The sequence below is a fragment of the Oculatella sp. FACHB-28 genome, from assembly GCF_014696015.1.
Classification (GTDB): domain Bacteria; phylum Cyanobacteriota; class Cyanobacteriia; order Elainellales; family Elainellaceae; genus JAAUTN01.
The window spans coordinates 1-57,671 of record NZ_JACJPJ010000089.1; the positions used below are offsets into that span (position 1 = coordinate 1).

54 protein-coding genes, 1 tRNA gene and 3 pseudogenes are annotated in these 57,671 nt (G+C 48.5%); 24 read left to right on the top strand and 34 right to left on the bottom strand.

Translation table 11 applies throughout. The features are described 5' to 3' along the window. Positions 1–163 precede the first annotated feature (163 nt). Positions 164–769: pseudogene (locus H6F88_RS22475) on the top strand (response regulator); the annotation flags it as partial. 560 nt (positions 770–1,329) lie between these two features. On the opposite strand, the gene H6F88_RS22480 reads toward H6F88_RS22475, so the two are convergent. Then, entirely contained in the window at positions 1,330–1,539 is a 210-nt protein-coding gene (locus H6F88_RS22480; RefSeq protein WP_190644969.1) for a hypothetical protein, read from the bottom strand. Between the two features lie 231 nt (positions 1,540–1,770). Between H6F88_RS22480 and H6F88_RS22485 the strand changes: the two genes are divergently transcribed. Both H6F88_RS22485 and H6F88_RS22490 read left to right on the top strand, forming a co-directional pair. Then, complete coding sequence (locus H6F88_RS22485; RefSeq protein ID WP_190644970.1) at positions 1,771–2,046, top strand: hypothetical protein; 276 nt, start codon at positions 1,771–1,773, stop codon at positions 2,044–2,046. Between the two features lie 213 nt (positions 2,047–2,259). Beyond that, positions 2,260–2,922 (top strand): hypothetical protein, encoded by a 663-nt coding sequence (locus tag H6F88_RS22490; protein ID WP_190644971.1) that lies wholly within the window; start codon positions 2,260–2,262, stop codon positions 2,920–2,922. A gap of 77 nt (positions 2,923–2,999) precedes the next feature. Here H6F88_RS22490 and H6F88_RS22495 read toward each other — a convergent pair whose 3' ends face one another. From H6F88_RS22495 to H6F88_RS22545, 11 genes are all read right to left on the bottom strand, one after another. Beyond that, positions 3,000–3,623 carry an antibiotic biosynthesis monooxygenase gene (locus H6F88_RS22495; RefSeq protein ID WP_190644972.1) on the bottom strand — a complete coding sequence of 208 codons (624 nt, stop codon included), beginning with the start codon at positions 3,621–3,623 and terminating at the stop codon, positions 3,000–3,002. A 47-nt stretch (positions 3,624–3,670) separates the two neighbouring features. Then, on the bottom strand, positions 3,671–4,324 hold the full coding sequence (locus tag H6F88_RS22500; protein ID WP_190644973.1) for an antibiotic biosynthesis monooxygenase: 654 nt from the start codon (positions 4,322–4,324) through the stop codon (positions 3,671–3,673). Positions 4,325–4,448: 124 nt separating this feature from the next. Beyond that, complete coding sequence (locus H6F88_RS34615) at positions 4,449–5,327, bottom strand: AraC family transcriptional regulator (RefSeq protein WP_199333754.1); 879 nt, start codon at positions 5,325–5,327, stop codon at positions 4,449–4,451. A gap of 269 nt (positions 5,328–5,596) precedes the next feature. After that, positions 5,597–6,589 carry an SDR family oxidoreductase gene (locus H6F88_RS22510; RefSeq protein WP_190644975.1) on the bottom strand — a complete coding sequence of 331 codons (993 nt, stop codon included), beginning with the start codon at positions 6,587–6,589 and terminating at the stop codon, positions 5,597–5,599. 69 nt (positions 6,590–6,658) lie between these two features. After that, the gene (locus H6F88_RS22515; RefSeq protein ID WP_190644976.1) at positions 6,659–7,564 is read right to left on the bottom strand and encodes an AraC family transcriptional regulator; all 906 of its coding nucleotides are present in this window, start codon (positions 7,562–7,564) and stop codon (positions 6,659–6,661) included. 961 nt (positions 7,565–8,525) lie between these two features. Further along, a complete protein-coding gene (locus H6F88_RS22520; RefSeq protein WP_190644977.1) occupies positions 8,526–9,305 on the bottom strand; it encodes a DUF1883 domain-containing protein in 780 nt (259 codons plus the stop codon). A gap of 254 nt (positions 9,306–9,559) precedes the next feature. Next, positions 9,560–10,267 (bottom strand): HAD family hydrolase, encoded by a 708-nt coding sequence (locus tag H6F88_RS22525; RefSeq protein ID WP_190644978.1) that lies wholly within the window; start codon positions 10,265–10,267, stop codon positions 9,560–9,562. 137 nt (positions 10,268–10,404) lie between these two features. After that, the gene (locus H6F88_RS22530) at positions 10,405–10,665 is read right to left on the bottom strand and encodes a hypothetical protein (protein ID WP_190644979.1); all 261 of its coding nucleotides are present in this window, start codon (positions 10,663–10,665) and stop codon (positions 10,405–10,407) included. Continuing rightward, complete coding sequence (locus tag H6F88_RS22535; protein ID WP_190644980.1) at positions 10,640–10,846, bottom strand: hypothetical protein; 207 nt, start codon at positions 10,844–10,846, stop codon at positions 10,640–10,642. The genes H6F88_RS22530 and H6F88_RS22535 overlap by 26 nt, the downstream gene beginning before the upstream one ends. 31 nt (positions 10,847–10,877) lie before the next feature. Further along, positions 10,878–11,747: a DNA repair protein RadC gene (radC, locus tag H6F88_RS22540; RefSeq protein WP_190644981.1), complete on the bottom strand. Its 870-nt coding sequence runs from the start codon at positions 11,745–11,747 to the stop codon at positions 10,878–10,880. 354 nt (positions 11,748–12,101) lie between these two features. Beyond that, positions 12,102–13,148, bottom strand: coding sequence for a hypothetical protein (locus H6F88_RS22545; protein ID WP_190644982.1), 1,047 nt, complete (start codon positions 13,146–13,148; stop codon positions 12,102–12,104). A 755-nt stretch (positions 13,149–13,903) separates the two neighbouring features. On the opposite strand from H6F88_RS22545, the gene H6F88_RS22550 reads away from it, so the two are divergent. Then, positions 13,904–14,548 carry a ParA family protein gene (locus H6F88_RS22550; RefSeq protein WP_347277729.1) on the top strand — a complete coding sequence of 215 codons (645 nt, stop codon included), beginning with the start codon at positions 13,904–13,906 and terminating at the stop codon, positions 14,546–14,548. After that, on the top strand, positions 14,523–14,996 hold the full coding sequence (locus H6F88_RS32785) for a hypothetical protein (RefSeq protein WP_199333755.1): 474 nt from the start codon (positions 14,523–14,525) through the stop codon (positions 14,994–14,996). Before H6F88_RS22550 ends, H6F88_RS32785 begins: the two co-directional genes overlap by 26 nt. A 104-nt stretch (positions 14,997–15,100) precedes the next feature. Here H6F88_RS32785 and H6F88_RS22560 read toward each other — a convergent pair whose 3' ends face one another. The 6 genes from H6F88_RS22560 to H6F88_RS22585 all read right to left on the bottom strand — a co-directional run bounded on the left by H6F88_RS22560 (position 15,101) and on the right by H6F88_RS22585 (position 18,593). Beyond that, complete coding sequence (locus tag H6F88_RS22560; RefSeq protein WP_190644984.1) at positions 15,101–16,270, bottom strand: tyrosine-type recombinase/integrase; 1,170 nt, start codon at positions 16,268–16,270, stop codon at positions 15,101–15,103. Between the two features lie 183 nt (positions 16,271–16,453). Then, positions 16,454–16,525: transfer RNA gene (locus tag H6F88_RS22565), tRNA-Val, on the bottom strand. An 89-nt stretch (positions 16,526–16,614) separates the two neighbouring features. Then, positions 16,615–17,070, bottom strand: a complete 456-nt coding sequence (locus H6F88_RS22570; RefSeq protein WP_190644985.1) for a heavy metal-responsive transcriptional regulator — start codon at positions 17,068–17,070, stop codon at positions 16,615–16,617. Between the two features lie 24 nt (positions 17,071–17,094). Beyond that, positions 17,095–17,394 (bottom strand): hypothetical protein, encoded by a 300-nt coding sequence (locus H6F88_RS22575; RefSeq protein ID WP_190644986.1) that lies wholly within the window; start codon positions 17,392–17,394, stop codon positions 17,095–17,097. 388 nt (positions 17,395–17,782) lie between these two features. Further along, the gene (locus H6F88_RS22580; protein ID WP_190644987.1) at positions 17,783–17,953 is read right to left on the bottom strand and encodes a hypothetical protein; all 171 of its coding nucleotides are present in this window, start codon (positions 17,951–17,953) and stop codon (positions 17,783–17,785) included. Positions 17,954–18,077: 124 nt separating this feature from the next. After that, the gene (locus H6F88_RS22585; RefSeq protein ID WP_190644988.1) at positions 18,078–18,593 is read right to left on the bottom strand and encodes a hypothetical protein; all 516 of its coding nucleotides are present in this window, start codon (positions 18,591–18,593) and stop codon (positions 18,078–18,080) included. 304 nt (positions 18,594–18,897) lie between these two features. Between H6F88_RS22585 and H6F88_RS22595 the strand changes: the two genes are divergently transcribed. From H6F88_RS22595 to H6F88_RS22605, 3 genes are all read left to right on the top strand, one after another. Continuing rightward, the gene (locus H6F88_RS22595; protein WP_190644990.1) at positions 18,898–19,107 is read left to right on the top strand and encodes a hypothetical protein; all 210 of its coding nucleotides are present in this window, start codon (positions 18,898–18,900) and stop codon (positions 19,105–19,107) included. A gap of 155 nt (positions 19,108–19,262) precedes the next feature. Continuing rightward, a complete protein-coding gene (gene nth / locus H6F88_RS22600) occupies positions 19,263–19,928 on the top strand; it encodes an endonuclease III (protein ID WP_347277730.1) in 666 nt (221 codons plus the stop codon). 105 nt (positions 19,929–20,033) lie between these two features. Continuing rightward, positions 20,034–20,312, top strand: coding sequence for a photosystem I reaction center subunit PsaK (locus tag H6F88_RS22605; protein ID WP_190644991.1), 279 nt, complete (start codon positions 20,034–20,036; stop codon positions 20,310–20,312). Between the two features lie 122 nt (positions 20,313–20,434). On the opposite strand, the gene H6F88_RS22610 is transcribed toward H6F88_RS22605, so the two are convergent. Together H6F88_RS22610 and H6F88_RS22615 are read right to left on the bottom strand one after the other, a co-directional pair. Continuing rightward, complete coding sequence (locus tag H6F88_RS22610; RefSeq protein ID WP_190644992.1) at positions 20,435–21,697, bottom strand: dihydroorotase; 1,263 nt, start codon at positions 21,695–21,697, stop codon at positions 20,435–20,437. After that, positions 21,698–23,074, bottom strand: coding sequence for a histidine phosphatase family protein (locus H6F88_RS22615; RefSeq protein ID WP_347277731.1), 1,377 nt, complete (start codon positions 23,072–23,074; stop codon positions 21,698–21,700). A 265-nt stretch (positions 23,075–23,339) separates the two neighbouring features. On the opposite strand from H6F88_RS22615, the gene H6F88_RS22620 reads away from it, so the two are divergent. Then, positions 23,340–24,947, top strand: coding sequence for a type II CAAX endopeptidase family protein (locus H6F88_RS22620; protein WP_199333756.1), 1,608 nt, complete (start codon positions 23,340–23,342; stop codon positions 24,945–24,947). Positions 24,948–25,118: 171 nt separating this feature from the next. Beyond that, positions 25,119–25,898, top strand: coding sequence for a histidine kinase (locus H6F88_RS22625; protein ID WP_190644993.1), 780 nt, complete (start codon positions 25,119–25,121; stop codon positions 25,896–25,898). Positions 25,899–26,042: 144 nt separating this feature from the next. Here the strand turns inward: H6F88_RS22625 and H6F88_RS22630 are convergent, their stop codons facing one another. Further along, complete coding sequence (locus H6F88_RS22630) at positions 26,043–26,231, bottom strand: YqaE/Pmp3 family membrane protein (protein WP_190644994.1); 189 nt, start codon at positions 26,229–26,231, stop codon at positions 26,043–26,045. A gap of 266 nt (positions 26,232–26,497) precedes the next feature. Between H6F88_RS22630 and H6F88_RS22635 the strand changes: the two genes are divergently transcribed. Then, positions 26,498–26,884, top strand: a complete 387-nt coding sequence (locus H6F88_RS22635) for a phage holin family protein (RefSeq protein WP_190644995.1) — start codon at positions 26,498–26,500, stop codon at positions 26,882–26,884. A gap of 193 nt (positions 26,885–27,077) precedes the next feature. Here H6F88_RS22635 and bchB read toward each other — a convergent pair whose 3' ends face one another. The 6 genes from bchB to H6F88_RS22660 all read right to left on the bottom strand — a co-directional run bounded on the left by bchB (position 27,078) and on the right by H6F88_RS22660 (position 31,915). Then, positions 27,078–28,604, bottom strand: a complete 1,527-nt coding sequence (gene bchB, locus H6F88_RS22640; RefSeq protein WP_190644996.1) for a ferredoxin:protochlorophyllide reductase (ATP-dependent) subunit B — start codon at positions 28,602–28,604, stop codon at positions 27,078–27,080. 347 nt (positions 28,605–28,951) lie between these two features. Continuing rightward, entirely contained in the window at positions 28,952–29,200 is a 249-nt protein-coding gene (locus H6F88_RS22645; protein WP_190644997.1) for a DUF4926 domain-containing protein, read from the bottom strand. A gap of 16 nt (positions 29,201–29,216) precedes the next feature. Beyond that, entirely contained in the window at positions 29,217–29,549 is a 333-nt protein-coding gene (locus tag H6F88_RS22650; RefSeq protein WP_190644998.1) for a DUF6883 domain-containing protein, read from the bottom strand. A 141-nt stretch (positions 29,550–29,690) separates the two neighbouring features. Further along, the gene (gene uvsE / locus H6F88_RS22655; RefSeq protein ID WP_242050670.1) at positions 29,691–30,692 is read right to left on the bottom strand and encodes a UV DNA damage repair endonuclease UvsE; all 1,002 of its coding nucleotides are present in this window, start codon (positions 30,690–30,692) and stop codon (positions 29,691–29,693) included. 33 nt (positions 30,693–30,725) lie between these two features. After that, positions 30,726–30,848, bottom strand: a complete 123-nt coding sequence (locus tag H6F88_RS34140; RefSeq protein WP_277882216.1) for a hypothetical protein — start codon at positions 30,846–30,848, stop codon at positions 30,726–30,728. An 83-nt stretch (positions 30,849–30,931) separates the two neighbouring features. Next, positions 30,932–31,915 (bottom strand): alpha-ketoacid dehydrogenase subunit beta, encoded by a 984-nt coding sequence (locus H6F88_RS22660; RefSeq protein ID WP_190644999.1) that lies wholly within the window; start codon positions 31,913–31,915, stop codon positions 30,932–30,934. A gap of 149 nt (positions 31,916–32,064) precedes the next feature. On the opposite strand from H6F88_RS22660, the gene H6F88_RS22665 reads away from it, so the two are divergent. From H6F88_RS22665 to H6F88_RS33565, 6 genes and pseudogenes are all read left to right on the top strand, one after another. After that, the gene (locus tag H6F88_RS22665) at positions 32,065–32,796 is read left to right on the top strand and encodes a hypothetical protein (protein WP_190645000.1); all 732 of its coding nucleotides are present in this window, start codon (positions 32,065–32,067) and stop codon (positions 32,794–32,796) included. A 521-nt stretch (positions 32,797–33,317) separates the two neighbouring features. Beyond that, positions 33,318–34,280: a glycosyltransferase family 10 gene (locus tag H6F88_RS22670; protein WP_190645001.1), complete on the top strand. Its 963-nt coding sequence runs from the start codon at positions 33,318–33,320 to the stop codon at positions 34,278–34,280. A gap of 139 nt (positions 34,281–34,419) precedes the next feature. Continuing rightward, positions 34,420–35,103 carry a hypothetical protein gene (locus tag H6F88_RS22675; RefSeq protein WP_199333757.1) on the top strand — a complete coding sequence of 228 codons (684 nt, stop codon included), beginning with the start codon at positions 34,420–34,422 and terminating at the stop codon, positions 35,101–35,103. A 42-nt stretch (positions 35,104–35,145) separates the two neighbouring features. Then, positions 35,146–36,471 carry a four-carbon acid sugar kinase family protein gene (locus H6F88_RS22680; protein ID WP_190645002.1) on the top strand — a complete coding sequence of 442 codons (1,326 nt, stop codon included), beginning with the start codon at positions 35,146–35,148 and terminating at the stop codon, positions 36,469–36,471. Between the two features lie 359 nt (positions 36,472–36,830). Further along, positions 36,831–37,673 (top strand): annotated as a pseudogene (locus H6F88_RS33560) (tetratricopeptide repeat protein); the annotation flags it as partial. 390 nt (positions 37,674–38,063) lie between these two features. Further along, positions 38,064–39,098 (top strand): annotated as a pseudogene (locus tag H6F88_RS33565) (DUF4912 domain-containing protein); the annotation flags it as partial. 48 nt (positions 39,099–39,146) lie between these two features. Here the strand turns inward: H6F88_RS33565 and H6F88_RS22690 are convergent. Continuing rightward, positions 39,147–40,340: a hypothetical protein gene (locus H6F88_RS22690; protein ID WP_190645004.1), complete on the bottom strand. Its 1,194-nt coding sequence runs from the start codon at positions 40,338–40,340 to the stop codon at positions 39,147–39,149. Between the two features lie 328 nt (positions 40,341–40,668). Between H6F88_RS22690 and H6F88_RS22695 the strand changes: the two genes are divergently transcribed. The 4 genes from H6F88_RS22695 to H6F88_RS22710 all read left to right on the top strand — a co-directional run bounded on the left by H6F88_RS22695 (position 40,669) and on the right by H6F88_RS22710 (position 46,274). Beyond that, positions 40,669–41,427 (top strand): hypothetical protein, encoded by a 759-nt coding sequence (locus tag H6F88_RS22695; RefSeq protein ID WP_190645005.1) that lies wholly within the window; start codon positions 40,669–40,671, stop codon positions 41,425–41,427. 226 nt (positions 41,428–41,653) lie between these two features. Further along, entirely contained in the window at positions 41,654–43,537 is a 1,884-nt protein-coding gene (locus H6F88_RS22700; protein ID WP_190645006.1) for an SBBP repeat-containing protein, read from the top strand. 129 nt (positions 43,538–43,666) lie between these two features. Then, positions 43,667–45,241, top strand: coding sequence for a metallophosphoesterase (locus tag H6F88_RS22705; RefSeq protein WP_190645007.1), 1,575 nt, complete (start codon positions 43,667–43,669; stop codon positions 45,239–45,241). A 235-nt stretch (positions 45,242–45,476) separates the two neighbouring features. Next, positions 45,477–46,274: a hypothetical protein gene (locus H6F88_RS22710; protein ID WP_190645008.1), complete on the top strand. Its 798-nt coding sequence runs from the start codon at positions 45,477–45,479 to the stop codon at positions 46,272–46,274. 78 nt (positions 46,275–46,352) lie between these two features. Here H6F88_RS22710 and trmFO read toward each other — a convergent pair whose 3' ends face one another. Together trmFO and H6F88_RS22720 are read right to left on the bottom strand one after the other, a co-directional pair. Then, positions 46,353–47,735 (bottom strand): FADH(2)-oxidizing methylenetetrahydrofolate--tRNA-(uracil(54)-C(5))-methyltransferase TrmFO, encoded by a 1,383-nt coding sequence (trmFO, locus tag H6F88_RS22715; protein ID WP_190645088.1) that lies wholly within the window; start codon positions 47,733–47,735, stop codon positions 46,353–46,355. A gap of 52 nt (positions 47,736–47,787) precedes the next feature. Further along, positions 47,788–48,624, bottom strand: a complete 837-nt coding sequence (locus tag H6F88_RS22720) for a peptidoglycan recognition family protein (protein WP_347277732.1) — start codon at positions 48,622–48,624, stop codon at positions 47,788–47,790. Positions 48,625–48,824: 200 nt separating this feature from the next. Here H6F88_RS22720 and H6F88_RS22725 point away from each other — a divergent pair, with 200 nt between their 5' ends. After that, positions 48,825–49,031 (top strand): hypothetical protein, encoded by a 207-nt coding sequence (locus H6F88_RS22725; RefSeq protein WP_190645009.1) that lies wholly within the window; start codon positions 48,825–48,827, stop codon positions 49,029–49,031. A gap of 113 nt (positions 49,032–49,144) precedes the next feature. Here the strand turns inward: H6F88_RS22725 and H6F88_RS22730 are convergent, their stop codons facing one another. The 3 genes from H6F88_RS22730 to H6F88_RS22740 all read right to left on the bottom strand — a co-directional run bounded on the left by H6F88_RS22730 (position 49,145) and on the right by H6F88_RS22740 (position 53,906). After that, positions 49,145–51,355: a phosphoketolase gene (locus H6F88_RS22730; RefSeq protein WP_190645010.1), complete on the bottom strand. Its 2,211-nt coding sequence runs from the start codon at positions 51,353–51,355 to the stop codon at positions 49,145–49,147. A 157-nt stretch (positions 51,356–51,512) separates the two neighbouring features. Continuing rightward, positions 51,513–53,030: a lysine--tRNA ligase gene (lysS, locus tag H6F88_RS22735; RefSeq protein WP_190645011.1), complete on the bottom strand. Its 1,518-nt coding sequence runs from the start codon at positions 53,028–53,030 to the stop codon at positions 51,513–51,515. A 51-nt stretch (positions 53,031–53,081) separates the two neighbouring features. Beyond that, positions 53,082–53,906 carry an ABC transporter permease gene (locus H6F88_RS22740; RefSeq protein ID WP_190645012.1) on the bottom strand — a complete coding sequence of 275 codons (825 nt, stop codon included), beginning with the start codon at positions 53,904–53,906 and terminating at the stop codon, positions 53,082–53,084. A gap of 279 nt (positions 53,907–54,185) precedes the next feature. Between H6F88_RS22740 and H6F88_RS22745 the strand changes: the two genes are divergently transcribed. Beyond that, positions 54,186–54,761, top strand: a complete 576-nt coding sequence (locus tag H6F88_RS22745) for a DUF3172 domain-containing protein (RefSeq protein WP_190645013.1) — start codon at positions 54,186–54,188, stop codon at positions 54,759–54,761. Between the two features lie 98 nt (positions 54,762–54,859). Here H6F88_RS22745 and H6F88_RS22750 read toward each other — a convergent pair whose 3' ends face one another. Beyond that, the gene (locus tag H6F88_RS22750) at positions 54,860–57,178 is read right to left on the bottom strand and encodes an AMIN domain-containing protein (RefSeq protein WP_190645014.1); all 2,319 of its coding nucleotides are present in this window, start codon (positions 57,176–57,178) and stop codon (positions 54,860–54,862) included. Positions 57,179–57,438: 260 nt separating this feature from the next. On the opposite strand from H6F88_RS22750, the gene H6F88_RS22755 reads away from it, so the two are divergent. Next, a complete protein-coding gene (locus H6F88_RS22755; RefSeq protein WP_190645015.1) occupies positions 57,439–57,579 on the top strand; it encodes a hypothetical protein in 141 nt (46 codons plus the stop codon). The last annotated feature ends 92 nt before the right edge of the window (positions 57,580–57,671 follow it).

Here is a 57,671-nt window from a genome sequence, read left to right on the forward strand (position 1 = left end):
GCGCCAAGGATAGTAGGATTCGAGAAATTGTCGCCTGCACTGCTTACACTTGTAGCATTGTCTCCCTCGACGATGCCCGTTCTTAGCGACTTGAGTTGAATTACATTGAGGACATTTCATTCTTCTATCATGCCAAACCAAGCATTACCCTTGCAGCAACGCCGTATTTGACTCTTTCCGTCAAGCCGATAGCGCAACGACTCGCAAGTTTGGCGGATTGGGACTAGGATTAGCAATTGTTCGTCACTTAGTCGAATTACACGGTGGCACTGTGCGAGCAGAGAGCCAAGGCGAAGGCTTAGGAGCCACTTTCACCGTTCGACTTCCACTCATGCAAACTTCATCACAAGCAAACCCAGACGATCGATCACCCCAACAGTCTCTCAATTTAAGTGGCATCAAAATTCTGGTTGTAGATGATGAAATCGATACACGAGAATTGGTGACGTTTGTATTAGAGCAACAAGGGGCACAGGTGACATCTGCTTCATCAGCCCATGAAGCTCTGCAAATTCTAACTCAGGCTAAGCCGGATGTGTTGCTAAGTGACATTGGCATGCCGGATATAGATGGCTATATGTTAATCCAGCAAGTAAGAATGTTTGCACCTGAACAAGGAGGACAGATCCCAGCGATCGCGCTAACTGCTTATGCTGGGGATGCTGATCAGCAACAGGTAATTGCCGCAGGCTTTCAAAAGCACATCTCAAAACCGATTGAACCAGAGGTATTGATTCAAACAATTGTAAGCTTAGCTCGAGCAACGTAATTCATGGTATTGCTGCCAATTAAGCGATCGCTCTCTGCTTTGATGAGTGCACAACACTCACAGCTAGTTTCTTCTAATCCAGATCGATCCACAATGGTCATCTTGCCGTATTTGTAGGAAACAAAACCTGCGTTTTGTAATTTAGTAGCGGCTTAACTCACCCCTGCTCGTGAACTTCCAGCATTTGGGACAAAAACTCATGGATGAAAGGTTCTATCTTTGAGTTTCACGATAGAACCGTAAAGAGTTTGTTGCTAAAAGCTAATTATTTTACCTGTACGAAATAATTGATTGAAATTACTACTGACATCGCCTAACTAGCCTTCTAAAGGCTGCGTGATCTTCGTAAACACTACGAAAGATGCGGCTGTACGAGAGCGTGACGGCGACACCTCGGCTTAGGGTCTACCGCCCTAGTAAAAGAGGGCAGGCATTGCCACCTGCATGGAGCCGACACTCTTCGCGCTGAGTGCCTGGAGACGGGCTTGCTCAGTGCAAGGGAGGCTCGTTGGTGTAATCCCGTTTATAACGGAGTAATCCTAACGTTCTATCCCATGTTTTCACAAGAAGGTGGGCGACCGAGACAGACCTGTCCACAGGACGGGCCGTGTTAGAGGAAGTGGTGAGAATCCATGAGAGGGGGCATAGCCTACGGCACTGCTATGGCGTGTTACCTCTTCCAGCGTAGGGAGCTTGGGCGTAGTGATGCGCTCAACCGGAGGATAGGATACTTCGGCGATCGCCAGAAATGGTGACGGTGAAAAGCTCAACTATGAAAGGCGCGAAAGCGCTTGCTGGTCAGTATGAAGAGAGACGCAAGGCCGAACCGCCGAAAAGACCATACGTCAGTAAAGGGGAGCTTCTGCTTTCTGCCCCTCGAAACCTGGAATGGGAACGGCACAGCCGTCGGCGTATTGGTTCTGCTGATAGTAATCAGCTAGCGACGTGACTCTTCATGCAACTTCTGACGCTAATCGAGGATGGTCTTACAGAGCCGAAGATTGGCAACTTCGGTGCGTACTTTGTCCAGGTACGTGATTCAAACCTGTAAGACCGGGAGCGAGGAGCAAGTAGGTGCTGCTAATCATGCAGGTGACGAAGTGGCAAGGCAGTCACAGCGTCATTCGCGCTTGGGAGGTGGTAGCCCCAAGCATTCTGCGACTACGAAAGCTCTGAGGAGGTTTCATGCCTCTCGTACAGTTCCTTCTTTTTCTGTGGGGTTGGCGGTGCATCTGAAACACGGTGTAGCGCCAACCTACTCCATGCTGCTTCAATAACTCCAAACTCAAACACGGTGAACAATGTACATCTAAGTAGCTAATTTTTCAGTAGTTGTAACAGCTATATGGAAAGTGGGTTCCGGGCGACAAATCCCGTTCAGGAGAAGTGCGTTTGTACGCCGAAGGTTTACCTTCCAAGGTTTTCTTTATGGTGAAGGTACGTGTTTTAAAAAGGTTGTGAATGAAGGTTCAGAACTGAAGGAACAAACAATGGCTTTTGCGGATTGGGCCTTATCAATCCGTTCCTTGAGAGTTCAAGTGATGGGAGAAACAGAAATGAAGTACCAATACGAGGTGAAAACTCTAGGACACTTCTTACGGCGAGTTGCAATAGATTATGTGCGGCACGGCTACTTCTATTACGCCCTTCGGGAGATCCCTCCTGACAAAGACCCCCAGTTGGTTGAGCAGAAGCTTATTACAAGCTACGAAGTCACGAGGTGCCGAACTAGGCGCTTCAGGAGAAGGCAGAAAGGTTTAGCAAATGTGCAGTATGTTCGGCTTGGTTTTTCTTTTGTGTTGCTTGCAACTGACGGTTATCATCGCACTTTTGAGCGAGTGAAGAGTTACGACATCCGCATCGCGCCAATTCATTTTCGCGGTTACTCCATCGGCGTAGAACAAGGAAAGCCTTGTGTGAAGGTTTGCCACGATGAATGGAAACGAATAGAGTATCGATTCCTAAAAATCGGTTTACACAATCAAGAGGTGGTGGAGAGGAAATTCAGTACTCTTCCGTATTGCCAATTTCCTGGTGTTATTCGGCAGAAATATGCACTCGTAAAAGCGATCAATACTCGTAGGAAATTAGCGGGACTCTCTTCCATAACTATCATTTTTCAGGAAAGCAAGAAGAATTTATGCAACCTGTAGAGGGAAAAGACACCTCCGATATTTTGGAGATAGTCATTCTAAGTCCTCATACCTTGTCGTCCGGCTCAGAGGCTATGTTAGCTGGCTGACGCTACATAAGTGACATTGTATAGATGAAATTCATTCCGGGCTAACCCTTCCCAGTATGGCTTTTCTGGGTTAAAACCAGGCTGCTTAAGAATTGCTTCAAATGCCTCCTGGCTTTCCCATTGACCGTAGTTAAACATTCTAGTACCATCCAGACTGCGATGAAAAGTCGCTGAAAGCAAGCCTGATGAGTTGCTCATTGCCCGGTCTAATTCAGCAGCGGTTCGCTTGATCATCTCTGGTTGATGCATTGGCATCATGCGAAATTCAGCTAGATGAGTGACGCGATCGCCTTCAGCAATTTCAACTTGTGCCGATTGAGATCGACTGGCCGTGACTTCCAGCAAAAATACCTCAGGCGGAAAAAACTCAGTAAACACAGCAGGACGAGGCAAACTGCGATGGTCAAATTTAGGATGCCATTGGCTATAGATAAACACTCGCACGCTATCTAGGCTCCGATGCACACTGGCAGATACAAAAGAAGAACAATTAATCCAGGATTTAACTTGTTCTTGCACAATTGCCTCAATCAAGGCCGCCTGATGCCGCTCTGCAACGGTGTATAGATCCAGCCCAACGAGCGCGGTATTTGTGCGGTCAATCTGCACCATCTTTATATCCTCCTAATCAAACACTACATCACGATTGTGCTCGACTCTCATAAATTAGCTGATTCAGTGAAAACGACTTGGTGAAGTGACATCTGAAATTCATTATTGGCAAGCGATCTCATGACTTGGAGCGGTTCCGCCATCGGGGGATTTGCATTCATCTTGGCGTATAGTTCCTGAGAACTCCACAATCCATAATTGATCGCACGAGCACCATCAAGCGATCGATGGAAATGCGTAGTAATGAGTCCAGATTGTCCTGAGATTTGCTGGATTGCTGCTGCGGTTGCTTCTAAGAAACGAGGTTGATCAGCCGGATTCTTCAATCTGAACATTCCAAAGTTAACTAGTTCCGGCATATTCACTCTGATTTGCATCTGGCTGTCTGCTGGCTCAGTCATAAAAATGTCGTAAAGGTGAGAGTCTGGTGCGAAGAAGCCAGTAATCTTAGTTGCCAACGCAATATCCCGGTTATTGATATAAGCCTGATAACTAGCTTGATTTTGCCACTGCACATAATTGACCACCTTCAGTCCATCTAAGCTGCGATGAATGGCGTTTGCAATGTACCCAGATTGCTGTTTCAAAATATCGTGTGTGTAGGAAATCAACTCATCGATCAATAACCACTGTTGATCGGGCTGGGTGACAAAAATATCCAATTCTGCCAGAACTGAATTGTCCTTAAATACAGTGAGCATTATGGCAATTCCCTTTTGTTAAGTATGCGTTAACTGCTGGAACGAAACCATAGCAGTCCCAAGCAAGGATACAGAGTCTGCTGGCTGCTGTATAGCCGATTCTTGCGGCTTTAGAAGATTCTTGCTACTTTTGAAGAAATTGTTTGGGTGTCACTCCAGTGAGGCGTTTGAAGTGTCGCCCAAATTGGCTTTGACTGGCAAAACCGACTTTCAAGGCAATACTTGCAATACTTTGTAACTCCTGCACCATCAATTCCTGTGCCCGCTCAATTCGACATCGAATTACATACTGATAAGGAGAGTAACCTGTAGATTGTTTGAACAATCGGGCAAAGTGATATGGACTCATGTCAAGTTCGGTAGCGATCGCCTCCAGAGACACCTCTTCTGCTAGATGAGCCTGGATGTAGTCGATCGCTTGCTGCAATTTATGACCGGGTAAACGACCAGGATACGTCCGTATTTTTCGCGTTTGATCGGAGTAACGCCGCAGCAGATGAACAGCTAATGCATTTGCCATCGACTCAGCATAAAGACGATCGCTTAACCCATCTCGTTCTAATTCTGTTTTCAGGGTTAAACCGACTTGCTGGATCAAAGGGTCACAAATCTTAAGCTGCGGCACGATTTGAATATGCTCTGCATCGATCGATTCGTACGCAGCAGAGGCAAACAGCTTTGGTTCAAGGCGAAGTAACAAAAAATCTGCATTTACATCCCAGAACAGTTTGCGATGCAAATGAGGAGGCGTTATCATAATGTCGCCTTTAGCCAAACAATCGTGGCTGTATTGCCCGTCGATTATCCGTTCTAATTGAATGGGTTGACCCAGATGAATGCTGATGAGATATTTCGGCAGGCAACACTCAGATTTTTGATTTGCAGGCTGATGATGGTGTTCAACCCGAAGAATGTCTGAGGTAGTATCTTGACTTCGCAAGATTGGCAATCGTGGCACAGTTTGTAAGACTACGTTTTCTTTAATAGAATCTTGTTCATGCACTCTGTTCATCCCTATCAGCTTATACAGCTCTGCGTAAAGGTCAATAACGAACTATCATTTTTCACTATTTCATTGGAACCTAATTCTACTGATAGTCTTGCTTAAGGCTAGACATCAAGAGATAGATCTTCGGCTGCGTCTTTGATGGGTGATTTAAGCCAGCTAACGGTCGCAATCACCGGACACCAATAATTCTTGCCGACAAACTACATACTTCAAAGTTCCGGCGCATTGCGGTTGTTAGACAGTGGCTAAATATACTAAGAGGCTCACCCTGTATAGCTCGCATTGAAGCCCAATGCGTTATCGATCGTTGTTCCTGAGATTGTTTTCGCTGCGTCGCTTGCCAGGAAAAGTGCTGTTTGAGCAATATCCTCTGGCTCAATCGCTCCAGCATTACCCAGTGGGCTCACTGAATTAATCAGTGCGTCCTGTTCCTCTAGACTGGAAACACCCATCGATCGCATTTGCCCTTCACTGCGATACATCGGTGTGTTGACTGCACCCGGCGCGATCGCATTGACGGTGATGTTGTATTGCCCCAACTCTTGGGCAGCCTGCTTGGTCATGCCAATCACAGCCCATTTAGTCGATGTATAGGCACCATTGCCAGCAAATCCAGCCCTGCCTCCTACAGATGCCATATTGATGATTCGTCCGCCACCCCGTTGCTTGAGAAAAAGAATGGCAGCTTTTGCCGTATTGAACACACCATGAACATTGACATCAAAGACATCATGCCAGAGTTGAGGGGTGCCATCCTCAAAGCTATGCCAAGCCACATAGCCCGCATTGGCAACGACAATATCAATTCCACCCAGTTCGCGGTTCGTGCGTTCAGCCGCAGACTGCATTGCGGCTAAATCTCGAACATCTACCTGAATTTGCAGAACCTTCGTGCCATATTGCTTAACAGAAGTCACGGCTGCATTGAACTCATCCATATTGGACACGCGATAACCTGGTGAAGAGTTCAAACGAGCGGGATCGGCAATATCGAGCATGGCAACGTCGGCACCATTCATTGCAAAAACTTCTGATATTGCCCGTCCAATCCCTCGCGCCGCTCCAGTGACGAATGCGACTTTTCCAGCTAAGGGAAGCGTATTTGAAGGTTGAGGCTGGGCATTGGACTGAGTGGGAGCCTGTGCCGTTGCTTGCTTGGTTTGCAAGGGCGATAGTCCTGTTCCCAATGCCATTCCGGTTGCAGCCAGGGCAGCACCTTTGATCAATCCACGACGCGAACGATTTAGCTTCTTCATTGTTTGCTCCTCATCAGCTCTGAGGACAGCTTATCGAAGCAGTCACTTGGGAAAATTGTAAAATCTTGCTTAGCTTGCCACCTGCTTGAAGAAGCCTTTGGGCGGAATGCCGACGACTCGCTTAAAAGCTTTGGTGAAATGCGCTTGGTCGTAGAAGCCGACCTGCAACCCGATATCCGTCAGATCTGGTTTACCCGCGATCGCAATCAGCTTCTTGGCACGCTCGACTCGGTTTTGCAATAGATATTGATGTGGGGAAAGCCCCAATGATTTTTTGAACAGACGCGCAAAGTGAAACGCGCTCAGGTTCATCTGTTCGGCTAAGCCAATTAGGCTCAACTCCTCGCTTAGATGTTCGTGGACGTACTCGATAATCTGCTTTAGCTGCTGCGATGAAAGTTTTCCAGAAGGTTTACGCAGTTTTTGCGGACGACCGCTGTGATGCTCAATCAGATGGAGGGCAAAAGCAACTGCAAGCGATTCACCATAAAGCGCACCACAGTAGCTTCCCGACGCTAATTCGGTTTTGAAGCGACGAGTAAAGTCAGAAATCATTGTGTCCGCTTCACCTCGACGGGTTAGAAAACTAATGTTTTCTGAGGCACCCGTATCTTGAAACGCCAAGCGAACAAATTTGGGGTCAAGGGCGATCGCCAAAAACTCAAAGTTGCCCCACCATCGAGGAAAGTTGATATCTCCGTGTGTCTGTAAGCAAAAATCACCTGGGTTCAAAGTTGTTTGTCGCCAACGCCTGCCTTCTTTCCATTCGTAGTGAACAGGTTGACCAATGTTGACCGCCAAACGATGCCCATCGATATAGTGTTCGGGCAGTTCAAGCGATGAAATTCGGTGAAATTCAACAGTGATTCCCTGCCACCCTGCATTCACGCTCGAAAACAACACACTTCCATCAGGAGCAGCCGGAAAGACATCTCCAGTTTGACTGTTAACGAGATGAATCTGGCTATCTGACATTGGCACGAAGAAGTGATTTTAAGTATATTTTGGACTGAAATTCACTCTACAGGCAACCTTCTGATTACTGTCCCTACATAGAACGAGAAGCTCTACCTAGTTAACCTAAGCGAAGGGATCGCTCCCTCCGCTCGGCTTCAAAACCGTGCTTGAGACTTTCACCTCACACGGCTCCTGAGATACCGACTCTTTGTCATAGACACCCGTTCAATTGAGTGGGTCGATTCACTTAACTTCCCTGGCTTGCGACCTCCCGGTTGGCGGCTTGCGGAGATTGCTCTCCTTATCCCACCGTTGTGACGAATCACTCAGCTTTAGGCTTATAAACCGTTACTAAGCGCGGTTGCTTGTCAGTATCCCGCCCTACGTCTGCTTATCCTCTGGCTTTCCCAAAGGCATTTGCTTTTTAGGGCATCCTCCCCATCTGCTACATCCGGTTGGCACCTACTCAGTTTCCTGAGAGCAAGCAGAGGGTTACTTCGTTCCAAATCACCGTAATCGAACCCTTAGGATGCTGCTTTCTGCCGGGTTTAATGGGAGTACATACGGGTCGCAACCGTAAGCGCCCGCCCCAATATCCTTTGCCTTTTGGCTCCAGCCTAACAGCCTGATTTGGCTGGATTGACCTCACGACAGTTCAGACACAGCTTCGATGAAAGCTATCCATAGACTCATGCTGGGCGGGATGACCGGATTAGGCTTCCAGCAACCGCCTTTTCACCTCGCTTTACGGATTGATGACCAGTCGCTACCGTAGAGGTGATGCTGTTACCCCTTGCACCTGGGGAGAGGGACTTACACCCTCACGATGATCAAGTTGTCGAGGTTCTATCCTCGCCATCCGTCCCTGAATATCGCTATTCATTTTGGATGAACGAATCGCACACGGCAAAGGTCAGCGGACGCAAACAACCTTTGTAAGCCAACAAAAAAGGCTAACTGTTCCGCTGCAACACGGTTGCTATGCTGCATTGCTAACATTTCTAATTAGCTCTGCGATCTCCCTTGCAATCTCTTCAACAGTGTATGTTGCTGTATTTCTGGCAACCTTATCAGCTAGTGACGGGCTAAATTCAATAACTTCTTGCTTTGAAATTTTGTGCCAAATAGGAAGCAAAATCTGCTCTCCAGTTATTGTCCTTGTCACAATTCCATCTAATTCATAGTTTGTCCATCCTTTATTGATGAACGACTGTGAAAGCACAACAAGCCCTACTCGACTCTTTGCTAAACCACGATCAATTTTTTGTCGAAGACTGTCTCCGATTTTGAGTTCAAACTCATCATACCAAACGCATAATCCCTCACTTTGAAGTGCATTTGCTAACGGCCTTACGATTTCATCCTTATCTTCTGATGCGTGAGAAATGAAGACATCATAATCACGTACCTGATCAGCGAAATTAGGCAAAGACTCAGGTTGGACTAAGCCAGGAACTGAAGACAACGGAGCATCTTGTATCGCTGGTAGAGGACTTGGAAGCAAACGAGCAGAAGACCTAACGTTACCCCGCAGTCCCATCATGTCCACAGCAACATGCCAATGCCCCGATCGAGGAATCTGAAGGCGAACTGGAGACTTTCTCGCTAAGCCACCTATGTACCTATGATTACGCCCATTTCTGTAGCTCTGAAAGTTAGAACCATCTATTAGACGAACGTTTGCTGCGCTACCTGAAAGGGTAATTTCTACAATTTCACCGCTTTTACAGTTGCCCAAATCATGATGTACAAATTGCATAAGAGATCAGCAGATGAACGATTTTCTAGGAATAGCGCTATGTCCAATATTTCTTCAGGAAAAGCGCTATATGTAGCCTAGCTCGCGTAACTCAAAGCGGCCTTTACGAACCAGCCTCAATACTAAAAACAAGCTTAAGATTTTTCTGAGTTAAGGGAATTTGAAGTGTGTCGCCTGCCCTCACCAAGCACTCTGCGGCATAACAATGCCCATAACCCGCCGCCAGTAACCTCTCGAACTTAACCAGCAGCCTCTCAACGGTCGGGTTCATGGGCGTTGTCAGATGTCTGGCAACTACTCTCAAATTGCCCAAGAATCAAAGGAATTTCATTGAGTTCATCAATGATTGCATCTGCCTCTTTTGCATCTTGCCAGTACAAACTGCGTTTCCAAACTGTCTTCATCTCTGCGTTCTTTGCACCCATGATATCTGCTTCCGGGTGATCTCCAATAAACACAGTGTTTTTAACTGTCACTCCCAATCGCTTCACGGCTCGATGAAAAATTTCTGCTTGTGGCTTTCTCACTTGCTCGATTTCAGAAATCAAGATTACTTCAAAGTAGTCTTGAATCCCTAGTCCTTCAATGGCGCGAGTTTGAAAAGTTCCCAAACCATTACTCACAATACCCAACGAGTAGCCCTGCTGTTTCAACCCACTTAACACCTCAACGAGAAAAGGGAAAGAGACACAATGCTTCTGAAACTGTGTCTCATAATCCTGACGCAATGCCTGCCAACTCAACTCCTTAATCTCAAACTCCGCAACTAGCTCTTGATAAACCTTATCCTTCCAAACATGACCGCGACAGTCCACCTCGATAAATCTGCTAGTGTAAGCGGCTTTAGGAATGTGGCTCAAGTGAGTGATGAGTCTGTCATATTGAGCTGCAACGAACTGTTTGATGGATGTATCGCGATCGAGCAGCGTTCCATCTAAATCGAAAAGGACTGCTTGAACCATTCATCGAACTCCTAACGACTATCTCAGAATTGCGTCCCAACGACCGAAACGAAGACAGCTAACGTTCCGGCTGAACGGCTGCAAGTAACTTTTGCAACATCACCAAAATCTCTCAACAGTCCGCTCCAGCCGGGTTGTTATAAGGCTGGGCTATGAACAAACCGATAACCGACATCATACTGTTTTTGCTGGAGTAGATGTCCATATTCTTTATCCCATATTCCCTTTTCTAAATCTTCTCGCAACTGGGATAAACCATTGTCAAGCTCATCAGTATCTATCTTGGCAAATGAAGAGATACCACTGCGAATACTGCTATCAAAGTAAAGTTCTGGTCTTGCCCAACCAACCGCCGCAAACGAATCTGATAAATTATGCGGCAACGAGAAAGGGATCACATTTACCTACATGACCTACAACTGTTTGAATTTCATCCATTAATTGTGGAATTGGCAAAAACGTAGATTCAACATCTTTGATAAACGAGGGAAAATACTTGGTCAACCAAGGTGGATAGCCAGAATCTTTCCGCATATTTCCAGGTTCACCATTGAGATAGGCAGACGTACTATTAGACACACCGTAGAAGTTGGTTGCTCAATTACTTGCTTTACTCCTGCTGAAGTTCGTCCCACAAACTTGTTACCTGTCGAAGACTTAAGTGGTTGCCGTTTCCCAGAATCAGGTGATCAAGTACGGGAATGCTAAGAAGCTGCCCTGCCTGAAGAAGTTGGCGAGTGAGTAAGATATCTTCTGTACTTGGCTCCACATTCCCAGAAGGGTGATTGTGACCGACGATTATCCTCGTAGCTCCTTGTCGTATCGCTTCCCGAAAAATCTCACGGGGATGTACTACTGTTTCGGTAGCTGTTCCGATCGCGATCACGCGACTGCCCATCAGTCGATTCGTGACATCCAGTAGAAGTACGGCAACCTGCTCCTGTGTCTGCCACATCAAGTCAGCTGTGAGTACCGCAGCAGCAGTCGCCGGATCGTCGATGAGCGTTCGTACTGGAGGGCGAGAGAGGAAGACTCGTTTACCCAGCTCAACAGCTGCAAGGATAGTCGCGGCCTTTGCAAGACCTATCCCAGAGATTTGCATCAACTCTTGCACCGTGATGTCTCGAAGCCCCTCCATAGGGTCACGCTGATCGTCGCTCAAGACTTGAAGGATATGCTGCCCTAACCCGACAGCTGATAGCTTCCCCGATCCTTGCCCAGTACCTAGCAAAATGGAGAGGAGTTCCCCCGTAGAGAGGCTTTTAACTCCGGACGTTACCAGGCGATCGCGGGGGCGTTCTTCAGAAGGCAAGTCTTTGATTCGGAGCGTATGACGAGGTAAAGAAGCCTGACTGTAGTGATACTCTGTTACGAGCGCTCCCTCATCGTCCCATAAAGTCAGCTCTGCAAGATTATCAATGAAGGGATGAGAAGAACCACGTTCTCCCTGTGAGGTGTGAACTTCAGGTGAGTCACTCATAAGTTCCCATTGGGAAAAGTGTTGTCTGGCAGACCATTGAGGCAGTCAGAAATCTGTCAATTTGTTCTTACAACACCACGGACTATCAAGTCATTCCTATTTTTTCCTTCCACGAAAGAAACTAGTTATTAACCCATCATTTTCCGTGGAACACTACAGCGAATTTTCACTTCATACTGTCGTTCTAAACCTGTATCTACCTGAGTATTCAAGGTTTTTCAAAAAATAACTAAGGCTAAAACCAACTCTGCATATCGATCTTTTCAGACCGTGGAACATTTTGGGATCGTCTGCAAAGGAGTGCCCAACTTCTGGGAAGCTCCACACCAAAAGCTTTCTAAGCTTTGCATTGCTTCATGGATCAGGTTCTGAAGGAAGTTCTATTGCTTCGGTAATTATGTCCCAGAGGAGGTTGTACTGGAACTGCTCCACGTCAGCAGATGGCGTGCCTGCCTCTAGCTCTGACCCACTCAGGAGAAATGGCTCATGTGTTTCTAAGCTATGGTTTGTTCTTTGGCTAAATTGTCTGAACTCACTATGGGCTTTTTCACCCGGAGTAAGATGTATCCACCAATCGGGTGTTCCGTCACTATCCACGGTCTCTTCAAAAGCTACCGCTTCTAAATAGCCGGATCGCTTGTGCGGTTGCATCACCTTGTACATCTGTTTTTTCACTTGCTTTGCGATCGTGTAACGAGTCAGGGCAGAGTATATGCAGAAGTTTGAATAGGTGTATTTTGCAAAGGGTAGCTTGTGTTTAATGGCCGCAAACACTTGAGGGCTAACCAGTTCATAGAACCGCTGCGCGGTCGGAGGTAGCACTTTCAGATAATCATAATCGAGAGGACGAGTGCCAGCGTTGTTCAAAACCTCACGATATACATCATTGAGGATGATGTATACGGCATCTGCCTTTCTCCCGTTTGAGAATCTCTCTCCCGTAAAAATGACGCTATAGCGGTTAAAATCCCCTTCAATCGTCCGCTCTACCCCGTCCTGCCCCTGGTAGCTCACCTTGGCGGTAATACCTGTATGGGCGTTCTGGCGAAGCGCTTCCTTGATATCGCTGGAACAACCTTCACTCAGCCCAAGCTCTCTACAAATTGCTCGAAGGCTCCCCAGTCGGATTACTTTTGGCTTACTTCTTCCAGCTTCTTCAATCCGGCGGTTAATCAGTAACGTATCAAGCTTATAAGCAAGCTCCCTTGGTTCACCGTAGTTACGACTAGGAGAAACTCGCCAACGAAACTCTTTTCCAGTTTTATCTTTTCCTCGTATGTCTATATTAAGAATTCCCCTTTTCGCCAAATGGTGAATCGGAAATCGGAGTAATTCCCGTTCAACCCGAATAGGATTAAACGGCAAAGCTGCCGATTTTCGGACTTGGCGTTTGGGTTTCATGTATCTCTATTAAGAAACTACGAACAAACGAACTATAAAACTATTAGTCTAGTTCGTCTATTAAAGTCTTATAGTCTAAAAGTCTAGAAGGAATTTAGTGATTGATTCTATATACTTAGAGCCTATTTTGTCTCCCGAAACCATGCAATTCGTCTCCCGAAACCATGCAATTAGGACTCTAAAACCATGCACTGTATCTCCTAAAACCATGCAGTCTGTCTCCCGAAACCAGGCGAGTCTCCCGCCATTGTCGTGCGTGAGTCTCCCAAAACCATGCAGTTTTTCTCGCAAAACCATACAGTAGCTATCCCCTAGCCCCCCCTGTACGTTCCCCTTCCAATAATCGGCTACTAGGCCAGAGGATTTGTGGTAGGTAGAGTAAAACACTCCCTATTTTTTTTGCTTTTAGGTTAGATTGTTCTCCCGAAACCATGCACTGTTATCTAATAATTTTAGTGGGTTAGTTATTTCTCCCTTCAAAAGCCAGATTGTGCTTAAACTCTTCTGCTGTAGTTTACTTGCCCCTCACAAGGTTTCTAATACTCAAACTTACAAACTTACAGACTTACAAACTTACAAAATTTCAATCTTTGTAAGTTTGTAAGTCTGTATATGAAATCTTTAGCTCTTTTATCTTTTAAGACTTTACAGTACTACTTCTATCTGTAATGACAGACTTTCAAAGTACCAAACTAACGAAACTACAGAGTTCAAGAGTTGCAAAGTTACAGAGTTACAGAGTTAGGGATTGTAAAGTGAAAATATTGGCTATTGTGAATGGCAAAGGTGGAGTAGGGAAAACCACAACCGCGTTTAATCTGGCAGCAATCTATGCAGAGCACATGCGCGTGCTGCTAGTAGATGCAGATCCGCAAGGAAGTTCTACCTGGTGGGCAGAGCAGGGAGAGCAGAAATTTGAGCTTGCCCATGAAACAGATCCAGCTCTCCTGACTAGGCTACAGACTGTGACCGAGTACGACCTGGCCGTATGCGATACGCAGCCAGCACTTCGTTCGGAATCCCTTCAGGCGGTAGTTAAGTCTTCTGATTACGTAATTCTGCCCTCTCCACCTGCACCAATGGATCTCAAGGCGCTCATTGAAACAGTTCAACAGGCGATCGCCCCCTTAGGAGTGCCTCACCGAGTGGTACTGACACGAGTAGACCCTCGCAGAATCAAAGATGCAATGGATGCCCTAAGTAGCTTGATGGCAGCAGGGATTCCCGTCTTTAGCTCCCTGATTCGGCAGTACGCCGCTCATGAGCGGGCCGCACTAAACGGAGTACCGATTACCCAATGGAACGACAAGAATGCTCGCGAAGCAGAATCTGACTACAAGCGATTGATTGATGAACTAAGACGAGAATGGAACAATGGCAACGAAAAGAAACCTTTCTGATCTAGTTCGTCAAGAATTTCAATCAACCAAGCTATCTTTACAAACTATCGAAGTTACAGACTCTGGTACTGTTCTCACGTCAAATGCAGTGATTCCTCCGGTTTTGCTTGCTGAATCTCTCTACGTAGCCCATCCGAACGAACAGACTCCCAAACTTACAGAGTTTGTGTCTACCGAACTTTCGGAGTCTGAAATTAACAGAGTACCAAAACACAAGACGCTTGACCGAAAGGAAGCTCGCTTACGCCCAGATCAAGTGGAGGGGCTAACGAAACTGACCAAAGCCCTTAATCGCAAGCGACGTGGGGAAGGGGAACGTATTACAGATAATACGCTCATCAGAATTGCAGTCGATTTACTGCTTAAGCGAGCAGACGAGGTCTCAGGAAAAACAGAGGCAGAGATTCAGCAAAACTTTGGTCTGAGTGTAGCTTTGGAACACAAGTGAATTACATCAGGGAAATTGCACTTAATTTTTTCCAAGCCAAAACATCCTACAAAGTACCGAAGTTACAAACTCTGTAGTTCTCAAAACCACCTTCTCTTCCGGTGTCAGTCTTTTGGTCGTAGCTGAGTCAATTTCAATTTATCAGCGTAGTTGTGATCAATCATTTGAGTTGAGGTATCGCACCATTTAGCGATAACGCTACTCGGCACGCCCTTAATGAGTTGCGTTGTTACAAAAGTATCTCGACATGAGTAGGGAGTCGTCTCAGCTTTAATTGGAGTGACAACACTTGACCATGCCCGTCTGGAGAAATTTCGGTAGTTGATTGAATCCCCATCAAGAGATGGAAATACAAGGCTCTGCGGATCAGGGTTTTCAGGTCGGATGGATTGCAACAGCACTTGTATTTTGGAAGAGACCGCAATTCGACGTGTGCGATTATTCTTACTGCCCTCAGAGCGTACCCGACGATTACCAATCTGTACGAGAGATCCCTCAAAACTGACAAAATCGCAGTCCTTTGAAATATGTTTCCACTGCAATCCAATGGCTTCACTCGGTCTACATCCTACCCCGAATAAGAATTCAACGAACGGTGCATAGTGGCGGTAGTTCATCCCCTTTCGCTTATCCCCCTTGAACGCTTCAATGACGCGATCGCATTCTTCTTCTGTAAATGCATTTGGTTTTGGGTCAGTTTGATAGCGATGCTTCGGTAATTCTTGTGCCATCCCATCGTAAGGATTGGCGGACACAAGCCTGTGCTTCATACCCCACTTACAGGCAGCAGACAGATACATCAATGCATCTTTTGTTCTGGAAGAGGTTGTGACTTGTTCAAGAGCCTGTTTGACTATGAGCGACTCATCAATAGTCAAATCGCCCACCTTCGCAAAGAGCCGAGTTAGGTTGTCATACTTTTCACAGGTCTTTGGCTTCAGGCTTGATTGTTTATCAGCGGCAAAGCGTTCCCAGAGTGCCATCACCGTCAAACTTTGAGGCTTCTTGAGGTTCTCTACTACCGTCAACTGAGGAGGTTGAGGTCTCCCATATTTTTCTAATGTGTAATCAAACCGTTCTAAAGCGATGTCTGACTCTATCAGTTTCGCTTTTGCTTCCGCTGCTCTCCGATTTACATCGGTATCAGGCAACCCTAGAGAAAGATACTTCTGTTTCCCACCAAATAGTTGCCTTGGCAATCTGAGACGCAATCTTCCTTGAAACGACTCAACACTTACTGATCCTTTAGGAGATTTGCCAGGTTTGCTATACATGACAGTGACTATGAAGGAACAAATGTTCTACAATTTCATAGTCAAATCATAGTCAAAATTCCCCCAAAGATATCCTTAGATGCCTAATCTTTACGAAAATCTATATGAGCTGCTCTTCTAAAAAGCGGTCTCTGCGTAGCTTTTATCGCTTGCAGAGACCGCTTTTTAGGAGTCTTAATTGTATGGGCGATACTGGATTCGAACCAGTGACCCCTTCCGTGTGAAGGAAGTGCGCTACCACTGTGCTAATCGCCCACTGTCAATTGTTTTTTGTAACCGTTTTTCAGTATATCTCGAAAAGATGGAATTCTGGGAACATTTGCGGTGTCCCTATGGGTGAGAGGTCAAAAATTCGGCTTTTCAAGGGACTGCTGAAGATTTGGGCAAATGGTTTGAGCCATTCGATTACTATTGGGATATTCCTCCCAGCCGGACAAGATGCCCTGTAGCTCAAACTTTAAAGTTTCCAGTGCTTCAATTTGCTCGGTGATGGACTGCACCTTGGCTTGCAGGTGTTGTTTTACTTCGCCACAGGGCAACTGCCCTTCGTCGTGAACAGCTAAAATTTGGTGAATTTCGTTAAGGCTCAGCCCAAGTGACTGTGCACGTTTGATAAACGCCAATCGGTTCAAGGCCTGACGGTTAAACAGACGATAGCCGGATTCGGAGCGATCTACCGTTGGCGCTAATAGCCCGATTTCTTCGTAATAACGAATGGTTTTGACGGGTAAACCGCTGCTAGAAGCGACTTCACCAATTTTGAGGAACTTCTCTTGAGGTGCCAGAGTGCGGCTTGTCATGGTGTCTGACCTGATAAAAATATTTCAGGTTCGGCGAGGCGGAGTTTTGCGAGACATACTCAATGTGGGAAGCTGAGGGCGAGAGGAATGCCCCGGCAGGTAATGAATCGGTGCGCTACTCGGAATTTCAATTTTGCTTTGACGAATCTTCCACCAGCGCAGGGCGATCGCCACGCCAACAAGTCCTACGCCCAGAAACATGAGAGAGAGGCGATCGCCCACGCCACCAATTACTGCATCCACACCCCCGACCGTAATAATAAAGCTTGAAATAGGTTCCTTACGATATCCAGACTTCAGCATCCGTGACCAGAGTAAGTTCATTGCGGCTCGCTTGTCTTCAAAATACGCCTTTGATTCAGGCAATCTGTTTAAGATCTACTAAGAGAGATCTACACTGTTTATCCACCTGTGAACTCCTTATCTCTAAGCTAGCTCATCAAGCAGAGCAAATTATAGGAAATATAAACAGACCAATAAAGTTCACCGGAAACGGATTACTCGTTCTACCAATTGGTAAACCAGTTGAGGAGCAAGTTTAACAATGCTTCAGCGAGGGCAAACGATCGTGCAGCCCTAAGCATTGCTGAATGCGGGTTATGTTTCACCAATCTCAATTCCCTTGTAGGGCATGGCAATGCCATGCCCTACTCATACCTGAGATCAGCAATGCTCACCCCTACCGAGGGAAAATTCTTTTGCCAAAACCGATTTAGTACAGACCTAACCAGGACAACAGCCCTTGTCCAGTAACGTATTCAATAGCTAGCGTCAAAACGAAACCAATCATAGCGGCGCGCCCGTTCAAACGTTCTGCGTAGTCATTAAAGCCAAACTTTGGCTCTTCTAGCTTGGGGGTGACAGTAGGTTGAGGTTGGGTCATCGTTTTGTTACAACTCTTTGCATTACTTACATATTTTATAGCAATACGATTGGTTGCGATTGTCGGAGGCAGAAGAAGCCGATTCCTCCAACCGCAACTCTTTCAAGAATCAGAGAGACCTAAATTATTCTGCGTCATCGCTGACATCGGGCTCGACCGGTTGAGCTGAAGGTTGCGAGGGTGTTGATGGTGGGGTTGGCGCAGCAAAGGAAGAAGCAGGCGGAGGTGATTGATAGGGTTCTGGTGAGGAACTGACAGGTGAGGGTTTAGCTGGCAATGCTGCGGACTGGGTGGGCTGTTCTGCCAGAAGTCCCAACTGTTCTTTTGCTTGGGAGAGCGTAAAACCAACGCTATTCTTTCCGGCTGACAGTAAGGCTCTGCCTGCCTCGGATACAACCCGATCTGGGCTAGACTGCTCGATGCCAGACAACCATGCTCGAAAGCTGCTGCCTAGCTGCACAGAGGTTTTCCAAAACCATTCAAAAGCAACGAGAAATAAGCAAATTAGCAGCCAGAGTAATGTCGCTGTTTCTTTGAGAAGATCCCCAGTAAGCAGGGCTGCCTGCTGATAGGTTGCACCTGTTTCGGGTGCAGACAGGCGCTGCCAGAGATGAGCAGCTTGAGCTTGAATTTTATCCATTAGATGCCTCTATCTAACTTAAGGATTTATGGAAAGGTGAGGCGGGCGATCGCCCAACCCCTTGAAGGCTGTCAACTTACGATTGATATCTTAGCCACATCCTGTCCCTGATTTGTCTATTGGGGTAAAACTCTCTGACACAGCGGGTCATCTGATGAGGTGACTCCAAAAACCCAGGCTCACCCAGACAGGCGAGACAGATGGATGAAGTGCGATCGCAATTGCCATCGTAACTTTGAAGATATAGTCACAGGTTCTACCCACGCCTGAATCTAGCTTGTGAAGGGACATCCAGCAAATTGTGATGCAATCTGAGCTTGATCTGCTACTTCAACAAATCCGCCGAGATATCCAGGCTTTGGAAGACACACTTCAGGAAAGGGGCAAGTCAGCACCTAACACACATACGCCTCTGTCGGAGCAAGATCAGCAAGCTCAAGTACTTTGGCAAAAGCTTTATACAGAGCATCTTTATACAGAGCATACAGATCCCGATGAGATGGAGATGAGTTAAAGCAGGAACGCTGACGTTAGGGCTCCGTTAATGTCGGGCAAACTTAACATAAGCACAGCAAAAAATATTTGGCGAGACATTTGCTGGATGACCTTGCTGAAAGCGACAACGTTTAACCTGATAGAAATATCAGGTTTTTTGTTGGGGTGATCAGGGTGGTCGAAAAACTGTTTGAGATTGGTCGGGCAATAGAGCGTATTCGCGAGGCAGTGCGTCCCTTTCCTAAAGCCGCTATGTTTGCGCTGGCAGATGAGGGATACGGTTCGCCGTTTGAGCAGCTTGTTTCCTGCATTATTTCTATTCGTACTTATGACGAAGTCAGCCTGCCCGTTTCTCGGCGGTTATTCGCGCGTGCCCAAACTCCAGAAGCAATGAGTCGCCTAACTCCTGCTGAAATTGAGCAGTTAATTCAAGACTGCACGTTTCATGAGCCGAAGTCGCGACAGATTCATGCGATCGCCCAACGCATCGTGACGGACTACAACGGTGAGTTGCCCTGTGAGGCAGAGGTGTTGCTTGCCTTTGATGGTGTTGGTCCTAAATGCTCCAACCTGACTTTGGGAATTGCCTGTGGTCAAGCGTGCATCAGTGTCGATATCCACGTTCACCGAGTCACCAACCGCTGGGGCTATGTGCAAACCCGCACACCCGAAAAAACACTCACTGCCCTTGAAGCCAAGTTACCTACTGTTTACTGGGTAGAAATTAACCAACTGCTGGTTCCCTTTGGAAAACACATTTGCACAGGCAATCTACCCCACTGTTCAACCTGTCCGGTGGCAGAAATGTGTCAGCAAGTTGGGGTAGAAAAGCATTGCTAGCTTGAATCTGGCTCACAAATCTCCCGCCGGGGAGAGGTGTAGACGGCGATTAAGACGAACACTGATGGATGTTATTCAGTTCAGTTTCGTCGAGGAGAAAAGTCTATGATCTTATCTACGTTATTAGCTGCTGCCCAACAAACTACTGCTCGTGCTGGCAATACCTGGGGGTTGCCAGAAGCTCTGATTATGAGTATTTCCTGTCTTGTAATTTTGTTCTTAGCTAGCCGAGGAATTGAGCGTCCCCATGATGGTCGTCAGATGCCTCTGCCTTTCCCAGAACTGTTCAACAACATCAGTGTAGGAGGCTTTTTGGGTGCAATGAGCTTTGGGCACATTGTTGGCTCTTTGTTGATTTTGACCTTGGCGGACTACATTAGCTAAGCCGAAACTTCTAATACCGACTTAAACAGATTTCGCGACACATTAATTTCTGTAGGGGTGCACTGCGGTGCGCCCCTACCCACATCTACAACATTCTGTAGATATATTGCCTGTCCCGTAACTTATCTTCCTGGATAAGTTCTTAAAATGCGCCCGGTGACTTCCTGCCCCAGCCAAGGAGTGTTGTTGGAAAGCGATTTGAGAGCTTGTGGCGTAATTTGCCAGCGGTGCTGTGGGTCGAATAGAGTTAGTTCTGCAACTTGACCAGGTTGCAGGTTGGCAGGAGTTTGCCCTAAACAAAGGGCAGGGTTAGTGCTGAGATATCGCCAGAGCGATCGCCCCTCCCAGTTCCCCGTCTCCACAAACTTCTGCCAGAGCATAGGCAGCGCCAGTTCTAGACCAATTGCTCCTGGAGGCGCTTCAGCAAAGGAAACGGTTTTTTCTTCGTAGGTGTAGGGGGTGTGGTCAATGGCGATCGCATCCAGCACGCCTTCCTCTAAACCTTGAATCAGAGCAGCTTGATCGGGCGAATTGCCTAGCGGTGGCTCTAGACGCAGGCTAGGATCATAGCTTTGAACGTTAGACGTGTTGAGCAGCAGATGCATCCACGTCGTACTAGCAGTAATTGGTAAACCACGGGATTTTGCGGCTCGAATCAACTCAACGCTGCGGGCCGTGGAAACGCGCATAATGTGGACCGGAGTGCCGATGGTTTCAACGCACTCCAATAGCGCCGCTAGGGCAATAGTTTCGGCAATCGCTGGACTGCCTGGTAAGCCTAGCTGCATGGATTCTAAGCCCTCTCGCACCACCCCATTTCCGGCTAGCTGGCGATCGCAGCAAGAGAAGGCGATCGGTTTACCTAAAGGCTGACAGTATTCTAGTAGTCGGCGCACTAGCGCCCAGTTTTGCAGCGGGCGACCGTCAGCAAAGCCAATTACTCCGGCAGCGGCAAGTTCTGCCAGTTCGGTCATTTGCTCGCCCTTGACCTGAGTGGTGAGGGCACCCCAAAAGTCAACTTGGGGGATGGGGCCAGCGTGGCGCAGCAGCGATCGCACTCTTTCCACACCTGCCGGATTGTCGATTGCGGGGTCAGTGTCGGGTAATAACGCCAGTCGCGTGAAACCGCCTGCGAGTGCAGATTGCATGAGTGAATCTAGAGTTTCCCTAGATTCATATCCGGGTTCGCCGGAGTGGCTGTAGAGATCGACCAAGCCCGGTGCCAGGATCAGGTCGGGGCGATCGCAAACTTCCACATCTTCTGGAAAATCTGCAATCTGCGCCTCTACCTGCTGAATCACACCATCGGCAACCAGCACATCTGCTACGTGATCGGCATCAGACACCGGATCAAGCAACCGCACCTGGCGAAATAGCTCAGCCATCTACAATGCCCCTGCCGCCGTCCGGTCTAGCACGCCGCCTAAGTGAGTCGTGATATTCATCGCCTGAATCACAGGACGAGCTTCAATGCCATGTGGGTAGTCGATCACGCTAACAGCTCCATTGCCCTGCTTAAATGCCCAAAAGCGCTCCGGCCCAGCTCCAGCCAGATAACAGAGAATTGCTTTGTTGACCGCATCATGGGCAACGACAAGAGTAATTCCAGGCGGGTCGAGCTGAGCGGCGGACTGGACGATCGCATCCCAGGCAGCGATCGCCCGATCCCACACCTGCTGTAAATTCTCACCTTCAGGCATTTGCACGGTTTCAGGGGCGCTTTGCCACTGGGCTAACAGTCCAGGATAGCCCTGCTCAATTTCTTCCTCCAGTTTGCCTTCCCAGAGTCCGTGACTGATTTCACACAGGTTTTCATCAAGCTCCAGGTTTAGACCAGGATGCCTTTTCAGAATCGCCTCGGCTGTTTCTTTGGGACGTAGCATTGGGCTACTAACGGCTTTGGCGATCGCCACCGATTGCAAGAACGCGCCTGCCTGCTCTGCCTGCACCCGCCCCTGATCATTCAACGGCACGTCAATTTGCCCTTGAAATCGCTTTTGACGGTTCCAGTCGGTTTCCCCATGACGCACCAACAGCAGACGTGGACCTCGCTGTCCTTGACGAGTTTTGGGCAACACTTCGCCCATGTGTCCAGTCAGGTTAACGGATTCAAGCTGTACGGGCTGCCCTAACCCACCCGCAAAGTTCAATACGCTGATACCGCAGTTGGACTGATAAAAAGTCTGATAGCTTTCGGGTTGCAGCCCAATGGCAGTGCTGAGCAAAGCCCGATTGATGCCGCTGTGAGCGACGACTAGAATCGTTTCCCCAGCATGGTCGGGTAAAACTTCCCGCCAAAACTGCTTTGCTTGCTCGTACAAGGCCGGTACCGGAAAGAATTCTGTCGTGCCATTCTCATTAGGAACCTGCATGGAAAGTTCGTGGGGGCGATCGCGCCACAGCCGATAGCCTTCAGGAAAACGCCGCTCAACCTCATCAAAATCCAGCCCTTCCCAGAGAGCCAGGTTGATTTCCTTCAGGTCATCACGAAGTTGCAGCGGTGGCACTGAGCCTGAGGAATCCTGCTGTTCCAAGGCCGATAAAATCAAGGTTGCAGTTTGCTTAGCGCGTTGCAATGGGCTACTGTAGGCAGCACTAAAGCTTAAACCTTGCAGGGCACTGCCGACCTGACGCGCAGCAGCTTCGCCCGCATCCGTCAGGTAAGATTCGTCAAAGTGACCCTGAACTTTACGCAGGACATTGTAGGTGCTCTCGCCGTGACGCACGAGAATGACGCGAGTAGCCAGGGCTTTATCCTCCACTAAGGTTTGTTTACAAATTGACCTGTCGTTTGAAAGAAACGCAACCGAGCCTCATTTCTTTCAAGAACCGCAGGATCAACAGGACAGAAAACAGTCAAAACCAGATGCATTTTAACCTGTCTCTGGCACTCCACCCGAACATTTCTTGACCTAAAGAACAGTGCGATAATGCCAATCAAGGTAGAGTTAATTCCTATTCGCCTAATTTAGCTTTTGTGAAGGATTCCATCCGAATTTGTCTGCAAACCCGCTTCCACCGCGAGAAATGATCACATTGAAACGGTTGGTTTTAACTGGTCTCACCTTTTTTGTTGTCTTTTTAGTTGGCAGTTCCCTGATCGGCAGTTGGAGTGAGCCGCAAATTACCAGTCGGCTTCAGCTTTATCAAACTGATTTGTTGCTTCAAGCGACCGAGTTTCAGCCTGAAGCAAGTGGTGCAAACGTAGACTCAACCCGCACTGCAATTTTAGGTAAAGACCCGATCGCTACCTCGCTTGAGCAATACGAGGACGTGCGGCAAACGGCTCAAACTGAACTCGACCGATTTCAGTCACGGCTTGATCAGGTTACTGTCGCCGACGCAGCCGCACCAGAATTTCCAACTTCCTCTTCAGATCCCTCTAAGCAAGGTCAGTTACGCACCGCGATTCGACAACAGCAAACGCTGATTGACCAGCTCGACCTGCGAATTGGCATTCTTCAAGTTGAGCAAGGTCAAGTGGAAACCGCTTTAGAAACCTGGTCGAGATTGACTGCCAGCAGCAACGGGACTCGGTCAGCTTCGGATGTAACAGCTTCGGATACAAGGGCTTCAGATGCAACAGCCCCCCCACCTAACCGAGTAGCTGAAACCTTAACGGGTCTGTGGAGCCAACCACCACGGCTGTTGCCCGATGTTGAACAGCAGATTCAGGAAAATCTGGACGGCTGGTTTCGCGATCGGGCTCTTAGCCGCCTGTATGAACTGCAACAGCGTCCTGATGCAATATCAGCCCTTCAACAAGCTGCACAAGCAGCCGCTCAACAGACTTTTCTCAAACTGACGCTGATTGGTGTGGTCCCTATCATCGGTTGTTTGGCGGGTACTGCCATCTTGATTTCGCTGCTAGTACAGCGGGCTTTTCGAGGCGAACAAGCGCTTCTAGCTCAAAACGGCACCACGATCTGGGAAACTCCCTGGAGCGGGGAAATCGTCTGGCAGGTGCTCATTGCTGGCTTTTTCTTTGCGGGGCAGATTGTTCTGCCACTGGCTTCACAGTTGCTGGGAATCGGTTTCTCCGCCTTTGACAGCCGCGCCAGAGCCGCCTACGCACTGCTCTACTATCTCGCAATGGCAGGTATATCCCTGTTTGTGCTTTACCTCTCGATCCGTAAGTTTCTGCCGCTCCCTCAGGAATGGTTCCGCCTGAAGAGCAAAAGTAACTGGTTTTTATGGGGGGGAGGCGGCTATCTTGTAGCGTTGCCATTGATGATCGTGGTGTCGTGGATCAATCAACAGGTTTGGCAGGGGCAGGGTGGCAGCAACCCACTGCTGCAAATTGTGCTAGAGGAGGGTGACCCTATAGCATTGGGAATGTTTTTTGCGACGGCATCGATCGCCGCTCCCATTTTTGAGGAAATCCTATTTCGCGGCTTTTTGTTGCCATCTTTGACTCGCTATATGTCTGTAGGATGGGCGATCGCCCTCAGCAGCTTAATTTTTGCAACCGCTCACCTCAGCCTTGCCGAAGTTTTACCGCTAACTTTATTAGGTGCCGTGTTGGGATTTGTATATACGCGATCGCGTAGTCTCCTATCTCCAATCCTGCTGCATAGCCTTTGGAATAGCGTTACGATGATCGGCTTATTCCTTTTGGGTAGTGGTGCGGAATAGGATCGGTTATTACGTCCTACGGGAGTGTCAAGCTGCCTTAGTTTTACGACAGCATAAAGGAGTTGAGGAAAAAAGCTAAGCGTTTCTAGCTCGATAAATTTTACTCGAACAGACCTAGCTTGGCTTTTTGAATTAGCAGTTTTATTGGCAGCTTGATGCCAGGAGCCAATTATGCCTAATTCGGTCAAAGAAAACTCTGTTAAAACCAAAATTTCGGAAGATCTTCAAAAAGCAAAAACTGAAGGACAACTGAGAACAGAACGGATTCGAGAAATCGTCAAACTGGCTGTATCACAGGCAGTTTCAGAAATCAAAGAAGGATCAGTTGAAATTCGCTCGATCGTTAGAGAAGCGGTCTCCACGGTCATTGATAATTTGCAAGATCGGGGACAGGAAACGAAGGAAGAAATCACCGCTTCAATCGAAGGCGCAATTGAAGGAATCAGCAGTGTAAGACGGCAGGCGATCGCCAAAACTCAGTCTGAAGTTGAGCAGCTTCAAGCCCAAATTGATGGCGAAGAAAAAGCGCTGCAAGGACAAATTGACAGCGCTCTAATGGATATTGAGGAGACGGGAAGCAGCAGATCAACAGAGATCAAGTCTGCCATTAATTCTGCTGTGAGTTCAGTCAAAGACAGCGAAGAAGTGTCTTCGATGCGGAAGCGTTATGCCCAACTGCAAACCCAACTCTCTGTTTTGCAGGCCAATCTAGCTGCCCGTTATGGTGCTCGTTATGAAGAGGTTCAACGGCATTTAGACAGCGCTAAAACTTGGTACGACCAAACTAAAGCTCAGGCTGAAGTGGGAGAAACACCTCGGTTAAATCAGAAGCAAGTAGAATTTGAGCAAAAAATGGGTGAAGCCGGAGCCGCTTTAGCACGAGGAGAGCAACGAGTGAAGCAATTGCTCAAAGAGCTTTGGCATTCCGTTAGAAACGGTGACGCAAGCTAATTGCACCAGTCTATAAAAAGAAAAAAGATCTAAAAAGAAAGGTGGGCAATGCTCACCTTTCTTTTTGTTTGAAAAATAAGTCTAAAAAATAAAATGTAGGGGGAGCAACGCTCCCCCTACATTTACAGTCCTGGAATAGATCAATTAGAAGTTTTCTTGACGGCGAGCTACTTCGCTGTGCTTGGCGAGCGCCCAAACAGCATGAATGCTGCCCGGTAGCCAACCTAAGAGCGTCAACACAATGTTAATCAGCAGAGTTGTACTAACTCCGTAGGTCAAAAACACTCCAACAGGAGGTAACAAAATTGCCAGAACTAATCGAAGTAAATTCATAAGGTTTCTCCCAAAAACTTTTGCACTAGAGACTTTTCAAGCTAGCTTTTATTCTATTGTTTCAACTTATAATCAAACTGCCCTCCACCGTGAGAATTAATTGTTGCTTGCTTGTTCTAATCCTTTTCAAAAATGTCTTTAGGACGACCTCGAATCTATCTGCATGGGGAGGTGACAGTCAGGTTATATGGCTGATCATTGAGGTAGTTTAAGCAAATTTGTATTTTGCTTCCCCTTGAAGTTGAAGTTCGTTTGAGGAAAATTTTATGCTTAGCGCCCTTTTTACTGCTCTGGCTACCGCCTTGAGTTTGCTGGTTGTAGATTTAGCCGTTCCTGGTGTTGATCTGGCAAACTTTCCAGCAGCGTTGATTGCTGCTCTGGTGATTGGACTGGTCAACTCCACTGCAAAGCCAGTTCTATCAACACTATCTCTGCCGCTCAACTTCGTGAGCTTTGGTTTGTTCTCGCTTGTAGTTAACGGACTTTGTTTCTGGCTTGCGTCAGTACTAACCCCTGGATTCGCAGTTCGAGGAATTCTAGCTTTCATTCTAGGTCCAGTCATTCTAACTTTTGTGAATACCTTCATTCTCAGATATTTTGCTGAGCGCAGACCTGCACTGAACCTAAACACAAATGCCAAAACGGAAGCATAGTACCTAACGAGCACGACTTCTGGGCTCCTGGTGCAGCACAAGTTAAATAGAGCAAGTGCAAAACCCAATGCCATTTAGTTAGGCATTGGGTTTTAGCTGTTTAGCTCTCCATACAAAAAAGGGCAGCCTAATGGCTACCCCAATCTGCATACTTCTTTCCCCTAAAGGATAGGATGCATGTTGCTCAATTTACTTAAGCACCGACCGCTTCTTTCGCGGCGTACATCACTTCGACGGTGATTTCGGTTAAGTTGCGATCGCGCGCAAACTTTTCCGTATTGCGTTTCACCTTACCACGCACAAAGCCAGGTACTTTATTCAGTTCCACCTGTGCGTCCTTTGTCCAACCTAAATCAGAATCAGCGCTGATACCTTTAGTGATCACTTCCTTAGTATCGTGACCGCCAAAGATTTCGAGCAAGTGATCTTCCATTCCCAACGTGAAGGAGTTGTAGACCAAGTCAGCAATCTGATTGGTGCCTTCATAACCCACAAAAGGCTTGTAGCCAATGGGGAAATCTTGAATATGAATCGGAGCCGCAATCACCCCACAGGGAATGTGCAGTCGCTTGCCCACATGTCGTTCCATTTGGGTGCCGAAGATGGCAGAGGGTTCTAGGCGGGCGATCGCATCGCCGATTGCTCCGTTGTCATCACTAACCATCACCTCATCGCAGTACTCACTCACCTGCTCCCGGAACCAGGCTTCGTCATACTTGCAGTAAGTCCCTGCCAACACCACATGAATTCCCATCTCACGAGACAAGATTTTGGTGAGTGCAGCAGCGTGAGTATTGTCGCCAAACACAACTGCTTTCTTACCCGTCAGGTTCTGGCAGTCGATCGAGCGAGAAAACCAGGCAGCTTGTGAGACATACAGGGTTTGCTCGTTGATGAAATCTTCGTAATCCACCGCTGCGCCCTGTTCATTCAGCACTTGCTGAATTTTGCGAATGCAGCGGGCTGTTTCCACCACGCCCATCGGCGTAATGTCTACAAAGGGCATCCCAAAGTCTTCCTGGAGATATTGCGCTGCCATCAAGCCAACTTCACGATAAGGCACCAGGTTAAACCAGGCTTTGGGCAAATCCTTCAGATTTTGAACCGATGCGCCTTCAGGGATTACCTGGTTCACCTCAATTCCCAAATCTGCCATCAGCCGCTTTAGTTCAGTGCAGTCGTGCTGGTTGTGGAAGCCAAGGGAGGTAATGCCAATGATATTAACGGAAGGTTTCTCGGTTTTGCCTGTGGGCAAGCTGCCCTGTTTCTTCGCTTTAGCAATGTAAAACTGCACAATTTGCTGAAGCGTGCGATCGGCGGCTTGCAGTTCATTCACACGATAGTGATTTACGTCAGCCAGCATCACGTCGCCCTTCGCGTCAATTTGGGCGCGATCGACAAAGTTTTGCAAATCCTCTTGCAGAATGCTGGAAGTGCAGGTCGGGGTCAGCACAATCAGGTCAGGCGCTTCTTCTGCATCCTTGCGGGTGATGTTGTTCACCACTTTTTCTTGAGAACCTCGCGCCAACACATTGCGATCGACGGAGCTAATGGTGACAGGCGTAAAGTTGCGATCGCGCTCTAACATCGATCGCATTACATTAAAATAGTCATCGCCAATCGGAGCGTGCATGATGGCGTGGACATTCTTAAAGGAACTGGAGACGCGGAGAGTACCAATGTGCGCAGGGCCGGCATACATCCAGTAAGCCAATTTCATAAACTGATCTCCGTTTCGCTGTGGGTCGCTTGTCCAAAGGTTTTGGACAATACTTCTGAGTTTGAGAATTGCTTACGATTGTCTCAGAGATATCCAAGGCATGAGCGATCGCTATTTATTTCTTAGGATATGGAAATGTGGGGGCGATCGCTGAAGATGTTGAGGGAAAGGGGATGAGACGATCGTCTCTACCAACCAGTTCCCTTTTCCTGCAACGATTCTTAATTCTTCGCGACCTTTTTCAACCTCAGCAAATAGAGAACAAAAGAATGGAAATCGCAAATCTATTCCAACGAGTATCCTTAAACCAGGGCATTCCTGATAGCTCAGCGGAAGTGCTGCACTCCTTATGCTGTGACCATTTCGGCTTTTGCATCAGGTAATATTGGCTCAAAATGCAAAATCATGATTTGCTCTGGGCGCAACCCCAATGACTCGTATGTGCGTCCGTTGCGATCGCTAAATTCAACCTCAAATGTAGCACCCTCTGCTAGTAGCTCAACAACTGTTCCTACCTGTCCACGCCATAGATTGTACTGAGGAAGGTCAACAGTCAGAGCAACAACATCTAACAGCTTGACTGTATTGTTTGTCATGCTTTGTACCTCCACGTTACAGAGGGTAGCAGGTCGTCAACTTTGGAATCTCCGAACCATGCTCGATGATCCAGCCACTCCGAAGGGTTGCACTTTTATTCTGCCATTCGATTGTGAAATCCAGAGTGTAGCGTTGCCCAAATTCATCTCGCCTTCCCAACGGAGCTGCTTGAACTTTGACAACCTCAAACAGGATTTGACGCAATTCTTCAGCATTATCAGCCGTCATTCCAAGAATTGATGAAAAAAGTCGAGTTTTATGCTTACCATCGTCGTGTTCCAAGTTGAGGCAGTAATCGCGCAACTTACGAATATCAACAACTGCATTTTCTGCATTGGGAATTAGCATTCGAGTCTTGCACGTTCCACTGGAGCCAAAATCTAGAGCATACTGCAACGTGTAGAATCTATTTTTGGTCGCAACAAGCCAAAAAATGTGATTTTAATTTCAAGCTTTTGCAGAGCAATTGTTCTTGTTCTTGGGGTTCGACTAACTAGGATGATTTGTGGCTTGAAGTAGCCAATCCTGACGGAGTTTTGCGATCGCCACTTCTTTGTGTTTTGCCTCAACCTCAATCCAGGGAGCATTGCGATAAGAACTGGGCATCACAGTAATCAGGTCGCTGTGGCGCGGATCGTTGAACGATGCAAGTCCGTTTGAGATGTGAACAAGCTGCCAGTCGGGTCTATCCCAGGTGCTACGGGCGGCTACTAGCATGGCAGCGACACTGGGATGTTCATAGCTGTCCAGGTGATCGTGAATGATGTGATGGTGAGCGTCAAACACCATGGGCACTCCAGCAGTCTGACAGATAGCCAGAATGTCCTCAGAGCCATACGTGTGTTCGTCGTTTTCCAGAGTCAAACGATTGCGAATCGCTTCGGGCAAATCTCGAATGACGCTAATCAACCGCTCCGCTCGATCGCCCTTCCCCCCGTGAACATTCATCAATGACCAAGACGATCGCGGCAAGCCCATCAGGTCAAAGGTTCTGGCATAGGCAGTGAGAATTTTGATGCTGTTAGCAATTACTTCTGGTTTGTCGGAATTGAGTACAACAAACTGTTCGGGGTGCATAACGATACGGATGCCAAGCTGAAGGGCGCGATCGCCCACCTGCCGCAATGAGTCACTAAACTCTGTTAATACTGCTGCCCCTAACGACTCATCGGCAAAGGGAAATAGCCCGGAGGCAATACGGTACAGAAAAATTTCCTCAGCCGCACAAAACTCTAACGCAGCTCCTAAACGCCGCAGATTTTCGGCATACAGGTCGCGCAAAGCCTTCTCCTGCTCGGCTTCTGAAAGTAGCAACAGACGTTTGCGCGTTAGAGTCCGATAGCGAACCTGATTGGAAGATGTGATGCAAACCAACCCTAACTTTGGTGTGATTTGAGAATCTCCCAAAGCTGCGAATTCTTCTGAGGAGACGATTTCTAAAGAACTGGCTGGACGAAGCATTCCCAAACACCAATCTGCTGAACAGTACATGTCCAACTTAAAAGTTCTTGGACTTTAGTACCTCTATCTGGCGTTGAGGAACTGCTGAAGAAAATTTCTACCTGCTTGAACAGTTGAAGACACTTTGGGAGAAGAGAGGCGATCGCCCTCCTCCAGTTTGTACTGAAGTTTGAGTCTTACTGACATGAGAAATGGATCTTGTAGGGGCGTTTCGCGAAACGCCCTTACAGTGCAAGCCACATTGAGTAACACCGAATTAGGGTAAGGAACTAGACCTTGAGGGCAACAATCTTTTGCACTGCCTCAACAATTTGATGAGGCTGCACAATGGTCAGGTTTTCCAGCGTTCCGTTATAGGGCGTGGGAATGTCCTGCGAAGCTAAACGAATCACTGGAGCATCCAATTCATCGAAGAGGCGATCGTTGATTGAAGCCGTCAGTTCAGCCCCAATTCCGCCTGACCTCATGCACTCTTCCACAATGATCACGCGATGGGTTTTGCGGATCGAGGCTCCAATAGTCTCAAAGTCAAGCGGCTTTAACGAAATCAGGTCGATGACTTCAGGATCAAATCCTTCTTTGGTCAGCGTTTTCACCGCATTCATGACGTGATGTCGCATCCGGGAATAGGTGAGAATGGTTACATCTTCGCCTTGCCGCACCACTTCGGCTTTGTCCAACGGCAGCAGATATTCCTCTTCAGGCAGGTCTTCCTTCAGGTTGTAGAGCAGCACATGCTCAAAAAACAGCACAGGATTGTCATTCCGAATGGCGGATTTGAGTAAGCCTTTTGCGTTGTAGGGGGTGGAGCAAGCCACCAACTTTAAGCCAGGAACGCCTTGAAAATAGGCTTCTAGCCGCTGGGAATGTTCTGCTCCAAGCTGTCGTCCTACGCCACCTGGTCCGCGAATTACCATCGGGGTTTTGAAATTGCCGCCGGAGGTGTAGCGCAGCATTCCAGCATTGTTAGCAATTTGGTTGAACGCCAGCAGCAAGAAGCCCATGTTCATGCCTTCAATGATCGGGCGCAAACCTGTCATTGCGGCTCCAACTGCCATGCCCGTGAAGCTGTTTTCAGCGATCGGCGTATCGAGGACGCGCAGATCGCCATATTTCTTGTGAAGGTCTCTGGTGACCTTATAAGAACCGCCATAGTGTCCTACGTCTTCGCCCAAAACAAAGACGGAGGAATCTCTTGCCATCTCTTCGTCGATCGCTTCACGTAAGGCGTTGAATAGGAGGGTTTCTGCCATCTGGAGGTTCGAATAGATTTGATCGTTCAATCTAAAATCTTAACTGTTAGTGGCGATGATTGGTCAAAAATTGATTTTCGGATGGCTCTTCGTCTCTGATCTAGACTGGGGATGGTGGGTAATAGGAATGAAGCTGACGAGAGGAATGTATGAGCGATCGCAACTTCAACAACTTCAACGATGACTTCGACGACGATTTTGAAGACGACGATTTTGAAGATGATCTTCTCGACGCATCAGGACGAGGTGCTAGAGAAATCGGGGGCGATCGCAACTCCGCTATACTCCGCCCATTCATTCAAGAAATTGAGCAAATTCCGCCTGAGCATCTAGCTAACCTGCTTCAAATGGTTCGCCTGTTTCGTCAGAGCGTTGCCTTAGCCGAGCGGACTGCCAGAACAGAAGCACAGAATTCCCTGCCGATTCAGCCTACCGTTTTGCCACCTGTTGCACCGATAGATACGGCACCCATAGACACTCCTTCGATCGCCCCAGATGTGACTCCAATCGCTCCAAGTGAGAAGCCAACTGGAATAGATCCGATTGAGAAGCTGCTGCTACGATCGCGATTTGAACCGTCTAGCGATCGCACAACTGAACAAGTTAGCAAGCCCCCAACCGAATCATCTCAAGAACCACCACGGATTCCCCTACGATTGCCACGGACTTCTGAGTCCAATGTTGAACCTGCTGCTCCTGTCGAAATTGCTGTTGGCGAATATGGTGTCAAACCTGCATCACCTGCATCAACTGAAGACGAGTCTGACTGGGATGAGCTAATGGACTTTCTCGACCAGGACAATCCAAAAGATTTCCGTGAGGAAGAGGAAGACGATTCGCGAAACGATGACTGGGACGAATATTTCCGACCCTCTCCTTGAACGAACTAACTCTTCCCAAACTCAGGTTAATTTCATCGGCATTAGCGGGAATCGATGATTTGCTGTAGATGCAGTCGGCATTGCCATTTTGCGATCGCTTGGCACCACCAACTCCGTCTCGAACAGCTCCATCTGGGACTTGGAACAAATTCGTCGCGCTGCCAATCTAGGGTTAGGAGCTACCAGTGCCGAGCAGATGAAATCATCACGGCTGACAGCGCGAGCACTCAGATGGCTGACGAAATCTGTAGATTCATGTAACCTGGTAGATTCAATTTTCGACTTAACTGCTTCCGGTTTGTCGGAGCAACTCGTTTCACCTGTGTTGAATTAAGAGACAGGCAGAGAGAAGATTCACTCACTGTGCAGCCGCAAAACTAAGAGAATCGCACTGGCAAGGGGCTTAAGCCCTTCGTTCTAGGGGAAACGCCTATTCAAGTTTGTTTCTGCAAAAGTGTCTGTCTTCTGCTCAATCTCTGCCGTTGAATAGAGCTGATGCAGTGGAGTGGAAGATCGGAATCATGATCAAAATTTTCAAAGCAGATGCACTGCTCTATACCCCCTTCATTAAATCAAAAGGATTCAATTTTTTAGCAGAAAAGGGCATTTTTATCACCGAAAATGAGACTGATTGTGACTTATTCGTTGCCCAAAGATGTAAAAATCTAATTCCTCTTCAATTAAAATATGGAGCAAAGAAAAAATATTTAGTTTGGTCGCATGAACCTCGGTGGAATACTCATTTTACAGACACGGCAAAGTGGTTTAGCCTACCAGACATTCATATTATGAATGTTTATACCGGAGACATTTATCTCAACAACTACTACACCGTCAACAGCAACGGCATTCAAACAATCGATCGCCTACTAAAGTCGCTCGACGAAAGTAGTTTTCCTAACTTTGAGCATAAAAAGGTTGTGGCTCTGATGTTTTACCGCAACAATCGCCGCCGATGGAGCCTGAAGCGAAACGGAGAGGAGTTAGATTTGTGCTATCTCAGAACCCGTATCGCTCTACAAGGATACAAGTCAGGGAAAGTTGATGTTTATGGTAGAGGTTGGCCAAGAGGTGTTTCATTAGAAGATTCTAGGGGAGAAGGTTGGGAATCAAGAAAGGCAAATATTTTGCAAAACTATCACTTCAATTTATGTTTTGAAAACACAAATACAGCTTATTACTGCACTGAAAAAATTTGGGATAGTATTAAGCACGGATGCCTTCCCATTTACTATGGAGAAGGCAACAAGATCTATGAAGATTTTCCGCAGAAGAGTTTTTTAGACTACTGCGACTTTGGCAGCTCGGATTTACTTTTCAGATATATTGACGCGATGACGGTTGATGAATTTAGAGCACGAATGAATCTTTGCATTGATGCCTATAATCGGGCTTTTGAAAAGCTTGAAGCACCTTCCAATTCATTCTATGAAGAAATGCTGTTGAGAATTGTGCAAAAAGCAGAAGCAATCGTTGGCTCCTGACTATCAAACCAGACTTTCTAATCAGCAGAAAAGTTAGATTGAGGGGAGATCGCACTCCACTTCAGTCAGTTTGCGATTAACCTAGTACAATCAAGACCTTCATCACCTGACTTGCCCAGTCTGACCTGACGGATTCATCATGATGCGACCGGATTTGCAGGGTTTAGAAATTACCAGGGGAGAGCTACGAAAGCTGAGCGGTGTGGATACCAGTCAGGTATTTCGGCGGTCGGTGATGCGGGATTCTCACAAGCGATCGCACTTTCTGGTTCGCCAAACTTTAGAAATCTCGCTGATGACACTGCTGGGGTTCATTCCCTTTGCCCTTGCCTTTAACCAGTTTTCACCGCAGCTTCAGCCCTTGCGGTATGAATACATGATTTTCGGCTCAGCGGCGACGATCGCACTTGTGGTCGCAGCTATCATTCAGTTCATTCGAGTTAAAAGAAGTACAACCTCGCCGCTAGTGGGCTTGCTGGATGAGGTCGATCGCCACAACGCGATGATTCGGGCGATCAACATAAATGATCAGATTGAAGCTGCCGGAAATCTGCGAGTGCGCTTGAGCAACCGCCATCGGGTAGTTGAGGCACTGAAGCTAACTAGAGCGAACCTGGTCCGTGCCCTCAAGACAGAGCGCATCCTGCGGGAAAACAAACGGTTTATCGATCGCAATCCAGAACTTTTTGCTGACAATCTGATGGCGTTGCGGGCGCTTCAGGTGAGTGATCAGGCAAGTGAGCATGGACGACTTTTGAACGAAGCTTTGCAGATAGGGTTAAGTGTGCAAGACGAGATGAGAAAATTACAGAGTCGGCACTAAACCAGGGTCGGCATTAATGAACGACGCGATGCAATCGAGCTTATGTCTACCAAACCAAAGATTATCGTGCTTGATGATGACCCAACGGGCTCCCAGACGGTGCATAGCTGTCTGCTGTTGACTCGGTGGGACGTTGATACGCTGCGGTTAGGTTTAGCCGATGAGTCGCCGATCTTTTTTGTGCTAACCAACACAAGGGCAATGACTCCGGCACGGGCGAATGCTGTGACGCGAGAGGTTTGCCAGAATCTCAAGCAGGCGATCGCCGCTGAAAATATCCAGGAGTTTCTGATCGTCAGTCGGTCTGACTCGACGTTGCGAGGACATTATCCCGTAGAAACCGATGCGATCGTCCAGGAGCTTGGCCCGTTTGATGCTCATTTCCTCACCCCCGCTTTTTTTGAAGGTGGACGCATCACCCGCGACAGCATTCACTATCTAATAATTGACGGGGTTCCAACTCCGGTACATGAAACGGAATTTGCCCGTGATTCAGTCTTTAGCTACAGCTACAGCTACCTACCTGATTACGTTGAAGAAAAAACCAAAGGGCGAATTGCGTCCACATCGGTTGAGCGATTTTTGCTAGCAGATATTCGAGCCGGAAGTCTCGATCGCCTGCTGCACTTGAGCAATAACCAGTGTGCAGTGGTTGACGCCGAAACCCAGGCAGACCTCGATCGCTTTGCTGCGGATGTGCTGGCTGCGGCTTCCCACGGCAAGCGTTTTTTGTTTCGCAGCGCGGCTAGCTTGCTGACCGCTTTAGCGGATCTGCCCCCGCAACCCGTTGCGCCCGAAGACATGGCAACCTATACGCGCAACGGCAAACCTGGTGTGGTGTTAGTCGGCTCTCACGTTAAGAAAACAACTGAGCAGCTAGAAGATTTGCTTCAGGCTCCCGGTGTAGTTGGCGTTGAGGTCAAAGTTGAGCAATTGCTAGAAGAATCTGCCGCCCAGCGCAATGCCTTGCTAGAACAGGTGCTTCAGCAGGTTCATGCCATTCATCAAGAGGGCAAAACGCCTGCAATCTATACGAGCCGTCAAGAGCTGCCGTTTGAGGACGTGCAGACGCGGCTCAATTTTGGGGTGACTGTTTCAGCATTGCTGATGGACATGGTGCGCGGATTGCCGTCTAATATTGGTTTCCTCATTAGTAAAGGCGGCATTACTTCTAATGATGTCTTGAGTAGCGGGTTAGCGCTGACTTCGGCGCGGCTGCTAGGGCAAATTTTGCCAGGATGCTCGATTGTGCGTACTCCAAATGACCATCCCCAATTTCCCAACCTGCCTGTGGTACTGTTTCCTGGAAACGTGGGCGATCGCCATGCCCTCACCGCTATTTATCAGCGGCTCAGTCGAGTAAATTAAGCATCCTGCATGGTCTAATTTTTTCTCCGTAGTCTGCAAGAACCGGGTTGATCTGACAAAATTAGCCAAATTGAACGTTTTTTCGATTTATTGCTGAGGCTGTTGCTGTAAGGTAGGCGATCGCTGTGTCACAGGTAGATTAAAAAACGTTTCCCCTTCAAGCCAAAGCGGTATAATCAGCCCATCTTTTACAAAAATTTATTTCGTTGAGGCTGGTCAGCCTGCTATTCTCCCTCGCCATTCTCACTATGCTTAAAACAAAAGATACTTCGGTAGCTACCCTGGCGCTTCTGGTTGCCATTGCTCCTATTTCTAGCGCGCTGGCAGCCTCACCTTTTTTGTCTATGCCAGGTGGGTCAATGGCTCAGGATTCTAGGGCTGACAGTTCTGCCTCGCTGCGATCTTCGGTTCTCGTCAGGACAACTGTGACTGATAACACGACAGACGATTTTCAACTAGTCTCAGTCCTGGGAGAAAACCTGGTTGCACAAGAGACGGCGATCGCAAGTGCAAACAGTGCAGATGCCGCAAACAACGCAGACGCGGGCATTCCAGGTTGGCTGTGGTGGCTGCTGCCGCTGGCGCTGTTAGGCTTACTGTGGTGGCTCCTCAGAAAACGGGCTGAATCTAACAGAGTTGAGTCAAGCCAAGCTGCTTCAGTTCCACCCGTATCTGCTGCTCCACGAGCTTCTCGTGCCGTAACCAGTGGCGTAGCAGCCTCCACCCCCTCCACGGAATCTACACATTCTGCATCTAGGGCAGGTGCTACAACGCCGAGTCCAGCTACCAACGCTGCCCCCGTCAGATCTACCTTGGTGGGTGGTGCCGCTGCTGCCGCCCGCTCCTCGTTGTCAAGCGATCGCTCTAACGCAATTCCTGAATATCAGGCCCTTTACAATCGAGGCATGGTGCTGGCTGAATCGGGTCTTTACGAAGAGGCGATCACCAGCTTTGACCGAGCCATAGCAGTTAAACCTGATTTCTTTGCAGCCTGGTCTAGCAAAGGCGATGCGTTGCTCAGTGTCGATCGACCAGAGGAAGCGATCGCTAGCTTTGATCGAGCAATCGAACTCAGCGCAGCCTCAACCAATTCTGCTATTGGAACTGCCTTAGCTGCGACCTGGGCAGGCAAAGGCAATGCGCTGGCAAACTTGGGACGAGCAGAAGAGGCGATCGTCAGTTTTAGCCAAGCCCTCGAAATCGAACCGACCTACGCAGAAGCACAAGCTAGCCGCAACGCCCTGATCGCGAGCCTTAACACTGCTGCACTGTCCAGCCCAGCCCAGACTGATTCTTCCTTGGAAAGCGTACCTTCACTCGCAGAGGCAGACTCAAGCAATCTAGCTGAAATGCCTCCCCTCGTAGAAAGTCCCGCAGCCAGCACCACACCAGAAGACTCAATTGCGGATATTCCCGCTGAAGATATTCCCGCTGAAAATGCTCCTGCTGAAAATGCTCCTGCTGAGGATATTCCCGCTGAAGACATTTCCGAGATTAGAACTCAAATTGGTGGGGCAGTTTTAGCAGCAGGTACAGCCGCCTGGTCTGCCATGCCTAACGACAGAATTCAAGCGGACAAAATACAGTCCGATGTAGAAGCTGCCAAATTTGACGTGGGTCAAACGGATGAAGTTGAGTTCCTAGTAGCCGTCGATGAAGACCTGGACGATTTGCCCGAAGGTTACGGCGAAAGCCGGATCGTTTTGATGCCGCGTGACCCGCAGTGGGCTTATGCTTACTGGGACATTCCCATTGGACATAAAGAAGAGTTGCGTCAGCAAGGTGGCTCTTACCTGGCACTGCGGCTATATGACGTGACAGATCTTGACCTAAATCATCAAAACCCGCACAGCCTCCAACAATTTAGCTGTGAAGAAATGGCGCGAGATTGGTATCTGCCAATTCCAGTGAGCGATCGCGACTACATTGTTGAAATCGGCTACATTACAAACAACAGCGGTTGGCTCATGCTAGCCCGTTCTGCCCCAACCCGCATTCCTCCTGCTTATCCTTCCGACTGGTTTGAAGACCAATTTCTTACCATTTCCTGGGATGAAGAACTGCGCGATAAAACCTTCCTGACGCTTACTCCTCCTACCAAACAAGAAGAAGCCACAGGCAAATCTACTCCTTACAACACCCTCTTTGGACTGGCACAATCAGCAGAATCAATGCGAGTTGCAGGTTCCCTGTTTGGCTCTATGCAACAAGTGCCTCAGCAAGCAATCAGTTCCTACGTCTTCCCGTCAGGTGCAGCACTTTGGTCCATGCCAACTCCATCGGGCATTGGTATGTCGGGCATTGGCATGTCGGGTGCTGGCTTTCCTGCCTCGATTCCGCCAATCCGTCCGCGTAAGTTTTGGCTCGTCGCTGCTGCCGAACTGATTGTCTACGGAGCTACCGAACCTGATGCAACGGTTACGATTGACGGACAGCCAATTCAACTCAACCCAGACGGCACCTTCCGCTTTCAAATGTCCTTCCAGGACGGCATTATCAACTATCCCATCATTGCTGTTGCCGTTGACGGAGAGCAAAGTCGCTCAATTCACATGGAATTTAAACGGGAAACTCCAGAGCGAAACACTAATACTAAAAATGAGGCAACCGACGAGTGGTTAGAATAGAACCTCCAATTGAGAGATAGTCGGTGAACTGGCAAAATAGGGCAGACATTAGGAAGCTGAAGAGCAGCAGAAAGTTTTTTCTAGAAGCAGTAGAGCTTGCAGAAAACTATCGGTATGAACCCAACCTACGTAGCCTGAAAACTGGCATAGGTTATTGTGATCAAAGATATAAACATGATGGATTCTGGCTACATTGATCACATGATGTAGTCTGCCACTACCATCTTTAAAGCTCAACGAATTTGCTGGGTTGTCGTTAACGTGCAATCTCATTTGATCGCATGTCATGCCAGATACGTTTTCTAATAGAGCAATCACGCTTTGTATCGAGGTATCACCGGATAGGTTAGCTTCTTTTATATCCAAGATGTTGCATACAATCGAGCTAGATGTTTTACCACAGTTCCAATAGCTGACATGGGCTTCCCCTGCTCCTAATGCCATTGCTGCTTCCATCTGTCCAATTGAACGGGCAGCTTTCTCTGCAAAATTAGCATCGGTAGAAACATAAACATCTTCATGGCTTAGATGATAGGTTTCGTCGATCGCCAATCCTGCCCCCAAAGGATAGGCAATCACGTCAGAAGAATGGATAACATTGAGCCACCTTAAAGAGTCATCTCTATACGTTAAAGTGAATTCTTTTACTCTCTCTGGGCTGATACCGAGCATAGTATTAAAGAAAAGGATGGGAGATCCCATCGTTGTAATGCTCTTTAGTTGAAGTTTTCTACCTGTGCGATCGCCTTCCAAACCATTAATAACCGACCGAATGTAAAAAGCTGGATCTTTGGGGTGAAATTTCTCAGAAAAGAGAATATCCCACAAGATTACTGTTCCTAAAGAATGCGAGACAATATGCAATTCGGTTTCTTCAGGGTGGTCTTTGATGAATGCCAATAGCTGTTGGGCGATCGCCTTTCTAATTTCTACACCACGCTTTGGGTTTAAGTAGGTAAACATATCACCTACAAATTCGGAAAGAAACCCTTCTCTAAATGTCTGATAGCGAAATATCTCTTGAACGTCAGACTGAGGATGTTTTTTCTTATAGTTCTGCAAATCCTGATGAATCAGGTTCCACATCCTACTAACGTCGTTTAAGGCATTTCCCCAAAAGCAAGAATAAAAGTGAGGTAGAGCCTTGCCCAATTGAGCACAACTTTCTTGGATTGACCGCTTTAGTGGATCTGCATATTTAACATCTCGTGTCGCAACGCCATGAATAAAAAATACAAGCATTCCACTATCTCCTCAATCTAGAGGTTAGCTTTCCCCTCAAAACTTATTGACAACCAGATATACCTGGGCGATCGCCCCCACGTTAAAAAATATCCTTGCCAGAGTTGCGACAGAGTTTAGAATCTTCAATTCTCTTGTCCGGAGTGAGAGTGAATTGCTTGAAGAATGCTTCATGGCTTCGAGCCAAAGTCATTTGCCAAATCGTAAATCAGTTTGACGTATTACTTTTTCATCCGTTGTTGCATTAGCTCAACAAGTGATGAAATTTACTGTATGGGGGGCATCCTAATAAAAAATCACCCACTTCTTTTTATCCTAGAAAACAGCTATGTCAACTCACCTGGTTTTAGTAGAACCCAGATTGGCTCAAGCTTCGGCGGCTACGCAGGCTGGAGGATTTCGTGCCGATCAAGTGTGGATGTCCGCATCCGGCACACTCTTTTTGATACTAGCGGGTCTAGCTATATTTACTAAGGTCAAAATTCATCGCCTCTCCAAGCAAAAACGATTTGAGGAATACAAGAACCAGGAGTTACATAAGAAACTCAAGCTTGCGCTTCAAACAATTAGCAAAATGGAGAAAAACCCCGATCTCATCCATTCACGAGAATTTAACCTGGATTACTTGCGAATGCGAATGGAGGAGGAGAAATTTCACTTTGCTATTTTGAATCAAATCAAAATTAAGGTAAAAGAGAAAATCAGTATTGCGCTTCGTCCAACTCAAGCCAGTCAGGGACTTTTGGGAATTGCCAGCACAGGACGGCAGATCGATGAAATTTTTGATATTGAGTATGACCTTACCGACTCACCTAGAGGCGGCAAGCGGGTTCTGTTTCGGGTACAGGTAAAACTGATGAAGTTGCCGACTCAGCCGACATCAGTCACGATCAATCAAATTATTGAGTGTATGCAGACTTACATGAGTCCAAATGCCGATCGCGATACCTGGCAACCGACGATTCAAGGACGCATTGCTTATATGCATTGGGATCAAAAAGCAAAGCCTACTCCTCTACTGGTACTTGAGCAGTCTAATGAAGGAGTGAATGTAACTTTTCGTACTACCCCAATGGCACATAGCTAAACCCTGGTTGAAAGACTGCGAGAGCCAACTGACGCTTTTTCCTTCTCCAGGTTTCTTATTCCTATAAACTTTACGTGAAGCTACTGAGTGGAGCTTGCGATCGCCCCAGCATATCGGTCAATCTGTAGTGAAATTGACCGGGTGGAGGGAAAAAGTTGTGAGGGATCTGGGTGGAAATACACAACAGCAAGCAAGAAACGTCAAGCTAACCCCTAGCAGAGTTCGCTTGTCAGACCTTGTCGGCAGATCAGACCCGAATGACTTCTACCGGGTCAAGCTGTCTGGTAAAAGTAGCCTTGACCTAAAGCTGTCTGGCTTAACGGCTAATGCCAACCTAGAGCTACGCAATTCAGCAGGCAGAATTCTCAAAGCATCCCGGTTGAGAGGTACCAACAACGAGGCTGTCAGCTTTAATGTGGCAGCAGGAACTTATTTGGTTCGGGTTTACCAGCAAAGTGGCAACACCCGATACGCGCTAGACATGTCCGCAAATCTCGATGCGGCTGGAGACACGCCTGCTCGGGCTCGCAACATTACCCTGGGCAGGGCTGCCACCCGCTATCGTGACTATGTGAATGGTGCTGACAATGACTTCTACAGCTTTAGGCTGAATCAGCGCAAGGAAGTGAGTTTGACGCTAACAGGTCTGACGGGTAATGCAACTCTGCAACTACGCGATCGCACTGGTACAACGCTCAAAACGTCAAGACAACGAGGTACCACCGCAGAATCCATCCGCGAAATTCTTAACCCAGGAACGTATCAAATTCGTGTTTTCGCGGACACAAAGGTTGTCAATTCTCAATACACTCTTAGAACGTCAGCAATCCCAAGACCTTCCTCAACCCGGCTATCTCAACAGTGGCTCAAGCAATTAGGCGCTGCAAACGTCAACTCGAATGACTATTCTTACGATGTAGCGGCGAATGGCAATAGCGTTTACCAGGTCGGCAGTACAGAAGGCTCACTGCAAGCGGGTAGCAGCAATGCAGGCAAACAAGATGGCTATATTAGCCAATATGACAGCAACGGGATTTTACAGTGGACTCGACAAATTGGTACAGACGAGTCAGACGTTTTATCAGGAGTGGCGATCGGTCGGACTGGCAGTGCTTATGTAGCGGGTGCCGTTGATCTTGAAGCGCCATCATTATCTAGACTATTCCTCGGTTCAGGTAAAGCTTATATTGCCAGGTACAACACCGACGGTAGCCAAGCCTGGCAACGCGAGTTCGCGCGAGGAAATATTGCTGCTGCCTCTGGAATTGCGCTAGATAGTGCTGATAATTCCTACTTAGCAGGTGGTTTTGTCAACATTGGCGGTTTCTCTGCAAACCTCGGGGCTTTTGTCGCCAAATACGACGCGAACGGCACCTTACAGCCCTGGGCACCTTCAGCCGACATTAACACCATTACCAACAGCGGCGTAATTTCGGGTATCACGGTTGATCAAACGGGCAACATCTACGTCACTGGAATTACCAATGCTTCTATTGACACGTCCAATCTAGATCCCAACAATCTGAATTTTAATAACCTGGATACGGCTCTTACTGGAGAAGATGCTTTTGTTGCTAAATACGACAGCACAGGGAGAAGGCTCTGGTTTAACACCTTAAGAACTAACAGCGACGATTATTCACGGGGAATCGCGATCGATCGCACAGGCAACGTCTATATTACGGGCGAAACGGCTGGCGTCCTTCCATCCGGCAGTTTGCCTACCAACACCAGTGCGGGTGGTGCAGATGCCTTTGTCGCAAAATACAACAGTAACGGCGCATTCCAATGGACAAAGCAGTTTGGCACCACTGGGAATGACCAATCTCAGGGAGTCGCAGTCGATAGCCTGGGCGACGTTTATCTAGCAGGTGAGACATTTAGAACATCCGGTGGGTCAGATTCTCAGGCACTTGTGGCAAAGTATGACAGCACTGGACGATTGCTCTTGCAGCAGCAGATTGGCACCGCCCAAGATGATGAAGCGTTTGGCATCACAGTTGATTCATCTGATAATGTCTACATTTCTGGACAAACTTTTGGAGATTTAGCGGGGGCAGACAGCAACAAAGGCAAATATGATGCCTGGATAGCAAAGTATCAGCCTTAAAGTGCCAAGGGTTAGTGCTCTGTGGAATCTCTGTGGAATCTCTCTAGAATGTGATGTTTGCTCGGCTTAAACGAGTTAGTTTAGGCGTGTTTAAGCAAAATTTTAGGGGCAGCAACCCATAGGAACATCATGAGATTTGTGACTGATCCGCCCATCTCCACGAAGATTCGCAAGATGAAGCAGCGGGTCAGGTGGCGATCGCCCCAAATCATGCAGCGAGGCATTGACCAGACGCGAATGGTCTTCTCAGAAGACTGGGAAAATGAGCCAGACTTTTCCTTTCTCGTCATTGGCGACAGTGGCTCCAGTGCCCATCGAAAGCACAATCCCCAGCGTCAGATTGCTGAACAAATGACAGCCCATCTAGCGGATTGTCGTTTCACAATTCACACGGGGGATGTCGTTTACCTGGTGGGTTCTAGAGAGTACTACCACGACAACTTTATTAAGCCTTACCGCAAATTTTTGGTAGGCGGTGAAAAGCCTCGCCAGATTGAATACAACAAAATGGTATTTCAATCACCCATGCTGCCCGTTCCGGGAAATCACGACTACTACGATTTGCCATTAATGTATGGGCTAATGACAGGAGTTACCCAATCTTTTCGCCGTCAGCTCCAGCTCAAAACCGATTTTGATATGGGCTGGTTTGGCTCGGATCAAGGTGACACCTATGCCGCTGCATTTTTAGACTACCTCAAGGCACTTAATCCAAAGGCAATGGAGGCACACCTCGATCGCCATTACACTGCAAAAACCGAGACAGGTCTTTGTCTGCTCTACCAACCGGGTCAATTTACCCGGTTGCCCAATCGCTATTACACTTTTCGCTGCGGTGGGATCGACTTCTTTGCGTTGGACTCTAACACCTTCAATGATCCGCCCCCATTGCCTGACACTCGTGAAGGAAGAGCCTATCGGTTGCTGCTAGAAAACCGACGTACAGAACTGGAGCAACAGAAGCAAGATATTCTCAAAACTTGTGAAACGCTAGACCCCAATGTGCCTGAGCAAGCAGAACGGCTCGACGACTTACGCACCAAACTAGAGCAAATCGACGAAGTCAAGCTAGACATTGAGAAGCAGTTGACCGCAGATAAGCTATCGGTCACAGATTATGAGCAGCTTGAGTGGTTGCGCGAACGGCTAATTACATCGTGGCAAGATTCATCGGTTCGGGGAAGAGTGGTTTATTTTCATCACCCGCCCTATGTGACAGAGGCGACCAAGTGGCAGCAGGCGCAAACGCTGGCTATTCGCAATAACTTACGCTGGGTGCTTGATGCAGTTGCGGCTGAGGTGGGAGATTTTACACAAGGTCGTCCACTGATTGATCTGGTGCTAAACGGTCATGCCCATTGTCTGGAATATCTTCGCACTGGAGAAACTGGACATGCCGACTCTCACATGGACTGGATTGTTTGCGGCGGCAGCGGCTACAGTTTGCGGCGGCAGCGGGAAGAAGGGGCTGGGTTGTCGGAGAGCGATCTAGAAGGTAAGAGCCGTTCTGTGGCGCGATCGCACCTATTCATTGGTCGCACAGGGCGCGGCTCAAAGAAGAGGCGACCTTACTCATTTCTGCGAATTGACGTGAGTGGCGATCCCCCTAAGTTTACGGTGCGTCCGTTTATCTGCGAATACTCTGAACAGGAGTGGCAAAACAGTGAGGTTGAGCCGTTTGTGATTGGGGGAGGTAGGAGCTAGGGAATGACTGTGCATAGGTAGGACTTTCTTCCCATGAGTTCACACAACTGGGTGAGGGAGGTTGTAGGCTGAAGTGCAATTGTTAGAGCTAGTACGGGCGATCGTCAGTCGGCGATTCAAGATTTGAGAGGTATCTATGGTTTACTTCCGGCTTTTACCCGCGCTAGTTGCAGCTAGCTTCGCTTTATCCTGGGGGACAGTCTCAGCCCAACCGATTCCCGAAAGCGAAGTCTCTTTGCTTCAGGAAATGGTTAGATTTTTAACTGGGTCTAACCAAGACACTCAAATTCTTCCGGGTCAACTTCCCAATTCATTGCCAGAAGATCTTCCTTTACCAAGAGGAGCAGAAACTGTTGGCTCTATTCTAAGAAATAGCGATAGCTCTGCACGAATCCTACTCAAAGTAGCTCAATCGCTAGAAGAGGTTTTTTCTTCTTATCAACAGCAATTGCTTGATGCAAATTGGCAGTATCTAGATTCTAACTCTACAAATCAAGGTTTTCTTGCTGTAGAACCTAGTGAAGATACTGGCAATCAGATGTTCAAGTATGCCAGCTATTGTTCTCCCTCTGAGTCTTCTTTGTTGCTTATTTCACTTACTTCAACTCAGCCTCAAGGTAATTCTCAGACGCTAGTAGAAGTAGAACTCTTAGAAAGCTTCAATTCTGGACTTCAAGATTCACCTGTTTCTATATGTTCTCAAAGCGGCATAGATTCACCGTTGCCAAATCTGCCGCCGCCTGCTGATGCTTTTATTGGCTCTGGTAGTAATGATGGTTTTCGCTCGGACGTTGAAATTGAAAGTGATTTAGATGCTAAAGCACTAATTGATCATTACAATCGCCAGTTTCAACAAACTAATTGGACGCAGATTGATAGCGGTGAAGGAGAGCTTTTGCAATGGAGCCTTTGGAATTTTGAAGATGAGCAAGGACGGAATTGGCAAGGTTTACTGACGATCACCGAAGTTCAAAATGTACCTGGTCAATATTCAGCCTATGTTCAAGTAATTGAGCAATTGCCCAACAATTAAAAAGCTTTCTTTGTGCAAATGGTAATGATATTGACTTAATAACCTTCGATCTCAGGCTTCGATCATTGCCATTTGTTCTCAAGCTCTTTGCAAATCTGCGGCATAGAGGGAAATGGAATGCTGGCGACTCCAGGTTGAGAGGTCTGAGAAGGCGCGATCGCGATATACACCATACCGTTCGCGCTTGTTGCGAATTCGCTGGGGCAGTTCTGGTAAGATGCCGAAGTTGGGCGGCATTGGCTGGAAGTGTTTGGGTGAGGCAGAACTGATGAAGTCAAACAGCGCACCCATCATGGTTGTTTCGGGTAATACCAACGGATCTTGACCAAGGGCAATGCGGGCTGCGTTGGTTCCAGCTAGCCAACCGCCTGCTGTGGCTGCGGTGTAGCCTTCAGTTCCAACTAGTTGTCCAGCGGCAAGCAACGTTGAGCGAGTTTTGAATTGAAGCGATGGGTGCAGCAGTTCCGGTGCATTGATGAAAGTATTGCGGTGCATCACGCCCATGCGGACAAACTCGGCTTCCTCAAGTCCAGGAATTAGCCGAAACACTCGCTTTTGTTCTCCCCAGCGCAAGTTGGTCTGGAAGCCAACCATATTCCAAAGCTGTCCGGCTTTGTCTTCCTGACGCAACTGAACGACAGCATAGGGGCGATCGCCCTTCCGCTCAGGATCACGAAAATCGCCTTTGCGCGCATCAAATAAACCCACAGGCTTAAGCGGACCGTAGCGCATGGTGTCTTCACCTCGCCGCGCCATTTCCTCGATAGGCAAACAAGCCTCAAAAAACTTTGCCGTCTCGCGTTCAAAATCTTTCAATTCTGCCTGTTCTGCCGCGCAGAGTTCTTGCCAGAAGTGAAGATACTGCTCCCGATTCATGGGGCAATTCAAGTAAGCTGCTTCGCCCCGGTCATAGCGGGAGGCGAGGAAGGCAACCTCCATGTTGATCGATTCGCCTACAACAATAGGACTGGCTGCATCAAAGAAGCTCATGTATTCCAGACCAGTAAAACGATGCAGGTCATCCGTCAGAGCCGGACTGGTGAGCGGCCCGGTCGTGAGTACGACGATCCCATCGGTGGGAATCTGGCTCACTTCCGATCGCCGCAGTTCAATCAGCGGATGTTGAGCCAGCACTTCGGTCAGATTACTGCTAAACACAGCCCGATCGACTGCTAACGCGCCACCCGCAGGCACAGCGTGTTCGTCTGCTTTGCCAATTACGATAGAGCCAAGGCGACGCAACTCTTCGTGCAAAAGACCAGAGGCGCGATCGCTTGCCTGTGCCCCAAACGAATTGCTGCACACCAGTTCTGCTAAATGCTCGCTGTGGTGAGCTGGACTGAGCCGCAGCGGTCGCATTTCATGCAAAACCACTGGTACTCCTGCCTGAGCAATTTGCCAGGCTGCTTCAGTTCCAGCCAGCCCGCCGCCAATTACCTGAATCGGTTTCATTTCTGTCATCGTTCCATCATCCCATCCACTTCCCATCTCCTCCAACCCTAACCCCCAACTCCTACCTCGAATACGTATGCAGCAACTCTATAAATCTCTGCGAGTTGAAGCTGCGGGGATCGCGGCGAGTGCCTGAGCGATCGACGGCTCGATGGGTAGTAATTCTATTATCGGGAACGTGGGTTTGGGCGACCACCCAGGCAAGCGACTGATACTGCGCTTCGGTGTAGCCGCTGTGTCTGCTGCTGTTGCCGCGTCCGTCGTTAGGCGATTCTAGTGAGGTGTGATAGGCGAAGTTGTTGACCGAAGAGGCAAAGGCAGGGTTAGTTCTCACCGTCTCTGGGCCATTAGGACCTTCAAATACGGAACTGCCTGCCCCAAAAGCTCTCAACTCCGGTGGCACGATGTAAACGACGGTGCCGTCTCGCTTGATGAGGGAGTGATAGCTAACCTGGTCTTCGTCTCTGGGATGCGGTGTCTGAAAGGTGTTGATAGCGCTGGAGGCAGACCCAACGGTTTCGTGAATGACGACGATCAGGTCATTGGAGACGAGCCTGCCGTCTGAATCTTGAGCAAACCGTTCGCCATAGTTAGTGGGATGCGCTGGAGCGCTCTCCTGACGAGGAACATAGCCCGATGGCGAAGCCGTTGTTCCCGGCAAAATTGGCTCTGGAAAGGGTGGCTCTGGCAGCGGCATCCCTCGCAACATCACGGGCGAATTACCCGATTCGGCTGAGGTGCTGCTGTTCTGGCTTGCCTGACTGATCAGGGTTGGAGAATCAATCGAATTCCACGGAACAATTCTGGCGATCGCCCCTCCGCTTAACCCTAAAATCACGACCAGCGTAACCAATCCTAAAAGGAGCGATCGCCCCACAGCAGTTTGAGTGAGTTTCACAGCAATCTCAAAGCAGATAATGAATTTATGCAGAACTCAGCCTTTTGAGGAATACCCTTCTGCCAAAGAATCAACTACATCATATAGTCAAGCTGGCGTTGCTGATTTCAGGAACGAATGAGTCTGTAACAGACCAATCACCAGACACCAACTTATCTCCAGATGCAGCAAAGCTGCCAAGTTTAACGGGGTTAAACAGGATGGAAACTAAGATTATTCTGCAAGAGAAAGACATTAAGCGGGCGATCGAAGAGTACATCATCTCCCAAGGACAGGGAAAAGTGTTGGCAATCCGGCTAGAACAGGGCGATCGCAATGTTGCCTCCGATCCCAGAGAGTTTTCTAGCGTTTACGCAGAAATTGACCTGGAAGTAGAAGCAGAGTCAGCGGACAGTTCAATTTCATAGAGAAATTCTATGAAATTGAACTGTCCGCTGTTTTTTTTCCTGAGCCCGATTCACAATTTAGCTAGTTCATCGCTGGAATTGCGATCGCTCCAACTCACAGACTATGCGTGGCTTTACTGCACCAATTCCAAAGCACGCCGGGTTAGGGCAGCAGCAGTGATGCCGTTGAATTCCATCAGTTGGGTGGCGGTGGCCGTAGTTTCGCCGCGCTTCCAGGCGAAGGTGTCTCGCTTGGCAGTACTGCGAAGCATGATTGGCTCTAACATGCCGCTGGCTCCACCTGTGATGCCGATTAGTGCGTCGCCACTAAACAGGGACTCAAATGTAGCATCGTCCAGGAAGTCGCCGTCTGGCTCGGAGCAAATATCCCAGGCAACGTCGCTGGGACGGTAGAGACGACGGGGACTAATGATTGAAACGACGCGAACACCGATGCCCTGGCTTTGAAGTTGGTCAGCAGCTTCAAGAGCGGGGATCAGAGTCATGTCGCCAATTATGGCAAGCACAACAGTTTTGCTGCCGCTGGTTTCCTGGAGGGCGATCGCTCCTTCTCTCAACGCCTGCTGAGTCTGCTCAAAGGTTGTGCGAATCGGCAGCGGAGACTTGCTGGCAGTAATCACAATTCCCTTGTTTTGGGTGGACAGTGCCCAATCGTAGCAAACTTGGATGCTGTTGGCATCCGGAGGAAACAGCGGAAAAACGTTGCCGTTTCGCATCATTCCGGCAAAATAAGCTTCGATTTCGGGGCGCTGATGGGTCCAGCCGTTGCGTCCTTGTTCCAGTGCGCCAGCGGTGAATAGGGTGACGGTAGAAGGCGTGGGGCGACGCAATTCTGCCATTGCCTGAGTGACGGTCTGCCAGATCGGTAAGCCATTGATCGCAAAAGATTCATAGGAACACCACAGCGATCGCCCACCCATTAGCGCCAGTCCTGCTGCCAAACCTGCACAGGCATCTTCGCTCAGCGGTTCATACACCTGCCCGTTGGGACTCTGGTTGTAGAGCGGGTCAGTTGTAGGGTGAATTACCTTTAGCGCCTGGTTAATATTGCCGATGCCAGAAGCTTCATTGCCGTCTGCGTTGGTGACGACAAATTGGCGATCGCGTTCTCCCACCGTTCCTACCAAGCGACCCATTGCGGTAGTAGAAACTTGCTTGTCGCCACCAACCGGGAATTCTTCTAGCGGCAGTTCGCCCAGATCAGGGATCGGTAACACGGATTCCGTAACGGACGTTTTCGCAGCGGGGCCACCACCTGCCCTTTCAGCGTTAGTGCGTACCAGTTCCCAGGCGGCGGGAGTTAGGGCGCGGGCTTTGAGCGCGGCGATTACCTCCGCATTTTCTAAGGTGTGATGGGCATAGAGGTTGTGAGACTTGGAGCCACGAGCATGAACGCCCGCACCCTTAAGCTGCTTGATGATGAATACGGTTAGTTTGCCGCCCAGTGCTGCACAAGCCGCTTTGTCCGCAGCTTGCAGTACGGCTTGGGTAAATGCCAAGCGGCGCTCAAAGGAGAATGCGGTGCTGTCTACATAGTCTCCGGGCTGATTCTGGTCGTCAAAGTCTTTTGCGTCAACTAGCACGATTTCCTCGAAGCCGTTGCCGTGCCAGTAGGCTGTCATGCGTTCGTTGGACTGAGTAGACACCATGCTGTGGTGTTCCTGAGAATAGCCATTCCACACGAGGACGGGCAAAAAGTTGGTTACGTCAGGGTAGGCGGTGTGGAAATGCGCCATCGAACTCATGACGTAGGGTTCGCCCAAACCACCATCGCCTACAGTGAAGGGGAAAAGCTTGTCACGGTGCAGCAAGGCGGCCGACATGGCAAAGTGTTGTCCCTGTCCTAGTGGCCCAGCAGGCGCAAGAATGCCAGGAATGAAGCCAGACAAGTGCCCTAGCAAACCGTGCTGTTCTCGGAAGCGATCGCGCAATTGCTGGACGGTGCTGATCCCCATGTCTTCAAGGGAGCGATCGATAAACATGGCGCTGTAGAAACCGGGGGCGTGATGTCCGACTTCTGTAAGGATGTTTTTGTAGCCAAGCATGACCAATGCGGCATAGGCTTCAACCTGACTGGCAAATCCACCAGGATGTCCAGAGGCTTTGCTAGCCGTCACTTGCAAAATCATGTAGCGCAGTGCATCGGCAGCCAGCAGCGTTTGATAGACAGCAGCGGGATCAGTGGGATCAGCGATCGCACTTTGGTTAGCGGCGATCGCTGGCGTTTTGCCATACGTCTCAAACTGGGGCAAACTGTCAGCAAAATACTGAATTCCTTCGCAAAAAGCAGGAGTGGTTGAGGAGAGTGGAGTGACTGCGGTCATGCTTCAGATACCTACTGCGACTACAGAATTGACGAGCGATCGCACTCGTCAATTCATACTCATAGTACACAGCCCTCTAGACAAAGAAAATTAGAAAAGCGTTGAATGTCCTAATAGCCCCAATAGCGGTTCTTGATGAAACACTCCTAAAACTACATTAGGTTTCCTCTTCGTCGGGCTTTTCGGGTTTGAGCAAGGGGAAAGCGATCGCATCGCGAATGCTGGCACAATCACACAGCAGCATTACCAGGCGATCGATACCAATACCCACGCCCCCTGTAGGTGGCATTCCATATTCCAGAGCGGTGAGAAAATCCTCATCTACGCCAGGAGCTTCCAGATCCCCGGCAGCTTTACGGGCAGCTTGGGCTTCAAACCGTTCTCGCTGGTCAATTGGATCCGTCAACTCAGAGAAGCCATTTGCCGTTTCACGTCCGACTACAAACAGTTCAAACCTTTCCACCAAACCAGGTTTGTCCCGATGGGGTTTTGCCAAAGGCGAAATTTCGACCGGATATTCCAGCACAAAGGTGGGTTGAGTCAGTTGCCCTTCCACCTTTTGCTCAAACGCTTCGTTCAAAACATGTCCAACGCTGGCACATTTGTCTGAATCAACCAAACCTGCTGCTTTAGCCGCTGCTTTTGCTTCGTCAAGCGTTTTGAATTGGTTGAAATCAAGTCCCGTTTGCTCTTGCACAAGGTCATGCATTGTAGCTCTGCGCCAAGGTGGGGTTAGATCGATCGCCTGCCCTTGATAAGTAATTTGCAGCGTTCCCAGAACATCTTGAGCGGCAGTCGTAATCAGCCCTTCAACCAGTGCCATGATGTCGCGGTAGTCAGCGTAAGCCTGATATACTTCCAGCGTCGTAAACTCAGGGTTGTGGCGGGTCGAAACGCCCTCATTGCGAAAAATTCGTCCCAGTTCAAACACGCGCTCAAATCCGCCCACGATCAGCCGCTTCAGATGAAGTTCTGTTGCGATTCGCAGATACAGATCCATCTCCAGCGTGTTGTGATACGTGATGAAGGGACGAGCTTCTGCCCCCCCTGCTTCTGCTTGGAGAACAGGAGTTTCAATTTCAATGAAGTCGTGTTGGTCTAAATAGCGCCGAATCGCGGCTGTAATCAAGGCGCGACGACGAAAAGTTGTCCGTACTTCTGGGTTAACGATCAGGTCAACGTAGCGTTGGCGATAGCGCTTAGCCACGTCGGTGAGTCCATGCCACTTGTCGGGCAAGGGCAACAGGGATTTGGTCAGAATGGCGTACTGCTTGACGTAAACAGACAGTTCTCCCTTCTCGGTGCGCTTGATCGTGCCGCGAACGCCAAGAATATCGCCTACATCCGTAAGCTGCTTGACATGATTGAATGCATCGGGGTCACGCTCCGCCATGCTTTCTTGGATTCTGGTTTTATCCAGATAAAGCTGAATCGCGCCTGTCTCATCTTGCAGGGTAAAGAAGGCAAGTTTACCAAAGACGCGCCGCGCCAGAATGCGTCCGGCGATCGCCACTTCTACATCGACCTCTTCACCACTGGCTAGGTCAGCGTATTTTTCCTGAAGGTCAGCCGCATGGTGAGTTGATTCCCATTGATAAGCGTAGGGATCAAAGCCTAATTGCCGCAGTTGGGCAACTTTTTCGAGTCGGGCAGCGCGAATTTCGTCGGAAGACATTTGAAATTGGGGATTAGGAGTTGGGAATTGGGGTGGAGAGGGGCTAGCCCCTTAATCTTGCTGATGGGCAAACTGATAGGCACCAATCGCTGAAAGGGCGATCGCAATCAGCAGCAGCACCGGAATACTGTACCAGGGAAACTGCGAAATGGGCAGATAAGCCGCCGCTCGTAGTCCAATGCTGGTGTAAGTCAGCGGCAGACAGTAGACAACTGCTTTGAGTATCAGTGGCAGGGTGGTCGGATCAAAAAATGTAGCACCCAAAAAGGACATTGGCACAATCAAGAAATTATTGAGTAAACCAACGCCTTCTAACGACTTGACGTTTAGCCCAACAATGACACCGAGTCCTGCAAACACAGAGCAGTTTAGGACTAGCAGCAGCAAAAACAGCGGATTGAGAAAACTGAACTGCCCCGTAAACAGGATAGCAATCAGAATTACAGAGGCAGAAGTCATTAAGCCGCGTACTACGCCTGCAAGCATTTTTCCCAAGAAAAGCGCTAGCGGATGAACAGGCAGCAGCAGAATTTCTTCAAACGTTTTGGTGTAGAGACGTTCGCCGCAGATGGAGAAGGTTGTGCCACCAAAACTAATGGTCATGGACGACAGTGCTACCATTCCCGGCAAAATAAACTGGAGATAGTTGTCACCGACCGGCGGTTCCATAGCTGAATCTAAAGCACTGCCTAACCCCAGCCCAAACGCCAAGATATAGATCAAAGGAGAAATTAACCCCGAAGCCGCAACCTGAAGGATGCGAACTCGCAAGTCGAGCCAGTCTCCCCAAAAAACGGTAAGGCTATCTGTGAAAATGCTGCGAAGTAAAGAAACTTTGTAGGTTTTACCCAACTGGAGCGGGGGTTGAGAAGCCACTATTATTGCGACCCAATGATAACGATAAGTAAGTTTTTCCCTATTTTTACATCTCTTGCCTGACCAACCGACATTTTTTTGGAATTGGGGATTAGTTAGTAGGAGTATTGGCAGAACGAGTGGACCAGGGCTTAAGCTAGACTAGTAGAGATAGAAATTTGTGTAACTTTAGTTTTTAAGTAAACAAACTCGATATATAATCCCCTGATTTAATGGTCGGTTGCTAAGTCTGCAATTGCGTTACGAACTACTCCCTACACGTTGTGAACCCAAGTTGCTATGAGACGTAAGACAAAATCACCCCCCAGACCACCAGCACGCCAACCGCAGGATCGATATCAGGAATCTTCAGGGAGATCGCCCATCATGGCAGCTTTGAACGCTACAACGATGGCAATTCTGGCAGGGATCTTTATCCTGGGAGTTGGGATCGGTGTCGCGATTAGCTCGACCGCAAACTTCACCCCAGAAAACGTTGCCTCTCGCGAATTTATTGATAGAAGTGCGCCCAACGCTGAGATCTGCGTTCAATATGGCGCGAGTGCGGTGACGATGGATATGCGGGCGTTTGTGACGCTTAGCCCGTTTAACGTCTATATCTCTCAGCCGTCGATGCAGCCAGGTTGTGTGCTTCGGAATAACAACTGGGCAGTTTTAGAGCGAAACAATCTGATTTCACCTCAGCAGGTACGCGAGTGTAAGAACCGGATGAACACCTTCGGTTTCACGGGCAGCATTGAGGGGAATGGCAGAGAACCCAAGATTGACTGCATCTACCAAAATGACAGCGCCAAGAACCTGTTCCTTGACCAACCCGGAGGTGGAAGCGCTCCACCAGAATCCCAACGGTTCTAGCTATGCAGTTCTAGCGATAGTGCCAGTCACCTAGTTAGCAAAAAGAGAGGTAGGACTTCGTCCTACCTCTCTTTTTTAAGCTGTGCTGTGCGTCAGGTCTATGGTCGAGGCAGATCTTCGGTCAGACGCACTTCTACGATCTGGTTGGGCTGAATGATGGCTGGCTGAGGAGCAGTTAAATAGGTCGCAGTCGCACCCGCCGCAAGTCCACCCAGTAGCCCGATTCCAGTGAAGCCACCTAACACGGTTAGCGCTAAGGCACCCAAGGCAGAGTTTTGCAGCAAACTATCTTCAGAAACTTCGCGATCGCCCGCTAAAGTTGCTGATTCTGCCTCTAGCAAAACGTTCTGCCCCTGTAAGGCAATTGCCTGAGCAATAAATTGGCTGCCCTGACTGCCCGTTTCAAACCGTCCGATTACCTGAGTCCCCGCTTCTGCAATCAGGTTGCCGTTGCGATCGAGAACAGGCTGGTCGAGCAACAGCACCTCTTGGCGTGGCACACCTGACTCCAAAGGTAAGCTGGTTTCTCCCGGATAGCGCAAACTCAGTGTCGTCCCTGAAGGCAGCAAGATGTTAGGCGAAGTGGGAGCAACTGCCACGTTTTGGTCAGGTAAATTATTCTCTGGTAGCTCATTTTCTGACAAATCGTCCTGGGGTGCAGTTGCGGTTGAAGCTGAAGAAGGTGGCGGACTGTCAGGTTGCCTAGATATGGGTCGCCCAAATTCAATTTCATCTTCTGACGGGGCAGGGGATGCTGACGCAGCCGCAGTTGGGCTGGGAATTGTGGATACGGGTGGAACACTAACTTGACTCGTTGGATTGGGCGAGAAGGTCGCTGGGGGGAGGGCGGCTGGTGGCGGCGATTGAGACGGAGCGACAGGCGTATTTCCGGGAGGTTCCACGACGGTTGGATTGCTTGGCGCTTGGCTGAGGGGCGGCACCGCAACTGTAACCGACGGGCTAGTCGAAAAAGTTGCTGGAGGTAATGCTCTAGGAATTTGTGGGGCTGGTGCGATCGCCTCTGGTGCTTGCCCGTCCGACTCTAGAGCGATCGGCTCTGATTCTTCCTGCATTTCGGGCTCTGGGGCGATCGCCTCCGGCTCCGTCTGCGCTCCTGGCTCAAGCGTCATAATCTCTTCCCGTGCTTCGGGTTCCTCTTGCACTGGCACTGCAAAATTTTGCTCAGCTTCAGCGCTCTGGGCTGGTGAGGGTTGAGCTTCAGGTTGATCAATTTCAATTTGAGGTGAGCTTGCTGCTGACGGAAGTTCTGGTGTCGGTGAGACTGCTTCGTTGATAGGTTCTTCAGCTTCTAGCGCGATCGCCTCATCTTCCTCAGAACTAACTTCACCCTCCTGAGCGTCTTGAGAAGTAGGTTCAGTTGCCACGTCATCAGAATTTGCTAAGTTTTCTGGCAGCTCAGCGGGCAAATCCTGTTCACTCTCCTCAGGCTCGACCCGTTCGGCAACAGATTCGCCATCGGGTTCTGTTTCACTGGTGGGAGGCACCAATTCCAGGTTTTCGGGTACTTCTGAAGCAGGCTCGACTGGAATTTCCAGTGCCCCCGGTTCCAAAGGCGGTAACTCTGCTGATGGTAACTCTGCTGATGGTAACTCTGCTGATGGTAACTCTGGAACTACATCCGCCGTTGTCTCAGATTCGGGAGTTACCGCTGAATCAGTTTCTGGAATCACCTCTGGGACATCAGAATTGGCATCGAAAATATTAGGTGACGTGTCAGGAACGACAGGAGCAGGATTAAGCTGAGGCAAGTCGTTCCCTAATTCTGCTGCTGTCGTCTCAGGTTGAGGTGCTGGAGAAGGGGCGATCGCCGTCGTTTCTGGTGCAGGTGTCTCAGGAATGACTTCTGTTGTCCCAACGTCGGATGCTTCCACCTCCGGTTGTGGCGGCTGAACGGGAGCAGGTTGGACAGGGGCAGTTGCAACATCTGGTGCAGCGGATCCATCGGTCAATAAAGGACGTAGTACCCAGCGATCGCCTTCTTGACGCAGTTCCACCTGTCCTGGAGCAAACTCGACATCTGCAACCAGTTCAATCACAATTCGCGTTAGCCCAGGTTGAAACTGACCCACTCGAATTTGACGCACTGCCCCGTTAAACACTTGCTGCTCGGGTACAGCCCCAATCTGGGTATTGGGCAAATCTAGGACAATCCGGGGGGGCTCTGCCAATAAAAAGTAGCGGGGAGTGGTGCCTTCTGGGACTGTGACTCGAAGCTCACGGGTGTTAGGGTCAAACTGCCAGTTGGTTAATGTGGCTGCTTCTGCGGGAGCAATGGCAGAGAAAGGAGCGATCGCCCCAATTCCTATCAGGCTCAACCTCAACAATGGATTGCTAATGGCAGTTAATGTTGCCAAACCTAAGCTAAATCCAACTCGCACAAATTTTGCTTTTCGCATTGTTCCGCGCATCAACCAGAGTAACTTGATGGACCTTCTACTGCCACATTCTGACAGGTTAGACAGATAGACTTGCTGCTACACACAGCGGTCTGTCACGTGCAATATCTTACAAATAGAGCCAGGAGTCGTCGTTAGGCATGGTGTTAAGTTTAATCAGTCTATTGCTTAATGACAAAAAATAATTGCTTAATTGTTTATCACTATTTTTCTAGTTAAAGAGATAAACATTCAAAGAGATTAAGAATATATATTAGAAGATGTCTGAAAAGTCTCAATTTGTCCGAGATACTCGTAAGGGTAAAGCGTTCGGGCAAAGTTTCTTCATGGTTTCAGGCGATCGCCTACCGAATGCTATGCCCCTACACAAGACATTAGCTACTTCTCAGGCATTCTGTTAGAACAGCAGTATATCTCTTGAAAGCAAAAAGTTTCAGGGATGGTAACGTTTCGGTTTCATACTACTCCAATCCTTGAAGTAGCCAAACCTTTA

Excerpts from the sequence above, each read along its gene's own strand:
- H6F88_RS22730 (WP_190645010.1), bottom strand. The coding sequence starts at position 51,355 with ATGACCGCAGTCACTCCACTCTCCTCAACCACTCCTGCTTTTTGCGAA.
- H6F88_RS22580 (WP_190644987.1), bottom strand. The coding sequence starts at position 17,953 with ATGACCCAACCTCAACCTACTGTCACCCCCAAGCTAGAAGAGCCAAAG.
- H6F88_RS22595 (WP_190644990.1), top strand. The coding sequence starts at position 18,898 with ATGCAATCTGAGCTTGATCTGCTACTTCAACAAATCCGCCGAGATATC.
- H6F88_RS22745 (WP_190645013.1), top strand. The coding sequence starts at position 54,186 with ATGAGACGTAAGACAAAATCACCCCCCAGACCACCAGCACGCCAACCG.
- lysS (WP_190645011.1), bottom strand. The coding sequence starts at position 53,030 with ATGTCTTCCGACGAAATTCGCGCTGCCCGACTCGAAAAAGTTGCCCAA.
- H6F88_RS32785 (WP_199333755.1), top strand. The coding sequence starts at position 14,523 with ATGGCAACGAAAAGAAACCTTTCTGATCTAGTTCGTCAAGAATTTCAA.
- H6F88_RS22705 (WP_190645007.1), top strand. The coding sequence starts at position 43,667 with ATGAGATTTGTGACTGATCCGCCCATCTCCACGAAGATTCGCAAGATG.
- H6F88_RS22690 (WP_190645004.1), bottom strand. The coding sequence starts at position 40,340 with ATGCTTGTATTTTTTATTCATGGCGTTGCGACACGAGATGTTAAATAT.
- bchB (WP_190644996.1), bottom strand. The coding sequence starts at position 28,604 with ATGAAATTGGCTTACTGGATGTATGCCGGCCCTGCGCACATTGGTACT.
- H6F88_RS22665 (WP_190645000.1), top strand. The coding sequence starts at position 32,065 with ATGAGCGATCGCAACTTCAACAACTTCAACGATGACTTCGACGACGAT.
- H6F88_RS22650 (WP_190644998.1), bottom strand. The coding sequence starts at position 29,549 with ATGCTAATTCCCAATGCAGAAAATGCAGTTGTTGATATTCGTAAGTTG.
- H6F88_RS34140 (WP_277882216.1), bottom strand. The coding sequence starts at position 30,848 with ATGTCAGTAAGACTCAAACTTCAGTACAAACTGGAGGAGGGCGATCGC.
- H6F88_RS22510 (WP_190644975.1), bottom strand. The coding sequence starts at position 6,589 with ATGAAGAAGCTAAATCGTTCGCGTCGTGGATTGATCAAAGGTGCTGCC.
- H6F88_RS22575 (WP_190644986.1), bottom strand. The coding sequence starts at position 17,394 with ATGAACTTACTCTGGTCACGGATGCTGAAGTCTGGATATCGTAAGGAA.
- H6F88_RS22630 (WP_190644994.1), bottom strand. The coding sequence starts at position 26,231 with ATGAATTTACTTCGATTAGTTCTGGCAATTTTGTTACCTCCTGTTGGA.
- H6F88_RS22520 (WP_190644977.1), bottom strand. The coding sequence starts at position 9,305 with ATGCAATTTGTACATCATGATTTGGGCAACTGTAAAAGCGGTGAAATT.
- H6F88_RS22620 (WP_199333756.1), top strand. The coding sequence starts at position 23,340 with ATGATCACATTGAAACGGTTGGTTTTAACTGGTCTCACCTTTTTTGTT.
- H6F88_RS22625 (WP_190644993.1), top strand. The coding sequence starts at position 25,119 with ATGCCTAATTCGGTCAAAGAAAACTCTGTTAAAACCAAAATTTCGGAA.
- H6F88_RS22490 (WP_190644971.1), top strand. The coding sequence starts at position 2,260 with ATGGCTTTTGCGGATTGGGCCTTATCAATCCGTTCCTTGAGAGTTCAA.
- H6F88_RS22545 (WP_190644982.1), bottom strand. The coding sequence starts at position 13,148 with ATGAAACCCAAACGCCAAGTCCGAAAATCGGCAGCTTTGCCGTTTAAT.
- H6F88_RS22725 (WP_190645009.1), top strand. The coding sequence starts at position 48,825 with ATGGAAACTAAGATTATTCTGCAAGAGAAAGACATTAAGCGGGCGATC.
- H6F88_RS22635 (WP_190644995.1), top strand. The coding sequence starts at position 26,498 with ATGCTTAGCGCCCTTTTTACTGCTCTGGCTACCGCCTTGAGTTTGCTG.
- H6F88_RS22570 (WP_190644985.1), bottom strand. The coding sequence starts at position 17,070 with ATGACAAGCCGCACTCTGGCACCTCAAGAGAAGTTCCTCAAAATTGGT.
- H6F88_RS22675 (WP_199333757.1), top strand. The coding sequence starts at position 34,420 with ATGATGCGACCGGATTTGCAGGGTTTAGAAATTACCAGGGGAGAGCTA.
- radC (WP_190644981.1), bottom strand. The coding sequence starts at position 11,747 with ATGAGTGACTCACCTGAAGTTCACACCTCACAGGGAGAACGTGGTTCT.
- H6F88_RS22560 (WP_190644984.1), bottom strand. The coding sequence starts at position 16,270 with ATGTATAGCAAACCTGGCAAATCTCCTAAAGGATCAGTAAGTGTTGAG.
- H6F88_RS22695 (WP_190645005.1), top strand. The coding sequence starts at position 40,669 with ATGTCAACTCACCTGGTTTTAGTAGAACCCAGATTGGCTCAAGCTTCG.
- H6F88_RS22680 (WP_190645002.1), top strand. The coding sequence starts at position 35,146 with ATGTCTACCAAACCAAAGATTATCGTGCTTGATGATGACCCAACGGGC.
- H6F88_RS22610 (WP_190644992.1), bottom strand. The coding sequence starts at position 21,697 with ATGGCTGAGCTATTTCGCCAGGTGCGGTTGCTTGATCCGGTGTCTGAT.
- H6F88_RS22750 (WP_190645014.1), bottom strand. The coding sequence starts at position 57,178 with ATGCGAAAAGCAAAATTTGTGCGAGTTGGATTTAGCTTAGGTTTGGCA.
- H6F88_RS22495 (WP_190644972.1), bottom strand. The coding sequence starts at position 3,623 with ATGGTGCAGATTGACCGCACAAATACCGCGCTCGTTGGGCTGGATCTA.
- H6F88_RS22500 (WP_190644973.1), bottom strand. The coding sequence starts at position 4,324 with ATGCTCACTGTATTTAAGGACAATTCAGTTCTGGCAGAATTGGATATT.
- H6F88_RS22515 (WP_190644976.1), bottom strand. The coding sequence starts at position 7,564 with ATGTCAGATAGCCAGATTCATCTCGTTAACAGTCAAACTGGAGATGTC.
- uvsE (WP_242050670.1), bottom strand. The coding sequence starts at position 30,692 with ATGTACTGTTCAGCAGATTGGTGTTTGGGAATGCTTCGTCCAGCCAGT.
- trmFO (WP_190645088.1), bottom strand. The coding sequence starts at position 47,735 with ATGACAGAAATGAAACCGATTCAGGTAATTGGCGGCGGGCTGGCTGGA.
- H6F88_RS22660 (WP_190644999.1), bottom strand. The coding sequence starts at position 31,915 with ATGGCAGAAACCCTCCTATTCAACGCCTTACGTGAAGCGATCGACGAA.
- H6F88_RS22645 (WP_190644997.1), bottom strand. The coding sequence starts at position 29,200 with ATGACAAACAATACAGTCAAGCTGTTAGATGTTGTTGCTCTGACTGTT.
- H6F88_RS22755 (WP_190645015.1), top strand. The coding sequence starts at position 57,439 with ATGTCTGAAAAGTCTCAATTTGTCCGAGATACTCGTAAGGGTAAAGCG.
- H6F88_RS22670 (WP_190645001.1), top strand. The coding sequence starts at position 33,318 with ATGATCAAAATTTTCAAAGCAGATGCACTGCTCTATACCCCCTTCATT.
- H6F88_RS22525 (WP_190644978.1), bottom strand. The coding sequence starts at position 10,267 with ATGGTTCAAGCAGTCCTTTTCGATTTAGATGGAACGCTGCTCGATCGC.
- H6F88_RS22585 (WP_190644988.1), bottom strand. The coding sequence starts at position 18,593 with ATGGATAAAATTCAAGCTCAAGCTGCTCATCTCTGGCAGCGCCTGTCT.
- H6F88_RS22605 (WP_190644991.1), top strand. The coding sequence starts at position 20,034 with ATGATCTTATCTACGTTATTAGCTGCTGCCCAACAAACTACTGCTCGT.